Annotated in this window: 43 protein-coding genes and 1 riboswitch (1 of these 44 only partly in view); of the genes, 11 read left to right on the top strand and 32 right to left on the bottom strand. The window is 73.3% G+C overall.

What is annotated here, in order from left to right:
• The 3 genes in view from QOZ88_RS06825 to QOZ88_RS06835 are tightly spaced (at most 40 nt apart) and all read right to left on the bottom strand, a layout consistent with a single transcriptional unit that may run on beyond the window.
• Nucleotides 1-242, bottom strand: the beginning of a protein-coding gene (locus tag QOZ88_RS06825) for a YcnI family copper-binding membrane protein (RefSeq protein WP_305999038.1). Its footprint begins 490 nt before the window's first position; 242 of the gene's 732 nt are visible here — the first part of the coding sequence; it begins with the start codon at nt 240-242; the stop codon falls past the left edge of the window.
• A 40-nt stretch (nt 243-282) separates the two neighbouring features.
• A complete protein-coding gene (locus QOZ88_RS06830; RefSeq protein ID WP_305999039.1) occupies nt 283-2,067 on the bottom strand; it encodes a copper resistance CopC/CopD family protein in 1,785 nt (594 codons plus the stop codon).
• Nucleotides 2,064-2,705 (bottom strand): zf-HC2 domain-containing protein, encoded by a 642-nt coding sequence (locus QOZ88_RS06835; protein ID WP_305999040.1) that lies wholly within the window; start codon nt 2,703-2,705, stop codon nt 2,064-2,066. Before QOZ88_RS06835 ends, QOZ88_RS06830 begins: the two co-directional genes overlap by 4 nt.
• Before the next feature lie 73 nt (nt 2,706-2,778).
• On the opposite strand from QOZ88_RS06835, the gene QOZ88_RS06840 reads away from it, so the two are divergent.
• Both QOZ88_RS06840 and QOZ88_RS06845 read left to right on the top strand, forming a co-directional pair.
• Nucleotides 2,779-3,342, top strand: a complete 564-nt coding sequence (locus QOZ88_RS06840; RefSeq protein WP_305999041.1) for a sigma-70 family RNA polymerase sigma factor — start codon at nt 2,779-2,781, stop codon at nt 3,340-3,342.
• A gap of 295 nt (nt 3,343-3,637) precedes the next feature.
• A complete protein-coding gene (locus tag QOZ88_RS06845; protein ID WP_305999042.1) occupies nt 3,638-4,612 on the top strand; it encodes a sulfite exporter TauE/SafE family protein in 975 nt (324 codons plus the stop codon).
• An 89-nt stretch (nt 4,613-4,701) separates the two neighbouring features.
• Here QOZ88_RS06845 and QOZ88_RS06850 read toward each other — a convergent pair whose 3' ends face one another.
• The 5 genes from QOZ88_RS06850 to QOZ88_RS06870 all read right to left on the bottom strand — a co-directional run bounded on the left by QOZ88_RS06850 (nt 4,702) and on the right by QOZ88_RS06870 (nt 9,616).
• Nucleotides 4,702-5,685 carry an NAD-dependent epimerase/dehydratase family protein gene (locus tag QOZ88_RS06850; protein ID WP_305999043.1) on the bottom strand — a complete coding sequence of 328 codons (984 nt, stop codon included), beginning with the start codon at nt 5,683-5,685 and terminating at the stop codon, nt 4,702-4,704.
• Between the two features lie 76 nt (nt 5,686-5,761).
• Entirely contained in the window at nt 5,762-6,286 is a 525-nt protein-coding gene (locus QOZ88_RS06855; RefSeq protein WP_244523874.1) for a DUF5994 family protein, read from the bottom strand.
• 222 nt (nt 6,287-6,508) lie between these two features.
• On the bottom strand, nt 6,509-8,398 hold the full coding sequence (gene typA / locus QOZ88_RS06860) for a translational GTPase TypA (protein ID WP_305999044.1): 1,890 nt from the start codon (nt 8,396-8,398) through the stop codon (nt 6,509-6,511).
• A 102-nt stretch (nt 8,399-8,500) separates the two neighbouring features.
• Nucleotides 8,501-8,842: a hypothetical protein gene (locus tag QOZ88_RS06865; protein WP_305999045.1), complete on the bottom strand. Its 342-nt coding sequence runs from the start codon at nt 8,840-8,842 to the stop codon at nt 8,501-8,503.
• A gap of 210 nt (nt 8,843-9,052) precedes the next feature.
• Nucleotides 9,053-9,616 (bottom strand): YceI family protein, encoded by a 564-nt coding sequence (locus QOZ88_RS06870; protein ID WP_305999046.1) that lies wholly within the window; start codon nt 9,614-9,616, stop codon nt 9,053-9,055.
• Between the two features lie 85 nt (nt 9,617-9,701).
• On the opposite strand from QOZ88_RS06870, the gene QOZ88_RS06875 reads away from it, so the two are divergent.
• From QOZ88_RS06875 to QOZ88_RS06890, 4 genes are all read left to right on the top strand, one after another.
• Nucleotides 9,702-10,202, top strand: a complete 501-nt coding sequence (locus tag QOZ88_RS06875; RefSeq protein ID WP_305999047.1) for a MarR family winged helix-turn-helix transcriptional regulator — start codon at nt 9,702-9,704, stop codon at nt 10,200-10,202.
• Nucleotides 10,203-10,437: 235 nt separating this feature from the next.
• Nucleotides 10,438-11,061 carry a hypothetical protein gene (locus QOZ88_RS06880; protein ID WP_305999048.1) on the top strand — a complete coding sequence of 208 codons (624 nt, stop codon included), beginning with the start codon at nt 10,438-10,440 and terminating at the stop codon, nt 11,059-11,061.
• Between the two features lie 98 nt (nt 11,062-11,159).
• Entirely contained in the window at nt 11,160-13,238 is a 2,079-nt protein-coding gene (locus QOZ88_RS06885) for a sensor histidine kinase (protein ID WP_305999049.1), read from the top strand.
• Between the two features lies 1 nt (nt 13,239).
• A complete protein-coding gene (locus QOZ88_RS06890; protein WP_305999050.1) occupies nt 13,240-13,878 on the top strand; it encodes a response regulator transcription factor in 639 nt (212 codons plus the stop codon).
• Between the two features lie 3 nt (nt 13,879-13,881).
• On the opposite strand, the gene QOZ88_RS06895 is transcribed toward QOZ88_RS06890, so the two are convergent.
• Genes QOZ88_RS06895 through QOZ88_RS06905 form a run of 3 tightly spaced genes read right to left on the bottom strand, consistent with a single transcriptional unit; the run spans nt 13,882 to nt 17,008 of the window.
• Nucleotides 13,882-14,790 carry an enoyl-CoA hydratase-related protein gene (locus QOZ88_RS06895; RefSeq protein WP_305999051.1) on the bottom strand — a complete coding sequence of 303 codons (909 nt, stop codon included), beginning with the start codon at nt 14,788-14,790 and terminating at the stop codon, nt 13,882-13,884.
• Nucleotides 14,787-15,785, bottom strand: coding sequence for an acyl-CoA dehydrogenase family protein (locus QOZ88_RS06900; protein ID WP_305999052.1), 999 nt, complete (start codon nt 15,783-15,785; stop codon nt 14,787-14,789). Before QOZ88_RS06900 ends, QOZ88_RS06895 begins: the two co-directional genes overlap by 4 nt.
• Nucleotides 15,782-17,008, bottom strand: a complete 1,227-nt coding sequence (locus QOZ88_RS06905; RefSeq protein ID WP_305999053.1) for an acyl-CoA dehydrogenase family protein — start codon at nt 17,006-17,008, stop codon at nt 15,782-15,784. Before QOZ88_RS06905 ends, QOZ88_RS06900 begins: the two co-directional genes overlap by 4 nt.
• A 104-nt stretch (nt 17,009-17,112) precedes the next feature.
• Between QOZ88_RS06905 and QOZ88_RS06910 the strand changes: the two genes are divergently transcribed.
• On the top strand, nt 17,113-17,766 hold the full coding sequence (locus QOZ88_RS06910; RefSeq protein ID WP_305999054.1) for a TetR/AcrR family transcriptional regulator: 654 nt from the start codon (nt 17,113-17,115) through the stop codon (nt 17,764-17,766).
• Nucleotides 17,767-17,828: 62 nt separating this feature from the next.
• Entirely contained in the window at nt 17,829-19,424 is a 1,596-nt protein-coding gene (locus tag QOZ88_RS06915) for a long-chain-fatty-acid--CoA ligase (protein WP_305999055.1), read from the top strand.
• Between the two features lie 95 nt (nt 19,425-19,519).
• Here the strand turns inward: QOZ88_RS06915 and QOZ88_RS06920 are convergent, their stop codons facing one another.
• Nucleotides 19,520-20,671, bottom strand: a complete 1,152-nt coding sequence (locus QOZ88_RS06920) for a glycerophosphodiester phosphodiesterase (RefSeq protein ID WP_305999056.1) — start codon at nt 20,669-20,671, stop codon at nt 19,520-19,522.
• Nucleotides 20,672-20,804: 133 nt separating this feature from the next.
• The gene (locus QOZ88_RS06925; protein ID WP_305999057.1) at nt 20,805-21,659 is read right to left on the bottom strand and encodes a patatin-like phospholipase family protein; all 855 of its coding nucleotides are present in this window, start codon (nt 21,657-21,659) and stop codon (nt 20,805-20,807) included.
• An 82-nt stretch (nt 21,660-21,741) separates the two neighbouring features.
• On the opposite strand from QOZ88_RS06925, the gene QOZ88_RS06930 reads away from it, so the two are divergent.
• Both QOZ88_RS06930 and QOZ88_RS06935 read left to right on the top strand, forming a co-directional pair.
• On the top strand, nt 21,742-23,484 hold the full coding sequence (locus tag QOZ88_RS06930) for a class I adenylate-forming enzyme family protein (protein ID WP_305999058.1): 1,743 nt from the start codon (nt 21,742-21,744) through the stop codon (nt 23,482-23,484).
• Nucleotides 23,485-23,558: 74 nt separating this feature from the next.
• Nucleotides 23,559-24,617: a potassium channel family protein gene (locus QOZ88_RS06935; protein ID WP_305999059.1), complete on the top strand. Its 1,059-nt coding sequence runs from the start codon at nt 23,559-23,561 to the stop codon at nt 24,615-24,617.
• A 224-nt stretch (nt 24,618-24,841) separates the two neighbouring features.
• Here QOZ88_RS06935 and QOZ88_RS06940 read toward each other — a convergent pair whose 3' ends face one another.
• The 10 genes from QOZ88_RS06940 to QOZ88_RS06980 form a co-directional block, all read right to left on the bottom strand.
• Nucleotides 24,842-26,356, bottom strand: coding sequence for an adenylate/guanylate cyclase domain-containing protein (locus QOZ88_RS06940; protein ID WP_305999060.1), 1,515 nt, complete (start codon nt 26,354-26,356; stop codon nt 24,842-24,844).
• A 68-nt stretch (nt 26,357-26,424) separates the two neighbouring features.
• Nucleotides 26,425-27,663 (bottom strand): MFS transporter, encoded by a 1,239-nt coding sequence (locus QOZ88_RS06945; RefSeq protein WP_305999061.1) that lies wholly within the window; start codon nt 27,661-27,663, stop codon nt 26,425-26,427.
• A gap of 19 nt (nt 27,664-27,682) precedes the next feature.
• Complete coding sequence (locus QOZ88_RS06950; RefSeq protein WP_305999062.1) at nt 27,683-28,246, bottom strand: TetR/AcrR family transcriptional regulator; 564 nt, start codon at nt 28,244-28,246, stop codon at nt 27,683-27,685.
• Nucleotides 28,243-28,839 (bottom strand): sugar O-acetyltransferase, encoded by a 597-nt coding sequence (locus QOZ88_RS06955; RefSeq protein WP_305999063.1) that lies wholly within the window; start codon nt 28,837-28,839, stop codon nt 28,243-28,245. Before QOZ88_RS06955 ends, QOZ88_RS06950 begins: the two co-directional genes overlap by 4 nt.
• Nucleotides 28,840-28,915: 76 nt before the next feature.
• Nucleotides 28,916-29,731 carry a MetQ/NlpA family ABC transporter substrate-binding protein gene (locus tag QOZ88_RS06960; RefSeq protein ID WP_305999064.1) on the bottom strand — a complete coding sequence of 272 codons (816 nt, stop codon included), beginning with the start codon at nt 29,729-29,731 and terminating at the stop codon, nt 28,916-28,918.
• A gap of 62 nt (nt 29,732-29,793) precedes the next feature.
• The gene (locus QOZ88_RS06965; RefSeq protein WP_305999065.1) at nt 29,794-30,453 is read right to left on the bottom strand and encodes a methionine ABC transporter permease; all 660 of its coding nucleotides are present in this window, start codon (nt 30,451-30,453) and stop codon (nt 29,794-29,796) included.
• Nucleotides 30,450-31,466 (bottom strand): methionine ABC transporter ATP-binding protein, encoded by a 1,017-nt coding sequence (locus QOZ88_RS06970; RefSeq protein ID WP_305999066.1) that lies wholly within the window; start codon nt 31,464-31,466, stop codon nt 30,450-30,452. The genes QOZ88_RS06965 and QOZ88_RS06970 overlap by 4 nt, the downstream gene beginning before the upstream one ends.
• A gap of 169 nt (nt 31,467-31,635) precedes the next feature.
• Nucleotides 31,636-31,710, bottom strand: coding sequence for a putative leader peptide (locus QOZ88_RS23165; protein ID WP_374201310.1), 75 nt, complete (start codon nt 31,708-31,710; stop codon nt 31,636-31,638).
• A 6-nt stretch (nt 31,711-31,716) separates the two neighbouring features.
• A riboswitch (SAM riboswitch) is annotated at nt 31,717-31,811 on the bottom strand.
• 492 nt (nt 31,812-32,303) lie between these two features.
• Nucleotides 32,304-33,116: a DUF3800 domain-containing protein gene (locus tag QOZ88_RS06975; RefSeq protein ID WP_305999067.1), complete on the bottom strand. Its 813-nt coding sequence runs from the start codon at nt 33,114-33,116 to the stop codon at nt 32,304-32,306.
• 197 nt (nt 33,117-33,313) lie between these two features.
• Nucleotides 33,314-35,248, bottom strand: a complete 1,935-nt coding sequence (locus tag QOZ88_RS06980) for an AAA family ATPase (protein ID WP_305999068.1) — start codon at nt 35,246-35,248, stop codon at nt 33,314-33,316.
• A gap of 1,789 nt (nt 35,249-37,037) precedes the next feature.
• On the opposite strand from QOZ88_RS06980, the gene QOZ88_RS06985 reads away from it, so the two are divergent.
• Nucleotides 37,038-37,625: a hypothetical protein gene (locus QOZ88_RS06985; protein WP_305999069.1), complete on the top strand. Its 588-nt coding sequence runs from the start codon at nt 37,038-37,040 to the stop codon at nt 37,623-37,625.
• Between the two features lie 43 nt (nt 37,626-37,668).
• Here the strand turns inward: QOZ88_RS06985 and QOZ88_RS06990 are convergent, their stop codons facing one another.
• From QOZ88_RS06990 to QOZ88_RS07030, 9 genes are all read right to left on the bottom strand, one after another.
• Nucleotides 37,669-41,418 (bottom strand): DEAD/DEAH box helicase, encoded by a 3,750-nt coding sequence (locus QOZ88_RS06990; RefSeq protein ID WP_305999070.1) that lies wholly within the window; start codon nt 41,416-41,418, stop codon nt 37,669-37,671.
• A gap of 13 nt (nt 41,419-41,431) precedes the next feature.
• Nucleotides 41,432-42,823, bottom strand: coding sequence for an ATP-binding protein (locus QOZ88_RS06995; protein ID WP_305999071.1), 1,392 nt, complete (start codon nt 42,821-42,823; stop codon nt 41,432-41,434).
• 23 nt (nt 42,824-42,846) lie between these two features.
• The gene (locus QOZ88_RS07000; RefSeq protein WP_319946875.1) at nt 42,847-45,132 is read right to left on the bottom strand and encodes a tellurite resistance TerB family protein; all 2,286 of its coding nucleotides are present in this window, start codon (nt 45,130-45,132) and stop codon (nt 42,847-42,849) included.
• A 358-nt stretch (nt 45,133-45,490) separates the two neighbouring features.
• Complete coding sequence (locus QOZ88_RS07005) at nt 45,491-46,198, bottom strand: 8-oxoguanine DNA glycosylase OGG fold protein (RefSeq protein WP_305999073.1); 708 nt, start codon at nt 46,196-46,198, stop codon at nt 45,491-45,493.
• Complete coding sequence (gene recD, locus QOZ88_RS07010) at nt 46,195-47,952, bottom strand: exodeoxyribonuclease V subunit alpha (protein ID WP_305999074.1); 1,758 nt, start codon at nt 47,950-47,952, stop codon at nt 46,195-46,197. The genes QOZ88_RS07005 and recD overlap by 4 nt, the downstream gene beginning before the upstream one ends.
• Entirely contained in the window at nt 47,949-51,191 is a 3,243-nt protein-coding gene (locus QOZ88_RS07015) for a UvrD-helicase domain-containing protein (RefSeq protein WP_305999075.1), read from the bottom strand. The genes recD and QOZ88_RS07015 overlap by 4 nt, the downstream gene beginning before the upstream one ends.
• On the bottom strand, nt 51,188-54,409 hold the full coding sequence (gene recC, locus QOZ88_RS07020) for an exodeoxyribonuclease V subunit gamma (protein WP_305999076.1): 3,222 nt from the start codon (nt 54,407-54,409) through the stop codon (nt 51,188-51,190). The genes QOZ88_RS07015 and recC overlap by 4 nt, the downstream gene beginning before the upstream one ends.
• A gap of 326 nt (nt 54,410-54,735) precedes the next feature.
• Nucleotides 54,736-56,391, bottom strand: coding sequence for a hypothetical protein (locus tag QOZ88_RS07025; RefSeq protein WP_305999077.1), 1,656 nt, complete (start codon nt 56,389-56,391; stop codon nt 54,736-54,738).
• Entirely contained in the window at nt 56,388-57,386 is a 999-nt protein-coding gene (locus QOZ88_RS07030) for a hypothetical protein (protein ID WP_305999078.1), read from the bottom strand. The genes QOZ88_RS07025 and QOZ88_RS07030 overlap by 4 nt, the downstream gene beginning before the upstream one ends.
• Between the last annotated feature and the right edge of the window lie 285 nt (nt 57,387-57,671).

Genomic DNA, 57,671 nt, shown 5'->3' on the forward strand with positions numbered 1-57,671 from the left:
ACCCGCAGGGAACCCATCGCCGCCTCCTCGGGGATCTGGATCCGCAGGGCGGTGGTGCTGGCGGTGTCGCTCTCGTTGGGCACGCGGAAGGTGAGCTTCCCGTAGCCGCCGGGGGCGGCGTCGTCGGAGGAGACGGTGACGTGCGCGGCGGCGGACGTGGCGAACACCACGGCGCCGCAGAACGCGGTGAGGACGGCGAGCAGCACGGCCGCTGCCCGGGGCAGCAGGCGGGTCGAGGACATGGATCTCCTTCTCATCGGGGACGGAGCGGTCGAGGGGCGGTCAGCGCACGGGGAAGTCGGTGGCCGCGGTGAGGGCGGTGAACTCGTCCAGCCGGACGGTGGCGGTGAGGGTCCACGTGCCGGCGCCCGGGATCGTCATGCCGTCGCCCACGAAGTGGCCGGGACCGGCGGGCTGGAGCGCGACGTCGAGGGGGCCGATCTGCTGGCTGCGCTCGGTGAGGGTGACGCGGATGTCGGCCGGCTGGGTGAGCCGCCCGGCCTCGTCGAACAGGTAGACGTGCAGGGAGTTCTCGCCGGGCCGCGCGGGCTCGACCTGCACCTGCAGGCTGCCCGACGTGCTCCCGGAGCCGCCCTGCAGCGGGAGCACGACCTCCACCGGCTGGGCCAGCGCCGTGCGGGCCGGGGGTGTGGCGACCAGCACGGCCGACAGCGCCAGGACGACGGCGGCCAGCACCGCCTCCACGAGCAGGGAGCGGCGCAGCGCGGGCAGGTGCTCGGCCGCGGCCCCCGCCTGGACGCGGTCCCGCTCGGCGGCGGCCGCGACCTCCTCCGGGGCGGGCTCGGCGCGCTCGGGGGCCACGCCCGATGCGAAGGCGTGCACGGTCGTCGTCCGGCGGCTGCGGGGCCGGCGGATGCCCAGCCGCTGCTGCACCCAGACGCGGGAGATCCCGGCCGCGGCCAGGAGGACCACCACGAGCAGCAGCTTGACCGCGAGCAGCCGGCCGTACGTCGTCTCCACCAGGGCCGTGGGGGACGCGACCTCGCGCACCGACTGCACGACCCCGGAGACCACGAGCGCGACGACGGCGCCGAACGCCAGCCGGGAGAACCCGGGGAGCGCGGCGGCCACCGCGGCGGGCTCGGCTCCCGGCCGCACCGCCGCGGCGAGCAGGCCGGCGAGGCCGCCCAGCCAGACCGCCATCGCCCCCGCGTGCACCGCCGCGACCAGCACGGCCAGGACCGGCCACCGCCCGGCGACCGGGTGGCCCACCGCCGCGGTGGCCAGCACCAGCCCGCCGCCGAGCGCCGCCACCAGGGCCGTCGTCCCGCGCCCGGGCCCGGTCGCCGCCCGCCACGCCCGGCGCAGCACCAGCAGCAGGGCGAGGGCCAGGACGACGCGCGCGAGCGCACCCCAGCCCACCCCCGTCCGCGCCGTTGCGCCGAGCAGCGCCGGATCGGCGACCGCACCGAGCCCGGTGCCCGCGGCGTAGGGGCCCTGCAGGAGGAACCCGGCGAGGGCGGAGACCGCCACGGCTGCCGCGCCGCCGGTCGCCATCCCCCGCAGCCTCGCGGACCCCCGGCCCGCGGGCCAGCAGACCGCCACCAGCACCGGCACGCCCAGCGCCAGGGCCAGCCCCGCGTAGCCGACCCAGCGGGTGACGGGCAGCAGCGTCCCGACGACGGGGTCGGTGGCGGCGCCGGCGTCCGCGGTCCCGGCGGCCAGGAGCTCGCCGTCACCGACGGCGAAGGAGAAGGCCCCCGAGACCGGGTGCGAGTCGGCGGAGATCACGCGGTAGGTGACGAGGTACCCGCCGTCGGGCAGCCCGCCGCGCAGCGGGATGGTCACGACCCCGCCGTCGACCGAGGCGTTCCCGGCGTCCACCCGCTGCTGGTCGGCGCCCAGCACGCGGGCGTACCCGGCACCCAGCGACACGCCCTCGGTGAACTGCAGCGTCACCTCGTCGGGGGCGGTGTCGACGCGGGCGCCCTCCCCCGGGGTCGTGGCGACCAGCGTGGCGTGCGCGGCCGCCGGCCCGGCGGTGCCGATGCCCGCGCCGAGCCAGCCGGCGACCAGCAGCGCGAGCAGGAGGGCGGTGCGCCTCACGCGGGCACCCGCCGGCCGGCGAGCGCAGGGACGGCCCGGCGGCGGCCCCGCCACGCGACGGCCGAGACCAGGACGGTGCCGGCCAGGAGCAGCAGGTGGGCCATGGCCCGGTCGGCATGCACGTGCCCGGCCTGCAGGTCGGCGACGGTCACCGGCAGCAGGACGGCGACGAAGGACCCCAGGAAGGGGAGCGCGCCGGCGGCCAGCCGCGGGCCGGCCGCGACGGCGAGGAACGCCGCGGCCAGCGCCAGGTTCCAGGCGCCGCTCTCCCGTGCCATGTGCACCGGGGCGCTCATCGCCCCGGCGCCCGAGGCGAGCAGGGGCCAGGCCAGCGTCGCCTGGGCCACGCCCACGACCAGCAGCGCCAGGCGCAGCGCGGAGCCGGTCAGCCGGGCGCGCGCGGCCGCCCGGGCACCGGGCAGCTCGCGGGGCAGGGCCCCGAGGACGGTCGCGGTCAGGTCGGGGACGGCGGGCGCCGGCGCCAGCCGCGCCCGGCGGGTCACGCGCTCGGCGGCGGCCGCCCAGGCGGCGCAGTCGGCGCACGCGGCCAGGTGGGCGTCGAGCTCCTCGGCGGGCATCCCGAGCGGCTCGCCGTCGAGACGCGAGGAGAGCGCCTCGCGGCACAGGTGGCACGACATGGTTCATTAGTCTCCGCCGGGCGCCGTCCGGTTCCCGGCTCCCCGGACTTTCCCGCGACACCCTGACGAGGACATGGACGACCTGGCACGCGTGGCCGCGGACGCCGCCGACGGCGACCCGCTGGCCGCGGCATCCCTCGTGCGGCAGACGCAGACCGACGTCTGGCGGCTCTGCGCGGCACTCGGTGACCCCGGCTCGGCCGACGACCTCACCCAGGAGACCTACCTGCGGGCGTTCGGGTCCCTGCACCGCTTCGAGGGCCGCTCGTCGGTGCGCACGTGGCTGCTGACCATCGCCCGCAGGGTCTGCGCGGACGCCCTGCGCTCGCGGCGCCGGCGGCGGCTGACCCTGGTCCGGGAGCCCGCCGACCTGGAGCTGCTGGCCCCCCAGGGCGTCGGGGACGCCGTCGGCGAGAGCGCGGCGGTGGCCGACCTGCTGGCCCGGCTGGACCTCGACCGGCGCGAGGCCTTCGTGCTCACGCAGCTGCTGGGGCTGCCCTACGCCGAGGCCGCGGAGGTCGCCGGCTGCCCCGTGGGCACCATCCGGTCACGCGTCGCCCGGGCGCGTGCCGACCTCGTGGACTCCCTCGCCCGGGTGAGCGACGACGCCGGCCGGAGCGAGACCGCGCACAGCTGACCGCAGGACACGCGCCGCCCACCTGCGCTCTCCGACGGCCGCACGCCTGCCGGGTCCGTCCCACGCACCGGGAACGGCCGTGCGCATAAGTCCACCGATCTGGTAGACATTGCGCCGTGACGCGGACGACGATGCTGCTCCTGGTGAGCCGCCGGCACGTCGACCTGCTGCGCGTCTGCACCGCCGCCTGTCCGGGCTGCTGATTCCCTCCCGCCGTACCGGCGGAACCCGTATCGCCCCCCTCCACGCGGTCGCCCCTGCGCGTCCGCGCCCGTGAGACCCGGAGTCAGAGCCCGTGAATACCCTGATCCTGCTCGCCCTCGCCGGCCTGGGCGCCCAGCTCGTCGACGGCAGCCTGGGCATGGCCTACGGCGTCACCTCGACGACGCTGCTGCTGGCCATCGGCACCAACCCCGCGGCGGCGTCGGCGACCATCCACCTCGCCGAGATCGGCACCACGCTCGCCTCCGGGTTCTCGCACTGGAAGTTCGGCAACGTCGACTGGAAGGTCGTCGCGCGGGTGGGCCTCCCCGGGGCGGTGGGGGCCTTCGCCGGTGCGCACTTCCTGGCCGGCCTCTCCACCGAGATCGCCGCCCCGGTGATGTCGCTGATCCTGGTCTCGCTGGGCGCCTACATCCTGGTGCGCTTCACGCTGCGCGGCATCGACCGGCGCAACGTCGGCAAGCCCATCCGCAAGCGCTTCCTCGGCCCGCTCGGCCTGGTGGCCGGTTTCGTCGACGCCACCGGTGGCGGCGGCTGGGGTCCGGTCGGCACGCCCGCGCTGCTGGCCAGCGGCCGGATGGAGCCCCGCAAGGTCATCGGCTCGATCGACACCTCCGAGTTCCTCGTCGCGCTGGCGGCCAGCGCCGGCTTCCTGCTGGCGCTGGGCTCGCAGGGCATCGACCTGATGTGGGTCGCCGGCCTGCTCGCGGGCGGCCTGGTCGCCGCCCCGATCGCCGCGTGGCTGGTCCGGCACATCCCGCCGCGGCTGCTGGGCTCCCTGGTCGGCGGGATGATCGTGCTCACCAACGCCCGCACGCTGCTGCGCAGCGACTGGATCGACGCCGGCGACACCGTGAGCGCGGTGGTCTATGCCGTCCTCGGGGTGGTCTGGGTGCTGGCCATCGTCCACTCCTACCGCCGGTACCGGCAGGACGCCGCGATCGAGTCGGCCGACGCCGTCGCGGAGCTCGCCGAGCGCAACGTCGTCGCCGCGGTACCCGCCGACGAGCCCGTCGGCGCCGGCCGCCCGAGCGCCCCGCGCGACTGAACCCCCGCTGGGATCAGCGAAGCTGATCGTGCAGCGTCCTCCCTCACCGCAGGAGGTGAGGGAGGACGCCCCATGACCAGGTGAGCTGATCATCGCGACCCCAGCAGGGCGGCTTCGAGCTCCGCGGGGAGGCCGGGCCGCGGCAGGCCGTTCGGCGAGCACGCGGGCCTGCGGTCCTGCTGCTGCCAGGCCCAGGTGTCGTGGACCGTCTCGGCCAACGGGCGGCTGGGCAGCCCGAGGGCCCGGGCCCGCGTGGTGTCGACGTCCCAGGCCGTGCGCGCCGTCTCCTGCCGCAGCCACAGCGGCAGGTGCACCCACTCCTCGACGCCGGCGGCGAGCAGGTCGGCCTCGGGCACCGGCACCCACTCCGCATCGCCCCCGGTGACCTCGCGGCAGAGGTCGAGCAGGCTGCCGAGCGTGGTCATGTCGGCCGGGCCCGTGGCGTTCACGGCACCACCGGTCCCCGCCTCGGCCACCTCCACCAGCCAGCCGGCCAGGTCGCGGGCGTCGACCAGCGCGATCGGCTGCGCCAGCCCCTCGGCGGGGACGACGACCCGGCCGCCGCGGTGGACGCGCTCCAGCCACCAGCCCAGCCGGTGCACGTAGTCGTAGGGGCCCACGACCAGCCCGGCCCGCGCGGTGACGAAGCCCCGGCCCACGCGTGCGCCGATCACCCGCTCGGCGAAGGCCTTGTTCGGGCCGTAGTCGTCGTCCTCGGTGTTCCAGGTGGGTTCGCCGTCCTCGGGCCCCACCGGGCCGGGCGGCCAGCCGCGGTAGGCGTTGAGGCTGCTGACGAAGGCGTACCCGTGCACCCCGCCCAGGACGGCGGCGGCCTGCCGGGCGGCGGCGCGGGTCCGCGCGGAGGTGTCGACGACGAGTTCGGGCGCCCATTCCCCCAGCGCCCGGGGCAGCGCCTCGGGGTCGTCGCGGTCGCCGTGCAGCGCCCGGACCCCCTCCGGCGGCGGCCCGGACACCCCTCGGGTGAAGGTGGCGACGTCGTGGCCGCGCGCGAGCGCCGCGGACGCGACGTGCCGGCCGAGGAACTGGGTGCCGCCGAGGACGAGGAGTCTCATGCGGGTCACTCCATCCCGGCCGCTCCCCCGCCGTCCAGCGGGTCCGCCGAGAGCGGATCCGCCGTGGGCCGAACCGCTACACCGCGCGGGACGCCGGCAGGGTGGGCACCTGCGGGAGCGGGGTGGAGCGGGCCGCGGCGAGCACCATCTGCGGCGAGGACGGCAGCCCCCGGCGGGTGCACAGCCGCAGCGCCCGGGCGCCGGTGAGCACGTCGGTCTCCGGCGGGACGACCAGCAGGTCGGCGCGGCGGTTGCCGCCGGCCCAGGTGAGGCAGACGACCTGCGGGTCCATGCTGCGGAAACCACCGGCCCGCACCGTCCGGCCGAGCACCTCGAGCTTCCGCGGCGCCGGCTGCCACGCGTCGAGGGCGTACGTGAAGCGCTCCACGCGCACGCCGTGCCGCTCCAGCGCCGCGATCAGCTCGGGCAGCTCGACGGCGAGGTCACGGCTGCGCGGGAACCACGCGCCGTCGAAGGCCGACCCACCCGACCCAGCGTCGGCGCGCAGGCTCACCCGGACGTCGATCCCACCCCGGAACCCCTCGGTCGCCGGCCCCGTACGGGTGATCGTCGCCATGAGCGTCGGCCGCCTCTCGTCCACTCGTCCCCGGGCCACGCACATGGCCCCGAGGAGAACGTAGGCGCGCCGACACACCTTTCCTGGGGAGCGTGGGACGGGCGTGGCGAGCTCCCCGGCCGGTCATCACGATTCGTGACCTTCCGCGCACAGCACTCCGCCCCCGTCCCGCACGAAGCGGAACAGGGGCGGAGATCCCGGCCCGGCTGCAGAAGCCCGCGTGGCGTGGGGGGCAGCCGGGTCCTCTCAGGGCTTGGGCTTGCGGTTCTTGGCCTTGCCGCGCTCGGTCTGGTCGAGCACCACCTTGCGGATGTGGACGCCGGCCGGCGTGACCTCCACGCACTCGTCCTCGGCGCAGAACTCCAGCGCCTGCTCCAGGTTGAGGATCTTCGGCGGGATCAGCCGCTCCAGCTCCTCGGAGGTGGACTTGCGCATGTTGGTGAGCTTCTTCTCCTTGGTGATGTTCACGTCCATGTCGTCCGGACGGGAGTTCTCACCGACGATCATGCCCTCGTAGACCTCGGTGCCCGGCTCGACCATGAGCGAGCCGCGCTCCTGCAGCGAGAACATCGAGTACGTCGTCGCCACGCCCTGGCGGTCGGCGACCAGCGAGCCGGTCGGGCGGGCGCGCATGTCACCCATCCACGGCTCGTAGCCCTCGAGGTTGTGGTTCAGGACGCCGGTGCCCCGGGTCTCGGTGAGGAACTCGGTGCGGAAACCGATGAGCCCGCGCGACGGGACGATGTACTCCATCCGCGCCCAGCCGGTGTCGTGGTGCACCAGGTTCTCCAGCCGCGCGCGGCGGACCGCGAGCGCCTGGGTCAGGGTGCCGACGTACTCGCCGGGGGTGTCGATCGTGACCCGCTCGACCGGCTCGTGCAGCTTGCCGTCGATCATCTTGGTGACGACGGTCGGCCGGCCGACGGTGAGCTCGAACTCCTCGCGGCGCAGCTGCTCGACGAGGATGGCCAGCGCCAGCTCGCCGCGGCCCTGCATCTCCCAGGTGTCGGGGCGGTCGGTGGGCAGCATCCGCACCGACACGTTGCCGACCAGCTCCTGGTCGAGGCGGTTCTTGATGAGGCGGGCGGTGAGCTTCTTGCCCGACTTGCCCGACAGCGGCGAGGTGTTGATCCCGATGGTGATCGAGATCGAGGGCTCGTCGACGGTCAGCGGCGGCAGCGGGCGCGGGTCGTTCGGGTCGGCGAGGGTGTCGCCGATCATGATGTCCTCGATGCCGGCGATGGCGACGAGGTCGCCGGGGCCGGCGCTCTCGGCCGGGGTCCGGGTGAGGCCCTCGGTGACCAGCAGTTCGGTGATCTTGACATTCTTGATGGTGCCGTCGACCTTGCACCAGGCGACCTGCTGGCCGCGCTTCATCTCACCGGAGTGGATGCGCAGCAGGGCCAGGCGGCCCAGGAAGGGAGAGGCGTCGAGGTTGGTGACCTGCGCGCGCAGCGGCTCCTCGGCGTCGTACTCCGGCGCCGGGATGGTGTCCAGCAGCGTCTTCACCAGCGGGCCGAGGTCCGGGCTGTCGGGGACGGTGCCGTTCTCGGGCTTGTTCAGCGACGCCTGCCCGGTGCGGCCGTTGCAGTAGACGATCGGGAACTCGAGCGCGTCGACGTCCAGCCCGGTGTCCTCGAGCAGCTCCATGAACAGCTCGTAGCTCTCGTCGACGACCTCCTCGATGCGGGCGTCACCGCGGTCGGTCTTGTTGACCGCGAGGATGACCGGCATCCCCTTGCCGAGCGCCTTGCGCAGCACGAAGCGGGTCTGCGGGAGCGGGCCCTCGGAGGCGTCGACCAGCAGCACGACGCCGTCGACCATGGAGAGACCGCGCTCGACCTCACCGCCGAAGTCGGCGTGGCCCGGGGTGTCGACGATGTTGACGACGACGGGGTTGCCGTCCTCGTCCGCCAGGCGGATCGCGGTGTTCTTGGCCAGGATGGTGATGCCGCGCTCGCGCTCGAGGTCCATCGAGTCCATCACGCGGTCCTGCGTGGAGTCGTTGTCCGTCCCCTCGCCCTTGGCGCGGCCGAGCGCGCCGGCCTGACGGAGGAGGGCGTCGACCAGGGTCGTCTTGCCGTGGTCGACGTGGGCGACGATCGCCACGTTGCGCAGGTCGTTGCGGGTGGGCATGCGGAAGGGCACCTCGGGCAGCTCGGGGGCGCGCCGCGCGGAGGCGCGCGGGCATCAGGTCAACAGCGACCGGAGCCGCGACCTTCCCTCCACTCTAGGGGCTCAGCGCGCGGGGACCGCTGCCCGCGACCGGTCGACCACCCCGAAGGTGATCCCTGCGGCGGCAACAGTGACCAGACTCACGGCGAACCAGGCCGGGAACCCGGCGCCCAGGGCGAGCACGTGCGTCAGCACGAAGGCGCCGACGTAGAGGGCGGCGAGCCCCGCCGTGACGGCGGGACCCCGCCGGCGGGCGGCGATCCAGGCGGCGCCGACGCCGCAGACGGCGAAGACTGCGCCGCCGAGCGCCCGGACGCCGGTGCCCTGCGCGATCCCGAAGCCGGCGGCGAGACCGACGGCGACCAGGAGCGAGGCGGGAACGCGGGCGAGAGCGGAGGTCGACATGTCCCCCAGTGTCCCTGTCGACGAGCCGACCGCGGCGCCGCCCGGCCGCCTGGCAGGGTCACGGGCCCGCGGACGCAGGAAGCCCCGGACGGCGGACCGTCCGGGGCCTTCCTGATGACCAGGTGACCTGATCACAGAGGGTCCTGGCTCACGACCGGTGCTGAGCCAGGACCCGGAACGATCAGGTCACCTGATCATCCCGGGCAGCGATCAGGCGGTGCGGAGCACGGCCTCGATCTCGAGCTCGACGGTGATCTTGTCGCCGACGACGACGCCGCCGCCGTCCATGGGCATGTCGATGTCGACGCCGTACTCCTTGCGGGAGATCTCGGTCTTGGCGCTGAAGCCGGCGCGGGTGCCGCCGTAGGCGTCGGGGCCGAAGCCGTTGAGCTCGAGCTCCAGGACGACGGGCTTGGTGATGCCCTTGATGGTCAGGTCGCCCTCGACGGTCCAGTCGGCGCCGTCGGTCTTCACCGCGGTGGAGCGGAAGGTCATCTCGGTGTGGTTGCCGACGTCGAAGAAGTCCGCGGACTTGATGTGCGCGTCGCGCTGCTCCTGGCGGGTGTCGATCGAGTCCATGTCCACCTGGGCGGTGACGCGGGACTGCGCCGGGTCCTCGGCGGTCACGATCTCGCCGGAGAACTCGCGGAAGTAGCCCCGGACCTTGCTCACCATCATGTGGCGGACCGAGAAGCCGACCGTGGAGTGGCTGGCGTCGATGTCCCAGGTGCCGGCGATGTAGGCGGGGATCTGGACGGTGGTGCTGCTGGTCATGGTGTCTCCCTGGGTATGAGCGGTGGGCCTTCGCTGCATCCCAGCGTAGTTGAGCGCTTGACTATTCCGCCAGTATTCTGAGGGCATGACCACGTCGGTGTCGCCGGAGTCCCTCCCCACGGGTGAGCCGCGCTGGCTCGACCCGGAGGAGCAGCAGGCTTGGCGGGCCTGGCTCTACAGTGCCCAGCTGCTGCTCGACCGGCTCGACCGCGAGCTCAGCCACCGCACCGGCATCTCGCACGCCTACTACGAGATCCTCGTCGCCCTCTCCGAGGCGCCCGAGCGGATGATGCGGATGAGCGAGCTCGCCGACCGGTGCCTGTCCTCCCGCAGCCGGCTCTCGCACGCGGTCTCCCGGCTGGAGGAGCGCGGCTGGGTGCGCCGGCAGGTGTGCCCCGAGGACGGCCGCGGCCAGCTCGCCGTCCTGACCGACGAGGGCTTCGCCGCACTGGAGGGCGCCGCGCCGGTGCACGTCGAGGGCGTGCGCCGGGAGCTGTTCGACCAGCTCTCCCCCGCGCAGGTGGTCGCCATGCGCGACCTCGGCGAGACGTTGCTGCGCCACCTGGACCCGACCCGCATCCCCTGACGCCGGGCCGGCCCCGGACCTCCCGGGCCGGGTGGGGGGCGACGACCCGGCTCCGACGGTCGGCTGCACGGGCGGGGCTGCTCGACGGGCATGGCGAGGCCGTCGGCGCAGCGGGGGCCGGACCGGCGGACGGACGAACTTCCCGGCCGGATCGGGATCGCGGTCCCTGGCCACCGGGAATTCCCGGGCGGGAGCGTCGGGACCTCACCGATCCCCCGCTCCGGAAGGACTTTCCATGTCGACCACGACGACCTCCCGATCCGCAGTCGCTGCCCTGGTCGGCGGCGCCCTCTGGGCGCTGCTGCCCGTCGCCTGGGCCACCGTCCTGGCCGACGACGCCGGCGCCGTCACCCTCGCCACCGCGACGGCCGCCTGGGTCTTCCTCGTCCTGCCGCCGGTGCTGATCCTGGCCGGGCTGGTCGCGCTCCGCCGGGCGCTCGGCGGCGACGCGGGGCGGGTCGGCGCCGTCGGCACCGCTCTGACCGGTGCCGGGCTGGCCGCCATGGCCGTCGGCAACGCGATCGAGGTCGCGTCGATCACCACCGGCGGCGCCGAGGTGGCGCTCGGACACGTCACCTTCCTCCTCGGGTTCCTCGTCTCCACGGTCGGCGGCGTGCTCCTCGGCATCGTCGTGGTCCGGCGGCGGGCCGGCTCGCTGTCTCGCGCCGGTGGCCTGCTGCTCGCCCTCGCCCTCCCGCTCGGCATCGGGATCGGCGCCCTCGGGGGCCTCGTGAGCCCCGAGGACGACGCGTGGTTCTGGGCGGCGATCAGCGTGCCCGCCGGCCTCGCCTGGGTGCTGCTCGGCCGGTCGCTGCAGTCGGCCCCGGCCATCCGGCAGGAGCCGGCACCGGCGTTCTGACCGGTTGCTCCGCGGAGGGCCGCGCCGCACGGCGCGGCCCTCCGTTGACGCCACGCCGTCCCGGAGCGCATCGTGCCCACGCCGAAGGGAGCGACCAGGTGACGCCCCAGCTGACCGCACCCGTCCCCGCACCGCCCCGACGAGCTGCCGGCGGCCGGCGGGGAAGCGCCTCCGGGCTGCCCCGGCTGTTCGCCTGGGCGGTGCTCCCGGTCTACCTGGCCGGCGCCGCCGCCTATCTCGTGCTCGACGCCCGGCTCGGCGGCCCGGGCCTCGATCCGGCCCAGGGCCTGCCACTGCTCGTGGGGCTCGGGCTGTTCGCGGCGCTGGGGGCGCTCCTGGTCCTCCGTCGCCCGCAGAACGCGGTCGGCTGGCTCATGGCCTCGGCAGCGCTCCTGGTCGGCGTGGTCCCGGCCGGCGACGCCTACGCGGCGTGGGTGATGACCAGCCGCGGCCGGCCCGACGCCCTCGCCGTCGCGGGCGCCTGGCTGCAGAGCTGGTACTGGTACATGGTCCTCGGGCTGCTCTTCCTCTACCTTCCGCTGCTGTTCCCGGACGGGCGGCTGCCCTCACCCCGCTGGTGGCCGGTCGCCGTGCTGCCGGGCGCCGCCCTGGGTGCGATGTGCGTCCTCGGGATGCTCACCGACTCGCTCAGCGGGCAGGAGGTCGGCTACCGGATCGACAACCCGATCGGGATCGACGGCCTCGCGAGCGTCGAGGAGCTGCCCGTCTTCGGCATCCTCGGCATCGTGCTGGCGGCCGGCATCATCGGGGCTGTCGTGGCCGTGGTCGTCCGGTTCCGGCGCTCGCGCGGCGACGAACGGCTGCAGATGACGTGGTTCGTCTTCGCCGTGGCGCCGGCGGTGCTGGCGCCGCTGGACGGAGTGCTCCCCCTCGTCAGCGACGTCGTCTTCGCCTGGCTTCTGCTCGCGCTCCCGGTGTCGATCGCGGTCGCCGTGCTGAAGTACCGGCTCGAGGGCATCGACGTCGTCCTCAACCGGACGCTGGTCTACGGCACCCTCACCGCCCTCGTCGTCGGCGGGTACGTGCTCGTCGTCGGCTACCTCGGTGCGGTCCTCCGCCGGGACGGCGACCTGCTGGTCTCCCTGGTGGCGACCGGTCTGGTCGCCGTCGGGTTCGCCCCCGCGCACGACCGGCTGCAACGGGCGGTGAACCGGCTGCTCTACGGCCGGCGGTCCGAGCCCTACGCCGCGCTGTCCCAGCTCGGCGAGCGGCTGGAGGGCACACTGGCGCCCGATGACGTCCTGCCGGCGATCGTCACCACCGTCCGGGAGTCCCTCCGCCTGCCCTACGCGGCCATCGTCCTGGGGAACGGTGAACCGGCCGTCGAGTCGGGCTCCCCGGTGCCGGGCACCCGGTCCCTGCCGCTGCTCTACCGGAGCGAGCAGGTGGGCGAGCTCCGGCTCGGCCTGCGCTCCGGCGAGGCCGCGTTCTCCACCCCCGACCGGCGGCTGCTCTCCGACCTCGCCCGCCAGGCCGGGGTGGCGGTCTCCGCCGTGCGGCTCACCGCCGACCTGCGGCGCTCGCGGGAGCGGCTGGTCACCACGCGGGAGGAGGAACGCCGCCGGTTGCGCCGGGACCTGCACGACGGCCTGGGTGCCCAGCTGGCCGGGCTCACCGTGCAGACCGGCGTGCTGCGCACCCTCATCCCGAGCGACCCGGCGCGCGCCGAGGTCCTGGCCGGGGAGCTGCGGGGCGAGCTGCGGTCCGCGATCGCCGACGTCCGCCGGCTGGTGCACGGCCTGCGACCGCCCGCTCTCGACGAGCTCGGGCTGATCGGCGCCCTGGAGCGCCTCACCGAGCGGTGCAGCACCGACGGCGACGGCCCCCGGGCGGGCGTCGAGGTCGACGGCGAACTGCCCCCGCTCCCGGCGGCGGTCGAGGTGGCGGCGTACCGGATCGCCCAGGAGGCGCTGACCAACGTCGTCCGGCATGCGGCGGCCCGCGCCTGCACCCTCCGGCTGGCCGCCGACGACGGCGAGCTGACCGTCGAGGTCGTCGACGACGGCCGCGGGCTCCCTGCGGAGCTGCTCCCCGGTGTGGGGCTGTCGTCGATGCGCGAGCGGGCAGCCGAGACCGGCGGCCGGTGCGACGTGCTGCCGGCACCGGGGAGTGGCACCCGCGTGCTCGCCCGGCTCCCGCTGACCGGAGGGGACTGACGTGGCTGCACGTGTGCTGGTGGTCGAGGACCATCCACTGTTCCGCAAGGGTGTCCTGGCGCTGCTGGATACCGCGGCCGACCTGGAGGTCGTCGGCGTCGCGGTCTCCGGCGAGGACGCGGTGGCGCAGGCGGCGGAGCTGCGGCCCGACGTCGTCCTCATGGATCTGCAGCTGCCGGGGATGAGCGGCATCGAGGCCACCCGGGCGATCACCGCCGCCGCCCCCGACGTGCGCGTCCTGGTGCTCACCCTCTTCGAGGACGAGGACTCGGTGTTCATGGCGCTGCGGGCCGGCGCCCGCGGCTACGTCCTCAAGGACGCCGACGAGGAGGAGCTGACCGGGGCCATCCGGGCGGTGGCCCGCGGGGAGGCGATCTTCAGCCCGACCGTGGCCGGCCGGGTGCTGGCGTTCTTCGCCCAGCCCCGACCGGCTCCCGAGGTGTTCCCGTCGCTGACCGACCGCGAGCGGGAGATCCTGCGTCTCCTGGCCCAGGGGAACCCCAACCCGTCGATCGCCCGGGCCCTGTCGCTGAGCCCGAAGACGGTGGCGAACTACGTCTCCGCGATCTTCGCCAAGCTGCAGGTCAGGGACCGGGCCGAGGCGATGATCCGCGCGCGGGAGGCCGGCCTGGGGGGCTGACGGTCAGGTTCCGGACGACGGCGTGACGTCGTCGGGCGGCAGCGGCCAGCGCGGCACGCCCGCGACGGCGCCGTCGGGCAGCCGGTCAGGGAAGCGCGGCGGCCGCTTCTCCAGGAAGGCGGCCACCCCCTCGGCCGGCTCCGGCCCGTCCCCCAGCTCGACCAGCGCCCGGGACTCGGCGCGGTGCGCGTCCCACGGGGAGGCGGCGCCCAGCATCGACCAGAGCAGCTGCCGCGCCGCACCCACGGCGACCGCGCTGGTGTTGTCGGCGATCTCCCGGGCGAGCGCGTACGCGGCCGGCAGCAGCTCGTCGTCGGGCACCACGCGGGACACCAGCCGGCCGCGCAGCGCCTCGGCGGCGTCGAACACCCGGCCGGTCGCTACCCACTCCATGGCCTGGCTGATGCCGACCACCCGGGGCAGGAACCACGAGGACGCCGCCTCCGGCACGATGCCGACCCGGCCGAAGACGTACCCGAACCGGGCCGACTCCGCGGCGATCCGGACGTCCATCGGCAGGATCATGGTCGCGCCGATGCCCACCGCCGGGCCGTTGACCGCGGCGATGACGGGCTTACGCAGCGCGGCGAACGGCAGCGAGGCCACTCCCCCGGCGTCCCGCGGGTAGCCCCCGATCTCCTCGCTCAGCGGGCCGGGCGGGCGCACGCGGGTGCGCCGGTCGCCGAAGGTGTCGGGCCCGCCCGCGAGGTCGGCGCCGGCGCAGAACGCGCGGCCGGCCCCGGTCACGACCACGACCCGGACGTCGTCGTCGGCGTCGGCGGCCGCCGCGACCCGGGTGAGCTCGTCGGCCATCGTGAGGGTGAACGCGTTGAGCCGGTCGGGCCGGTGCAGCGTGACGGTCGCGACGCCGTCGGCCACCTGGTACCGCAGCTCGGTCAGCTCGCCGGTCACCGCCCGGCCCCCAGTGCCCCGGTGACGGCCAGCCGCGCGACGGCGTCGAGGTGCTCGGCCTCGTCACCCAGCAGCAGCCGGTCGACCTTGGCCCGCCGCCAGTACAGGTGCGCGTCGTGCTCCCAGGTGAAGCCGATGCCGCCGTGCACCTGGATGAGGGTGCTCGCTGCCCGCTCGAAGGTCACCGCCGCGCAGGCCTTCGCCGCCGACGCCGCCAGCGGCAGCTCGGCCGGGTCGCAGTCGGCCGCCCACGCCGCCCACCACACCAGCGAGCGCAGCTGCTCCACCCCGACCCACGCGTCGACCAGCATGTGCTTGATCGCCTGGTAGGAGCCGATCCGGCGGCCGAACGCCTCCCGCTCCTGGGCGTAGGCCACCCCCAGCTGCACGCACCGCTCGGCGCCGCCCAGGTCCTCCGCGGCCATGACGACGGCGCCCACCTGCCGGGCGCGGGCCCACAGCCCACCGGCGTCCCCGGTCAGCACCCGACGGGAGGTCAGCCGCACCGAGGCCAGCCCGCGGGTGGCGTCCATCGGCCGGCCGGGCACGACCTCGCCCTCGCCGATGACGAGGTCCCCGCCGTCCAAGCCCAGGAAGAGGGTCGCGTCGGCGGCGTCCACCGACGGGGCGGAGCCGTCGACGGCGCCGTCGAGCACGGCGAAGGCCGTCGACCCGTCGGCCAGCTGCCCGGCCAGGTCGGGGGCGTCGGCGAGCAGGACCGCGGCGCGCGCGGCCGTCACCAGCGAGGGCGCGGCGAGCACCGCGCCGCCCTGCTCGGCGACGACGGCGAGGTCCAGCAGCGGGCGCCCGGAGCCGCCGGCGGACTCGGGGACGGTGATGCCCAGGAAGCCGATGTCGGCCAGCGCCTTGCGGCCGGGTTCGAGCCGCCCGCCCTCCAGACCCGCCCGCGCGGCGGCCGGCGAGGCGTTGCCGCGGTAGAAGTCGCGGGCGCCGTCGGCGATGTCGCGCTGGTCGGCGTCGAGGTCGAAGTTCATCGCGTCCCTCCCGAGAAAGGAGCGGTCTTGTCGCTGCGGGGTTCCGGCGGCAGACCCAGCACCCGCTCGCCGAGGATGTTGCGGAGGACCTGGTCGGTGCCGCCGGCGATGCTGATGCCCGGCAGCCACGACTGGGTGCGCTGCCAGCGGTCGTCACCGTCGGCCGTGGCGGCGTAGACGGCGTCGTCGCCGAGCAGCCGCACCCCGGCGTCGGCCATGAGCAGACCGGCCTCGGTGCCGGCGAGCTTCCCCGCGCTGGCCTCCGGTCCGGGGATGCCGCCCTGGCTGAGCACGGTGAGCCGCCGGTAGCCGGTGTACCGGGCGGCGAGCGCCGCGACCACCGCCCGCCCGACCGCCTGCCGGGCCAGCACCTGCCGCTCGGGGTCGAGCCGCGGCAGCCGCTCGCGCGCATGCTGGGCGAACTCCTCCACCGGCGCACCGATGGCGCCCCCGGCCCCGCCGATGGCCACCCGCTCGTTCATCAGCGTGGTCAGCGCGACCCGCCAGCCCTCGCCGGGCTCGCCCAGCCGCTCCTCGTCGGGGATGCGGACGTCGTCGAAGAACACCTCGTTGAAGTCGGCCCGCCCGCCCATCTGGCGCAGCGGGCGCACCGTCACGCCGGGGGCGTGCATGTCGACGACGAACATGGTCAGCCCGGCGTGCTTGGGCTTCTCCGGGTCGGTGCGGGTGAGCAGGATCCCGAAGTCGGAGACGTGCGCGAGCGTCGTCCACACCTTCTGGCCGTTGACCACCCAGCCGTCGCCGTCGCGGACGGCGGTGGTGCGCAGCGCGGCGAGGTCCGAGCCCGAGGCCGGCTCGCTGAACAGCTGGCACCAGACGTCGTCGGCGCGCAGCAGCCGGGCGAGGTAGCGCTCGCGCTGCTCCTGGCTGCCGTGGGCGATGACCGTCGGCCCGCACATGCCGATCCCGATGTGGTTGATCAAACCGGGCACCCGAGCGCGGGCCAGTTCCTGGGCGACGATCGCCTGCTGCACCAGCGTGCCCCCCTGCCCGCCGTACTCGCGGGGCCAGGTGACGCCGACCAGCCCCGCCTCGGCGAGCACCCGCTGGGTGCGGCGCATCTCCGCCTCGTGCGTGCGGGCGTCGATGCCTTCCTGACCGGGCGCGAGGTGCAGCAGCTCGCCGGCGTGCTCCTCGAGCAGGGCGCGCACCCGCGCCCGGTACCCGGCCTCGTCGGGGCTGTCGTCGAAGTCCACGGGCACGCCTCTCGTCGGTGAGCGGGGGGTCGGCCGCAGCGTGACAGGCGTCACCCGGGACGGTCAACGGTGACTGTTCCGGACCGTCCGGACCGCCTACTGTTCCGCGGATGAGCGCCGAGCCCGCCGCCGCCGGCGCCGCTCCGGGGCCCCGCTCGCGCTCGGAGCGGACCGCCGGCAGCCGCCTGCTGATCCTCGACGCGGCCGTCGCGTGCCTGGTCGAGGACGGGTTCGCCGGCGCCTCGACGCTCGCCGTCCAGGCCCGCGCCGGGGTCTCCCGCGGCCGGCTGCTGCACCACTTCCCGTCCCGCGCCGAGCTGCTGGTCGCCGCCGCCGAGCACCTGTCCACGACGCAGCTGGACGAGGTGCGCCGCCGGGCCGCGGCGCTGATGGAGGATGAGCCGACCGGGCGCGAGCGGGTGGACCGCGCGATCGACCTGATGTGGGCGACCTTCCAGGAGCCCCCGTTCTGGGCGGCGATGGAGCTCTGGACGGCGGCCCGCACCGACCCCGAGCTGCGGGCGGCGCTGCGCGGCGAGGAGCGCCGGCTGCGGGCCTCGATCGCCGCCGTGGCCGACGGCATCTGGGGGCCCGAGATCGCCGGCGCGCCCGCCTACGCCGACCTCTGCGAGCTGCTGTTCACCAGCATGCGCGGGGTCGCGCTCGTCTACGCGTTCCAGGACCGGCCGGCCGCCACCGACCCGCACCTGGCGCTGTGGAAGCGGCTCGCCGCCCGCCTGCTCGACCTCGACAGTCAGGGTTGACCGCTCGGCCTCGCGGCCACCAGCATGACGCAGGTCACACTGTCCCGGCTGAGGAGTAGCCCGTGAGCGTCCAGATCCCGGTCCTGCGCGGCCGCGGCATGACCATGAGCGACATGCTGGCCCGGCACGCCCGCACCAGCCCGGACGTGCCGGCGCTGCGCTTCGAGGGATCGGGCCGCTCGTACGCCGAGCTCGACCAGCGGGTGGACCGGCTGGCCCGGGCGCTGCACGCGCGCGGGGTGCGCACCGGCGACCGGGTGGCCGTGCTGGCGCTCAACGGCCCGGAGACGTGGGAGGCCTACCTCGCCGGCGTCCGGCTGGGTGCGGTCGTCGTCCCGGTCAACTTCCGGCTGGTCGCCGACGAGGTCGCCTACGTGCTCACCGACTCCGGCGCCGTCGCCCTGGTCGTGGACACTCCGCTGGCGGAGGTCGCGGCCAAGGCGCGCGAGCAGGCCCCGGACGTCGCGACCGCGCTGGTCATCGGCGGCGGGGACGCCGGACCGGGCAGCGAGGACTACGCGTCGGCGCTCGCCGCGGCCGAGGGGGAGCCGCTCGACGTCGTCGTCGACGAGGACGAGCCGGCCTTCATCATGTACACCTCCGGCACGACCGGCCGCCCCAAGGGCGCCGTGCTGACCCACCGCAACCTGCTCCTGCACGCCTTCAGCCAGGTCACCACCCTCGGATGGGACCCCGACGACCGCGTCGGTGTGCCGGGCGCGCCGCTGTTCCACATCGCCGGGCTGGCCGGGGGCCTGCCGCCGTTGCTGCTGGGCGGCACGAACGTGATCCTGAGGTCCGGCGCCTTCGACCCGGCCGAGACCCTCGACATGATGGAGCGGGAGAAGGTCTCCAGCATCTTCCTGGTCCCCGCCATGTGGGCCGCCGTGCTCGCGGTCCCGGGCATCGCCGACCGCGACCTCTCGCACCTGCGCCGGGTCTCCTGGGGTGCCGCCCCCGCCTCCACCACCCTGCTGCGCGCGCTGATCGACGCGTTCCCGCAGGCGGAGGTGGTCACCGCCTTCGGGCAGACCGAGTGCAGCCCCGTCACCTGCCTCCTGCGTGGCGAGGACTCCGTGCGCAAGATCGGCTCGGTCGGCACGCCGATCCTCAACGTCGAGGTCCGCGTCGTCGACGACGCGATGGCGGACGTCCCGCAGGGCGAGGTGGGCGAGATCGTCTATCGCAGCCCCATGGTGATGAAGGAGTACTGGAACAAACCCGAGGAGACGGCGGAGGCGTTCGCCGGCGGCTGGTTCCACTCCGGCGACCTCGTGCGCCAGGACGAGGACGGCTACTTCTACGTCGTCGACCGCAAGAAGGACATGATCATCTCGGGCGGGGAGAACATCTACTGCGCCGAGGTGGAGAATGTGCTGGCCGCCCACCCGAAGGTCGCCGAGGTCGCGCTGATCGGCGTGCCCGACACCCGCTACGGCGAGGCGCCGCTGGCCGTCGTCGCCCCGCGCGACGCGGCCGACCCGCCGACGGCCGAGGAGCTGGCCGCGTTCTGCCGGGAGCGGCTGGCCCGCTACAAGAACCCGCGGGAGTACTCGGTGGTCGGGGCGCTCCCCCGCAATCCGAGCGGCAAGGTGCTCAAGACCGCACTGCGGCAGGAGCACTCGGCGGGCTCGCTCGTCGCCGACCCCGTCGTCTGACGCCTGCCCCCTCCCCGGCAACAGTGTGCGCAGATGTGCAGCAACTGCGTCTGGAACTGCACATCCGCGCACACCGTCGCGCCCGGGCGGCAGGGTCAGGGAGCGTCGGTCTCGAAGAGGTCGCGGGACACGACGCCGGTGTCGGGGTTGTCGGTGAACATCCCGTCGATGCCGGCCTCCCAGAAGGTGAGGTGCTCCTCCAGCGCCCGGCCGTAGTCGTCGGCCTCGGCCCCGTCCCGCAGCGCCGGGGGCAGGAACACGTTCTCGTTGCGGAACGTGTACGGGTGCACGAGCAGCCCGGCGCGGTGCGCGTCGTCGACGAGCGTGGTCGAGGTGCCCAGCGTGCCGTCGGCCTCGCGCGGGATGACCTGGTTCTTCTCCGGCCCCACGCCCTCGGCGTACCCGGCGATCTCCTGCAGCCCCTCCGCGGTGGTGAGGTCGGCGTAGGTGCGCGGGTCACCGGCGGCGGTGAAGTCGTAGGGCTGCCCCGACCCCGACAGCAGCTGCACCAGCGGCACGCGCACCCCCTTCTCCCCCAGCTCCCGCAGGTTCGCCGTCTCGAAGGACTGGATGAAGACCGGGGAGGTGTGCTTGTGCACCCGCGCCTCCCGAAGGTCGGTCATCAGGGGCTCCTCGAGGGAGAGCCCGATGCCGTCGAAGTAGGTGGGGTGCTTGGTCTCGACGTAGACGCCGATCTCGCGGCGGAGCTCCTTGGTGAGCCGGGCCCGCAGCTCGAGCACCTCGTCGAGGGTCGGCACCTGGTAGAGGCCGTCGTAGAGGGTGTTCTCCTCCCGCACCTCGGGCAGCCGCTCGACGGCCCGGAGGGTGCGCAGCTCGGCGAGCGTGAAGTCCTCGGTGAACCAGCCGGTGAGCGGTGCGCCGTCGATCACCTTGGTCGTGCGGCGGGAGGCGAACTCCGGCCGGCTCGCGACGTCCGTCGTCCCGGAGATCTCGTTCTCGTGCCGGGCGACGAGCACGCCGTCCTCGGTGCTCACGACGTCGGGCTCGATGTAGTCGGCCCCCATCCGGGCGGCGAGCTCGTAGGAGGCGAGGGTGTGCTCCGGCCGGTAGCCGGAGGCACCCCGGTGGCCCACGACGAGCAGGTCGTCGGCGAGCGCCGTGCCGGGCTCGGGAGCCGGCGGCCGCGGCGCGGCGGTGGCGGGCACGGCCGCCGGGACGGCGAGGGACAGGGGGACGGCGACCGCGACGGCGGCGACCGTGGCACGCAAGCGGCGTGCTCGGGACATCGGGACTCCCGCGGGCTCGGACGGCGACCCTCGCCGGCGGCTCCGCGAGCTGATCCCAACGAGGCCAGGTGCCCGGGCCGCGTCGCCCGTCACAACTCCCGGTGACGACCTGGTGGCGCGCCCGTGCCGCCGGTCAGCCCGCCCAGGCCTCGCCCACGCGGGCCAGCACCGACGCCGCCTGGGCGCGCCCGGCCCGGGCCGCGGGCTCCCGGGCGGCGGGGTCCAGGACGTTGCGGCCGATCGCCGCGCGGGCGGCCTCGTCCGGGGCGACGACGGCGACGCGGGCCGAGACCATGCCGGTGACCTGGGCGTCGACGCTGGCCATCGGCCCGACCCCGCGCGGGATGGGCGCCAGGACGACCAGCCGGTCGTAGCCCTGGGCGAGGTCCGCGTTGGCCGCCGAGCGCATGCCGCCGTCGATGTAGCGGCGGCCGTCGATGGTGACCGGCGGGTAGACGCCGGGCACCGCGCAGCTCGCCGCGACGGCCTGCACCAGCGGGACGCCGGACTCCCGGCCGAAGGTGCGGAACTCACCCGTGGCGGCGTCCACCGCGGTGACGAGGAGCTCCCGCTCCGGCCACTCGCGGGACACCAGCCGCGAGCCGATCACGTCGAGCCGCTCCTGCTCGGTCGGCGTGGCGCCGGCCTTCTCCGCGGCGAGGGCGAGCGTGCCCACGCGACGGCGGAACTCGACGTCCCGACCGCGGCTGACGAGCATCGCCCAGGCGTAGCGGGCGAGGTTGCTGCGCGTCATCCGGGCGACCTTCGCCTGGGCCGGGGGCTCCAGCTGGCGGGCGTACAACTCCTCCAGCGGGGCGCCGCTGGTGAGCTGCGCGCCGACGACCGAGCCGGCCGACGTGCCGACGACGAGGTCGGCCCCGGTGAGGTCCACACCGGCCTCGGCCAGGCCGGCGAGCACGCCGATCTCCCAGGCGATGCCGGTGATGCCGCCTCCGCCGAGCACGAGGGCGGTCCGCTGGTCGCTCATGGGCGACATCCTCACAGACCCCTCGACAGGCGCTGTGAGCTGGGCCACCCTGTGGCTCAGCTCACCCGACGAGAGGAAACGAATGACCACCGTGCAGTCCGCCCCGGCACCCACGACGGCCAGCTGGCCGCCCGGGTTGCCCCGGTCCCTGGACTACCCGAGCGCGCCGGTGGGCTCCATCCTGCGGGCCGCCGTGCGCCGGTGGGGCGACCGGACGGCGTTCGTCGACCACGACGTGCCGCTCACCTTCACCGAGCTGGGCGCCCGCGCGCACGCGGTCGCCGGCTGGCTGGCCGACCACGGCATCGGGCGGGGCGACGTCGTCGCCGTCCACATCCCGAACTGCCGGCAGTACCCGCCGCTCTACTACGGGATCATGCTGGCGGGCGCCACCTTCTCCCCCACCAACCCGCTGCTGCCGGCCGCCGACCTCGCCGCCCAGCTGAACGACGCCGGCGCCAAGGCGCTCATCACCTGGGACCAGGTGCTGCCCTTCGTCCGGGGGGCGATCGCGCAGACCGGGGTCGAGACGGTCGTCGTCACCGGCGAGGCGCACACCCTCGACTTCGCCGCCCGCCTCGACGGCCTCGAGCCGACCGACGTCGACCTCGCCGACCTCCTGGCCGGTGACCCGGCCGACCGGCACCTGGACGCCGGCATCGACGTCGCCGCCGACCTGGCGCACCTGGCCTACACCGGCGGCACGACCGGCGTCAGCAAGGGCGTGGAGCTGCCGCACCGCCAGGTCGTCACCAACGTCCTGCAGTCGGGCTGCTGGACCTCCGGGGCCCTCCCCGCGCTCGACGAGGAGGGGGACGTGACGCTGCAGCAGGTGCTCGGCCCCGACGAGTGCCCGACCCGGCTCGGCGAGGCGCGGATCATCAACCTGACGCCGTGGTTCCACGCGATGGGCGCGATCGGCTACCTCAACGGCATGGTCATGGGCGGCACGATGACCGTCATCCACATGCGCTTCGACCCGGTGAAGTACGTCGAGGACATGGTCCGGTACGAGGTGACCTCGATCGGCGGCGCGCCCCCGGTCTTCGTGGCGCTGCTGCAGGTTCCCGGGTTCGCCGACGCCGACCTCTCGCGCGTCCGCGGCATCAGCAGCGGCGCCGCACCGCTGCCGGTCACGCTGATCGAGAAGATGCAGGCGCTCATGCCCAACGCCACGATCGGCGAGGGCTACGGGCTGACCGAGGTCACGATGATGGCCACCGGCAACCCGACCTTCCGCTCGGGCACCCGCAAGCCGGGCACCGTGGGGGTGCCGATCTTCGACACCGAGATCACCATCCGCCCGCTCGGCGGCGGCGACCCGCTGCCGGCGGGCGAGCGGGGCGAGGTCTGCATCCGCGGCCCCCAGGTGATGCGCGGCTACGCGCACCGTCCTGAGGCCACGGCCGAGTCGATCGACGCCGACGGCTGGTTCCACTCCGGCGACGTCGGCATCCTCGACGAGGACGGCTACCTCTCGATCGTCGACCGGACCAAGGACATGCTGCTCTACAAGGGCTACAACGTCTTCCCGCGCGAGCTGGAGGAGGTCCTCTTCGGCGTCCCGGGGGTCGCCGGTGCGGCGGTGGTCGGCCGGCCCGACGAGGAGGCCGGCGAGCTGCCGGTGGCCTACGTGGTGCGCAAGGACGACGCGGACGGCGCCGCGCTGACCGTCGAGTCCGTCATGGCCGCGGTCAACGGCAAGGTGACCCCCTACAAGCGGCTGCGCGACGTCCGGTTCATCGACGCGATCCCGGTCTCGGCGGCCGGCAAGGTGCTCAAGCGGGAGCTCGCCGCCCGCGAGCGCGAGGCCGTCGAGGGCTGAGCCGGCGCGTGCCGCCGTACCCGTTCGGGTGCGGCGGCACGCGGCCGGGCGCCGCACTCACTATCGTCCGCGGCGTGGAGGAGCAGCGGAACGGGCTGGAGACCGAGCACACCGGTGTCCGGATCGCGCACGTCGAGCAGACGCCGGTCCGCCAGGTGTGGCGCCGCGTCGTCATCGCCTTCGTCGTCCTCTTCGTCGTCGTGGTCGTGGTCTACCTGGACCGCGACGGCTACGCCGACAGCCGCGGCGACGAGATCTCGTTCCTCGACGCCGCCTACTACGCGACGGTCAGCCTCTCCACCACCGGCTACGGCGACATCACGCCGGTCACCCCCGGGGCGCGCCTGGTCAACGTCCTGCTGATCACGCCGCTGCGGATCATGTTCCTGATCGTCCTCATCGGAACGACCCTCGAGGCGCTGACGGCGCGCTCGCGCGAGGAGTTCCGCATCCACCGCTGGAGGTCCCGCGTGCGCCAGCACGTCATCGTGTGCGGCTACGGCACCAAGGGCCGCAGCGCCATCCGCTCGCTGCAGGCCAGCGGCACCCCGCTGGAGAAGATCGTCGTGGTCGACCCCGAGCCGCGCGCCATCGACGAGGCGAACGCCATGGGCCTCACCGGCATCGTCGGCGACGCCGGCCGCACCGAGGTGCTGCGCCGGGCCGCCGTCGAGCGCGCCCGGTCGGTCATCGTCGCGGCCAACCGGGACGACGCCTCGGTGCTGATCACCCTCACCGTGCGGCAGCTCAACCCGAGCGTCCCCATCACCACCAGCGTCCGCGAGGAGGAGAACGCGAACCTCCTGCGGCAGTCCGGTGCGGACACCGTCATCACCACGTCGGCGACGTCCGGCCGGCTGCTGGGTCTCTCCACCGACAGCCCGCGGGTGGTCGCCGTCGTCGAGGACCTCGTGACCGGCGGCCAGGGCCTGGACCTGCACCAGCGGACGGCGACCGCCGACGAGGTCGGGCTCGGCCCGCGCCAGCTGCGCGACATCGTGCTGTCGGTGACCCGCGGCGGGCGCACGCTGCGCTTCGACGACCCGCTGATCGGCACCCTGCAGCCCGAGGACGTGCTCGTCGTCGTGAAGGCGCACGAGCCCGGCAAGGCGATGCAGCTGCCGACGCAGTGAATCTTGTCGTCCTCCGGACGACACCGCGGCCACGTGCCGTTCCCCTGCTGCGACGAGCGCGTCCGTCGCGCCTGCGCGACCCCCTCCGGGGGCCACTCGGCACGACCGTGCACATCGTCGTCCTCCGGATCGCACCGCGGCCAACGGCCGTCCCCCTGCTGCGACGAGCGCGTCCGTCGTCCCTGCGCGGACCCCTCCGGGGCCCACTCGGGACGACCCTGCAGTCAGCGCACCCGCACCCAGGTCTGCGTCGGCTCGTCCCGTCCTCTCAGACGCACCTCCCGGTCGGCCTGCCAGTGCACCTGCTCCCCCGGTGCCGCCGTCAGCACCGTCGGCTCGCTGGCCACCGCCCGGCCCGGGTGCTCCTTGGCCAGGTCGGTGAGCCGCGCCGCCTCGTTCACCGGGTCGCCGATCACCGTGTACTCCAGCCGGCTGGCCGCCCCCACCTGACCGGCCCACACCCGGCCGCACGCGACGCCCACCCCCACGTCGACCTCCCCGGCGGTGGCGACGGCGTCGCAGATGCGCCGGGCCGCCCGCAGCGCGGCCCCGGCCGGGTCGGGGTGGTCGGCCGGAGCGCCGAAGACGCAGAGGGCGGCGTCGCCCTCGAACTTGTTCACCAGCCCGCCCTCGTCCTCGATGGCGTCGACGACGACCCCGAAGAACCGGTTGAGCAGGCCGACCATCTCCTCCGGCCCCGTGCGGCGCACCAGCGCGGTGGAGCCGGCGACGTCCACGAACAGCGCCGCGACGGTCCGCTCCTCCCCGCCCAGCGAGACACCGGTCGTCAGCGCCCGCTGGGCCACCGTCGTCCCGACGTGCCGGCCGAACAGGTCGCGCAACCGCTCCCGCTCGGCCAGGCCGGCGGCCATGGAGTTGACGCCCTCCTGCAGCAGGCCGATCTCCCCGGCGTCGTCCACCATGACGTCGACGGCGTAGTCGCCGGCGCCGACCTGTTGCACGGCCCGGCGCAGGTCGCGCAGCGGTTGCCCGACGGCGCGGGCGGTGAGCACGGTGGCCAGCGCGCCGACCAGCAGCGCGACCACCACGAGGAAGACGACGGCGGCGCGCCCGGGGCCGTCGGGGTTGCTCGGGTCCAGGTACAGCAGGACGACGCCGACCATCGGCACCCCGCTGGTGAGCCCCCAGGTGAGCAGCAGGCGGATGCGGACCCCGAGGGTGAGCGCGCCCGCGGGCGGGTGGGCGGCCAGCGCGCGGGCGGTGACGGCGCGGGCCGCCCGGGCGACCAGCAGGTAGGTGACGCCGGCGGTGACCACACCGCCGAGCAGCACGGCGACGGCGACGCGGGCGCCGACCAGCGCGTCGGGGAAGGTGAGCGCCGCGACCGCCCCCATCAGGACCGCGCCCAGCAGCCAGACGACGGCGGCGACCAGGGCGGTGTCCAGCGGGAGCCGCAGCGCCTGCCGCGCCTCCTCGACCGTGGGCCCGCGGCCGGCCATGAGCCAGCGGTTCGTGGCCCGCTGGCGCCCCAGCCCGGCGAGCACGGCCAGCGGCAGGGCGACGGCGAGGTAGGCCGCGGCCGCCCACAGCACCTCGGCGCGGCCGGTGCTGCCCCGGTCGCCCTCGACCCCGAGGAGCAGCACCACCACCGTGCCGACGCCGACCAGGTTGGCCGCGATGACCAGGCCCACGATGACCGGGACGGCCAGCCGGCCGCTCGGCGCCCACCCGGCCATGCCGGTCAGCCGGCGGCGCACGTCCTCGCCCGCGGTGGTCACGTCCGGCTCAACGAGCACGGCCCGCGCACGGCACGGGCGGGCACCCGATCGAGGTCACCGGACCATGATCACCGAGCGGACCCGCCGCCGTCCGGCCGGTTCCCCGCCGGGGTGGGAGCGGCGGCGGGACGACCCGGCAGGGCACGCCCGAGCACCAGCGCGCCGATGCCGGCGAGGACGACCCCGAGCAGCGCGACCCGCAGGCTGAAGGCGTCGGCCACGACCCCGATCAGCGGTGGGGAGAGCAGGAAGCCGATCCGCAGCAGCCAGTTGATCACCATCAGACCCTGGCCGTGCGGCAGGCCGGGGAGCTCGTCGGCGGCGTGGTAGACGGCCGGGATCAGGGTGGCGACGCCGAGACCGGCCAGCGCGAACCCGACCAGCGTGCTGGGCACCGAGGGCCAGGCGAGCGCGACGCCGAGGCCGACCGCGGCGAGCGCACCTCCGGCCCGCGCGACCCGCCGCTCGCCGAACCGGTCGACCACGCGGTCGCCGGTCAGCCGGCCGACGGTCATCGCCGCCGACAGCGCGACGAAGCCCAGCCCGGCGACGGCCGCGCCCGCCTCGAGTTCGGTGCGCAGGTAGAGCGCGCTCCAGGACGCGCCGACGTCCTCGATCAGCGCGCCGCAGGCGGCGAGCAGGCCGAGCACCGCCAGGGCCGGGACCGCGGCCCGCCGTCGCGGGCGTTCCTGCGGCGCCTCCTCGGCGACCGGCTCGGGCTCGTCGGAACCGGGCAGCACGCCACGGGAGACGACCAGTGCGACAGCGCCGAAGACCACGGCCGAGGCGCCGAGGTGCACGGGCAGCGGGATGCCCAGCCCGGCCGCCGCGGAACCGAGCAGCCCACCGGTGACCGCGCCGATGCTCCAGACGCCGTGCAGCGAGTTGATGATCGAGCGGCCGTAGAGCCGCTGCACGCGGAGGCCGTGCGCGTTCTGGGCGACGTCGACGACGGCGTCGAGGGCGCCGACCACCAGGAAGGCGGCGGCCAGGCCCAGCCAGTTCGGCGCCACGGAGACCGTCCACACGACCGCGCCGAGCAGCGCCAGGCCGTAGGAGGCGACCCGGCCGGAGCCGAACCGGCGGTTGAGCGCCGCCGACGACAGCCCGGCCAGCAGGGCGCCCAGCGGCACCGCGGCGAGCGCGGCGCCCAGCGCGGTGCTGCTCAGCTCGAGCTCGGCCTTGACCGCCGGCAGCCGGGGCACCAGCCCGGCGTAGAAGACGGCGTTGAGGAAGAAGCAGGCGGCGACGGCGCGGCGGGCGCGACGCAGCCGCGGGGGCTCGACGGACGCGGGTGCGAAGGACATGGCGGGCTCCAGCTCCCGGTCAGCCGGCGAACCGGAGCAGCGCGGCACGGATCTGCGCGGCGTCCATCGGGTCGGTGGACAGCGCGCTGTGCAGGACAAGCCCCTCGACGAGGGCGTCGACCTCGCGGGCGGTGACCGGGTCGAGGTGGCGCTCCAGGCTGCGCCGGCTCCGCGACATCCAGTCCTGGGTGACCGCGCGCAGCTCGGCGTCCCGGGCGGCGGCGACGTACAGCTCGACGGCGAGCACGAGGTCGCGCTGCGAGCCCAGCAGGTCGCCGGTGAGGTGCTCGACCAGCGCCTCGAGCGCCGCCGCGCGGTCCGGGGCGGCCGCCATGCGCGCGTCGAACCGCGCGGCGACATCGTCCACGTGCCGGGTGAAGGCGGCGGCGAGCAGCTCGGTGAGCGAGCCGAAGTGGTACGTCAGCGACCCGAGGGGCACGTCGGCGGCGCGGGCGATCGCCCGGTGCGTGGCCGCCGCGACCCCCTGCGCGGCGATGACGTCGAGCGTGGTGTCGACCAGCCGGTCGCGCCGCCCGGGGTCGTGCCGGCGGGGACGGCGGACCGTCGTCGGGTCGGCGCTCACCGGGCGGGGTCGTCCAGCCGGCGGACGACGCGCGCCGGGTTGCCGACCGCCACCACGTCGGCCGGCAGGTCGCGGGTGACCACCGCGCCGGCGCCGACGACGGTGTTCGCGCCGATGGTGACGCCGGGCAGCACGATCGCCCCGCCGCCGAGCCAGACGTTGTCGCCGATGGTGATCGGCTCGGCCGCCTCCCACTTGTCCCGACGGGGGCCCGGCTCCACCGGGTGGGTGGGCGTGAGCAGCTGGACGTTCGGGCCGATCTGCACGTCGTCCCCGATGGTGATGGGGGCGACGTCGAGGGCGACCAGGCCGAAGTTGGCGAAGCAGCGGGCGCCGATGCGGATGTTGCTGCCGTAGTCGACGCGCAGGGGCGGCCGGATCTCCGTCCCCTCCCCCACGGCGCCGAGCAGCTCCGCCAGCAGTTGCCGGCGCAGCGGGCCCTGGCGCACCGACGTCGCGTTGTAGGCGTCGGCCAGGTCGAGGGCCCGGGCGCTCTCCTCGGCGATCTCGGGGTCGTCGGCGATGTAGAGGTCGCCGGCGAGCATCCGCTCGCGCATCGTCCGGGAGTCGCCCGCACCGGGCCGGGAGCTCATAGGAACGAGCGTACACATACGCCCGGTGTGCCGGTGCGCGGGGCGGGACGCCCGTGCGGGTGCCCCGCCCCGGCGGTCAGAACGCGGCGAGGACTGCGCCCTCGTAGTTCTCCTCGATGAACTGGCGCACCTCGTCCGAGTGCAGCAGCCCCTCCAGTTCCTGGATGCGCTCGTCCCCCTCGTCGCCGGTGCGCACCACCAGGAGGTTGGCGTTGGGGTTGCCCGCCCCCTCCTCCAGCGCCAGCGCGTCCTCGGCCGGGACGAGGTCGGCCTCGATGGCGTAGTTGCCGTTGATGACCGCGATGTCCACGTCGGCCAGGGACCGGGGCACCTGCGCGGCCTCGACCTCGGAGATCTCGAGGTTCTTCGGGTTGCCCTCGATGTCCAGCGAGGTCGGCGCGGCGTCGCCGGTGTCGGCGAGGGTGATCAGGCCGTTGGCCTCCAGCAGCCGCAGCGCCCGCGCGGCGTTGGTCGGGTCGTTCGGGATGGCCGCCGTCGCGCCGTCGGGCAGGTCGGCGAGGTCGGTCAGGGTGCTCGAGTAGATGCCCAGCGGCTCGATGTGCACCGGGTCGAGCGCCTCGAAGTCGTAGCCGGCACTGGCCTCCTGCTCCTCCAGGTACGGGATGGTCTGGAAGTAGTTGGCGTCGAGTGAGCCGTCGTCCAGGGCCACGTTGGGCTGCACGTAGTCGGTGAACTCGACGATCTCCAGATCCAGGCCGGCGTCCTCGGCGAGGTTCTCGTCGATGTAGCGCAGGATCTCCGCGTGCGGGACCGGGGAGGCGCCCACCCGCAGCGGCTCGTCGGCCGCCGAGAGCTCGGCCTCGCCGCCGCAGGCGGCGACCAGGGCCGTCATCGCCGACGCGGCCAGCAGGGCGGGGAAGCGGGTGCGCATGGTGGTGTTTCTCCTCTGTGGCGGGGTGGGACGGCGGCCGGGCGGACGCCGTGGAGGTCGGATCAGGCGTGCGCGAGCGAGCGCGCCCAGCGGTCCCCGGCCCACTGGAGGGCCTGGACGATGACGAGAAGGAGGACGACGGTCGCGAGGGTGATGTCGGTGCGGAACTGCTGGTAGCCGAAGCGGATGGCGAAGTCGCCCAGCCCGCCGCCGCCGACCGCACCGGCCATGGCCGAGTAGCTGATCAGCGCGACGACGGTGACCGTGACGCCGGCGACCAGCGACGGCCGGGCCTCCGGCAGCAGCACCGTGCGCACGACGTCGCGACGGCGGGCGCCCATCGACAGCGCCGCCTCCACCTTGCCGGCGGCGACCTCGCGCAGGCTGCTCTCCACCAGCCGGGCGAGGAACGGGACGGCGCCGATGGTCAGCGGCACGATCGCCGCGGTGGAGCCGATCGTCGTCCCGACGATGCCGCGGGTGACCGGGGCGACGAGGACCAGCAGGATGATGAACGGCAGCGCGCGGCCGAGGTTCACGACCAGGCCGGCGAGCCGGTGCAGCAACGGCCGCGGGGCCAGCCCGCCCGGCGCGGTGACGGTCAGCAGCACGCCCAGCGGGACGCCCAGGAGCACGGTGACCAGGGCCGCGACCCCGACCATGTAGAGGGTCTCCCAGGTGGCGTCCAGCAGCTGGGGCCAGATGCGGTTCCAGTCGCTCACCGGGCCACCTCGGCGGTCGCGGCCACGCGCTCGACCAGGATGCCGCCGGCCCGCAACCGGTGCACGGCGTCGTCCAGCCCGGCAACCCCTCCGGTGACCCGCAGGAGCAGCCGGCCGTAGCGGCCACCGGCGACGGTCTCCACCGACCCGCCGGCGATCTCGACGGCCAGGCCCAGCTCGCCGATCAGCGTCTGGAGGACGAGGGTCTCCGGCGTCCGATCGGCGACGGTCACCCGCAGCAGGGCGCCATCGTGCGCGGCACCGGCGTCCGCCACCGGCGCCGGGAGCAGGGCGTCGCCCAGCGGCGAACCCGGCCGGGTCAGGACGTCGGCCAGCCGGCCGCCGTCGACGACCCGCCCCCGGTCCAGCAGCACGGCGCTGTCGCACACGGCCTTGACGACGGACATCTCGTGCGTGATCAGGAGGACCGTGAGGCCGAGCTCGTCCCGCACCCGGCGCAGCAGCTCCAGGACGCCCGTCGTGCTGGCCTGGTCCAGCGCGGAGGTGGCCTCGTCGCAGAGCAGCACCGTCGGCCGGACGGCGAGCGCGCGGGCGATGGCCACGCGCTGCTTCTGGCCACCGGAGAGCTGGGCGGGGCGGGCGCCGGCGCGGTCGCCGAGCCCCACGAGGTCCAGCAGCTCTCCGGCCCGCCGTCTGCGCTCGGCCCGGCCCACGCCGGAGAGCTCCAGCGGGTGCTCCACGTTCCCCGCGGCGGTGCGCGAGTCGAGCAGCTCGAAGTGCTGGAAGACCATGCCGATGGAGCGCCGCGCCTGCCGGACCTGCTCGTCCGGCAGCTCGGTCAGCAGCTGCCCGTCGACGGTCACCGAACCCGACGTGGGCCGCTCCAGCAGGTTGACCAGGCGCACCAGCGTGCTCTTGCCCGAGCCGCTGGGGCCGACGACGCCGGCGAACTCGCCGCGGTCCACCGCCAGGCTGACGCCGTCGACGGCGACGACCTCGCCGGCCTGCCCGCGGGCAGGGAAGACCTTGCGGACGTCCTTCAGTTCGATCACGGGGTGCGGTCCTCGGGGTTGAGCGGGCACGGGCGCGCGGCGACGCCGCCGGGGTTCCCGGCCGAGGGCGTGGTCGCCCGCGGTGCGCGGTGGCTGGGGTGCGCGCCCGCCGTCCGGTGGGGCGGGCGTCGCCAGGAGGCGGGAGGCGGGAGGCGGGAGGCGGGAGGCCTCAGCGGCACATGGCTGTGCCGGTCCGGCACAGGTCGACGTGCCGGCGGGCCCACGAGAGCAGCTCGTACCGCATGGTGTTCCTCCATCGGTCCTGGCAGTAGCACCCGCGCCCGCCGATGCGGGGGGTTGCTGCGACGTCGACGAGCCAGGTCTCTCAGCCGCTCCGGATGGTTGCGGGAGCGAGTCTACGGAGGAGGTCGGGGCCTTTCTCGTCCGCGACCTGCGACGTCACTCACACAGCACACCCGAGCGCGACACCACCACCACGCCGAGCGGCGGCGGGACGGGCGCTGCCCCGGGCGGACCCGGTGGGGCGCCGCCGAGCCGGCCCTCCTGACCGACGGGCGCGCTGCACGCGGGCCCCGGACGCACGAAGGGCCCGGTCTGCCGACCGGGCCCTTCGTGGTGGAGCGGGGTGGGATCTTGGCGAAAAGAGAAATCGCAGGTCAGCATGTCGAATGCGGCATGCGCCACTCGGCTTGCACACGAAATGCCCGAAGTTTGCACACGGCGCTGCCTGGTCGTGGGTTGCCGTCGCCGCTGGCGGCGACTGGACCGTGCGACGCGGTGTTGACCCCTTCTACCGGCCCATCCGGGAGGGGCTCTCCCCAACGCTTACGGTGAGCGCGGGCTAACGACCGGATCGGCGAGTCGCCCTGAACGTGGTCAGCTGGTGCGACTGGTGCAGGGCGGACACGGACACGCCCCGAACTTCGGGGTCACATGGATGACGCCGCTCATTTCATCTCGGTCGTTCGTGTCCACCAGCGGCCACAGCGCCGTCGAGTACGCGTCGTCGGTCGTCGGCTGGTAATGCCGCCACAGCGCGTAGGCAACGAGGTCGGCCGCCTGGATGACCCGGCTGGCTCGGCTGTCGGTGAACACCGGCACCTGGATCAGAGCATCCAAGCGGGCACCGCTGCGCTGCCACACGGCGGCCTGGTCCTGAATCCTGCGCTCGTGCTCGGTCCGGCGGTCATGCAGAACCAACCCGCGCTGCTCAACCGACGCCGCCTTGTTGATGCGACGAAGCATCTCGTCGAACCGGTGGAGCACGTGGTCGTAGGCCTTCGCCTCGGCAGCCTTGACGGGCCCGTACCGCTTGTGGCTGCGGTCGATCACCGCCCCCAGGAGTCGCAGCGGGTAAGCCGGGTCGGCGGGCTCGAAGTTGGCCAGTGCCGCGTAGACGTCCCCCAGGACGGCGAGGCGGACCGATGCGTCGACGGTGAGCCACTCGCTCGGCCGCGTCGCCCGATAGCCGGCCCGCGCAGGCCTGCCGCGTGTCGGCGTCTTCAGGTCCTTCGCATGCACCTCGTGCGTGTGCGGATTGAGTCCGAGCGGCCCGAGGTGCTTGGCCACCACGGCGTGCAACGCCCGCTCCAAGGGCCGGACGTCGGCCTCATGAACGGCGAGTCCGGCCAGAAGGAGGACCGGTGCCTCGTTGTGCGTCCCAGACTCGTCCAGGGCGAGCAAGTACACGCCGGGCCATCCTCCTGTCAGCGGCGGAGGCGCCCACCCAGCTGGGAGGGCGCCTCCACTTCCGGCCAGCTGGCCGGCTCCCCGGGCCGGTTCCCGCGTGCGCAGTCCCGGCTCCGGGTGACGGTTCCCGCATGCGCAGTCCGTCAGAAGCGACAGTAGCGGTCCCCGACGACGATTTCGGGGCGGGGCCTCCGCCGTCAACCCTTCACGGTGAGGTCGGTCACCGCCTCGACGATCCGATCCAGCGTCTCGGAGCGCTTCGTGGCGCCGTACAGCTCGAGCATGGCGGTCCGGACCATGTGTCCGTTCTTCTCCGTCGACTCCGGCAGACCCATCGCTCGCGCGGTCCGCGTGTAAGCCTCGCGCACGACCTGGGCGCCAACCTCGTCGTTCAGCACGGCGCGCAGCGTGGGCTTCGCCGCGGCCCACCGGGGCTGGACGGTTGTCAACGGCCGTTCCTCGTCCGGACCGCCGGCCAACTCCGCGAGCATCCCGTTGAGCCGCAAGGCTCCAGGGTCGCTCGCTTGGCCAGCCGGCTTCTCGTCGGTGTCGAACACCACGTACTCCGGCACACCCAGCGCGCGGACGACCTCGGCCGCCAGGAGCAGGTTGGACTTGCCTTGCACAGCGACGAGGGCGATTCCGGCGGCGGCGAGATCCACGCCGACGGCCGTCGCGGCGCCGTCGATCAGCCCCAGGTCCTCGTCCCCTTCCACGAGCACCACCGCCTCGGCGAATAGCCCCTCCGACAGCCTGGACCCGAGTAGGGCGGGCAACTGGGCCGCGACGCGCTCGGCGGTCCAGCGCTGCCCGCTTCCCTGCCGGGCAGCCTCGAGCCGCTCAGCGATCGTCGTGAGGGATGCGGTGAACGCCCGGGTGCAAGCCGCCGGCCCCGCCTCGCCGCCTGTCGGGCAGAGCCGCAGCAGTCGCGCGGAAGGGACGTCGTCGACCGACACGAAGTACGGACTGTGGGTGGTGTACACGACTTGGGTGGACCGGACGGGGTCTCGCGCAAGATCTGCAAGGACACGGGCGACGTACCGGGCGCGGACTGGATGCTGGTAGACCTCGGGTTCCTCGATCACCAGCAGAAGCCCGGGTTGGTCCGTGCTGTTTTGCCCGCGCCGGGCGTCGAGGAGGGCGCGCAGAAGGGAGAAGACATACGCGCGCTGCACTCCGTGCCCCTGCCGCCCGATGTCGGCTTCGTGGCCCGACTCGACGATGCGGGCGCGGACCTGGGGCGGCGCCAGGGCCGGAACTCGCGGCTGCCAGGCCAGGGTCACCTGGGTGCCCGGTGCGAAGGCGTTGATCTGCTCGGTGATGCTGGCGGACAGCTCCTGAAGGCGGGGTGCCGCGCGCTCGGCGAGGATCTGCTCGTACGCCCGCGCGGTTCGCTCGGAGAGCCCGGCGAGATCGCCATCGAGGTCGAGACCGGAGCGGACGGTGATCTCGACGAGCCGGCCGAGGGTACTGCCCTTGCCGTCGGAGGCGTCATCGGCGGCGTCGCGCATCGCCGGGAGGACGAGCAGCTCCAGCATCCTGCTGAGGTCCCAGTCGCCGCCGCCGCCGAAGCGCAACGTGGAGTCCGGCGCCATCTGGGTCGCGGCCTCCGGATGCTCCCGTTCGAACGCGTCCAGCGCCTCCAGGGCTGCCTGCTTGTTGCTGTACGGGGGCAGCCCGTCACCCACCTCCGCGCGCGCTTCGCCGTACAGCTCCTTCAGCCTCGCGGCCGGCGCGCCGGACGCCACAGCCGCACGCACCCCGGCGATGGCCGGCACCTGAGCGCGGTCGCAGGACCAGCGCACCACCGCACGGCTATCCGGACCCAGCACGCGGGACCGGGTGACCGTGAGAGTGCCGTCCGGGGACAGCCACGGCCGCAGCCGCTCCGTCCACTCCCCCGGCAGGTCGGTCAGGACGCCGGTGACGGACACCTCCGGATCGGCGATCCCGTCACTGACGTCGTCGTCATCGAGGTCCACCTCGCCGAAGAGGAACTGCAACGCGCGCACAGTGCTCGACTTGCCCGCACCGTTAGCGCCAATGAGCGCGGTCAAGGGTTCGAACGACAACTCGAGCCCATCCAGACACCTCAGCCCTCGAACCGAGATCGCTGCCAGTCGAGCTGCCACACGCGTCCCTTCCTAGACGTCGAGCCGAGGATGCCACGGCGCACCGACAGAAACGGCACCGTGAGCGGTTGCGGACGGCCGGAGTGACCGGCCCGCTGCCGGATGCGCAGCAGCCACGCCCGGGTGCCCTCGCCCGAGGAGTCAGTCGCATAGCGGAGTGAAGGCAGCACCGTCTGCGACCATTCGACGGTGGCATCGACGCAGACAGGCCTCTATTTGGACGCAGAGGCGCAACTGACCGTCCTCCCGCCCGGCGACCTCCAGCGCGGATTCGGCTTCGCCGTCTGGCGTGACGCGGCGCCGGCGCTCCGCCGCTTCATCCTGGCCCACACACACGACCTGAGCCGCATCATCCCCGCACCCGAGGACGCGGATTGCGCAGCGATGATCCCGGTGCTGCTGGCGCTCGTCCCCCGGCCCGACAACGACTACGACAGCCGGGCCATTGCCGTCACCGCACCACCTAGCCACGGAGGCGACGTCCTCGACCGCCACCTCGGCTACCTCTACGAGAAATGGCTCCATCGCATGGGTCCATTCATCCAAGACCTCACCACGTACTCCCCCGTCCCGGTCGGCTGCCACGGCTACGTCGAGCTGCACGAGCTCCATGACTGGGACAACGCGGATGAGCCGTGGACACCGTCCACGGACTGTCCCCTCAGCCCGCCCGAGGAGGAAGCGCTCGGCTACCGCGTCGGGACCGTCCGGCTCCGCTGGGCCTGGAGCGACGACCTCAAGCCGGTGATCTCCGAGTACATCGACGACAAGATCAGGCAGGAGTATGCGGGCGGCCCCGCAGCCGACGCAGGACGTGGTCGCGCGGAGGCCGAGCTACGTCAGGCTCATCTCGCTCGTCGCGACTCTCGGCTGGGGGACGCGCGAGCCACCCACACCGCTGCGAGCAACGCCCGTAGCGAGGCACGGGCGGCTCGGGACGCGGCAGCAGCCGAGCAAGACAGGATTTGGGCCACCTGGCGTCGGGAACCGCATGGGCGTCGTGGCATCTCTGCGGTCAGCCGCATCAGTTCCAGCGCCCGCCGTGTCCTCATCCTTGACGACCAGGGCACCGAACTCGGTCAGTGGCACCTGCCGCACGGTCCCCTAACCCTCGTCGACGAGCGCCTCCGCGCAGACGCACAAGAGGCCCTTGAGGCACACGGGATCACCAGCCACCCCAGCCCGGATCTCGATGACCTGGAGGACTTTTCGAACGCCACCGTCACGATCCGCGGGTCCAGGTGGTCGGTGCGCAGCGTCCAGGACGGTCTCTCACCCGACCAGCTGCCTGAGATCGGCCGCTACGACCAGGACACAGAGGTCGTCACGGTCTACGCCAGACCCCACCGAGAGTCCGTCCAGACGCTGCTACGGCGCCACGGCGTCGAGGCCGACAGCGTCTGGGTGGTCGATCCTCCGGTTGAGCCCGGCAACAAACACGCCGCTGGTCGGGAGATCCGTCTCGAGCCGATCCAGCCGCGGCTTCGCAACCGGGTCCGCAGCCACTTGCCCACCGAGCACGCCGAAGTACTTCCGGTGCAGTGGGGCAAGGGGCCCGTCAGGGACCGCTCCACGCACAAGGAGCTGCGCGGCAACCCCCTACTACCTGCGCGAACTCGGAACACTGCTCGGTGCCACCGCCGACGAACTGCGGTCCGGGCGCTGCCGACTCTGCTACGACAACGCGCTCGCCGGCCCGAACGGCCTGGCCTACTGCTTCGCTTGCGTCCGATGGGCCCAGGGGCGCCTGCTTCGCGACACCGGCACCGACGGGCCGTGGACCGGCTCAGTGGTCTGGGCGCTGCGCCGCCTGGTCGAGATCGAGTTCTCCGGCCCTCCGTCGGTGGCGCAGCTCAATCGCTTGCACATCAGCGACCCGGACACCGCCGACGCAGCCATGCTCTGCCGCTTCCTCATCCCCCGCCCCGCTCTGGCAACTGAACGCGCCCGCACCTACAAGACGGCGCGCACCTGGGCCCAATGGCTCCACCTGGCCGGACTCCTCGAGGAAGGCCTTCGCACCTCCCGGGGCACGATCACCGTCGCCACCGACGGGCACCCCTGCCGGTCCATGCTCGAGCGGCACATCGACGACTTCCTGCACCACCGAGGCATCGCGCACGACATCGAGCCGGCCTATCCGCGGCACGCTGACCTCAACACCACCGGCCTTCGCGCCGACTGGCTCCTTTACGACGGCACCTACGTCGAGGCGCTTGGCATGCCCGACGAGCCCGCCTACGCCGCCAAGGTCGCCCGGAAGCGCGAGTTGGCCCAACACACCGGTATCCGGCTGATCACCCTCACGGCGGAGGACCTCACCCGGCTCCCCGAGATCTTCGCTTTCTGGCTGCCGGCCGCCGAACCGACGAGGTGACAAGCCGACAGCTAGACGTGCCCTTGCCCCGCCACGGCCGGGATCACGATCGGCCGATCGCGTGCCAGAAGTTGGTCTCGGTCATGATCCGGGTTCCATACGAGCGCGCCTTCTCTGCCTTCCCTGACAGGGACTCAGCGTCGGCGGCGACGAGCACGTCGAGCGCCTTCGTGACGCGTTCGTGCACGACCAGACCTGCTGCTCGCGCGAGGCCGTGTGCCTGGTCGCGGGTGATGGGCTGTCCCTGGATGCGCGTCTGGAGTGCGCCGGTGAAGCACACGCCGAGCCCGCGGAGATCCTCGCTTCGACTTTGGCTCGGGGTTCGGGTCCGTGCCGCATGGAGGGCGGCAGCGATCTCGCCGACTCCGAATCCGAGTGCAGCCGCCACGTCCGCGAGGTCCTCGGCCTCCAGGTCGGTGACCACACCGTCTCCTAGCGCCGTCAGGGCCAGCGCCTCCAGGTAGTTCATGTGGGCGCGGTGCACGTCCGAGCGTGAGAGCCCCCATGCTTGGGCTGTGTCGGCAAGGGTCTGTACCTCCGCTGAGTCCAAGCGCCGGTCCTCCAGCGCGCGGGACAGCACATCGAGGTAGGCCGCGGTATCGGCTGGCTTCGTCGCGCCCCCCACGTTGTGTGCGGGAAGGTGCCGGATCAGCGTGACGAGTGGTGAGGCCTCCGGCCGGGATCGCGACGAGCGGGGTCGCACCGGGCCGCCGATCGGCCACACGGACCAGCTCGGCGGCTCAGGCCACGCGTCGGGCACACAGCCGAGGTCGGTCAGTGTGCCCCCGCCGGCGCGCCGCAGGTAGACGCCCAGCAGTTCGGCTGTCGCCGTCGCGTCCCCCAAGGCCGTGTGCTCGCCCGGGTGGGTGAGCGACTCTGCCGCCAGGCAGTCGGCCAGCCGGCCACCGCCGAACGCTCCCAACCGATACGACAGCGCGAGCGTGCAAAGCGCCGGCCAGGTGGGGGGCGCCGCCCCCAGACGCGTGAACTCCGATGACACGAACCCGAGATCGAAGCGGGCGTTGTGGGCAACCACGACGGCCCCGTCGAGCCTGTTGGCGACATCCCCTGCCACATCCAGGAACCTGGGCGCATCGAGAACATCGGCCCCGCGGATCCCGTGCACGTGCGTCGGGCCGAGGTCGCGCTGCGGATTCAGCAGCGTCGACCAGGAGTCCTCAATGGTGCCGTCCGGTGTGGTTCGGACGATCGCGATCTCCACGATCCGGTCATGAAGCCGCGGGGAGAAGCCCGTCGTCTCCACATCCACCACGGCGAAGGGGGTGGTGCCGAGCTCCGGGCGGCCGTGCGGTCGGCGGCCTGCTCCAGCGGCCGACGTCGTCGGGGCCAGGCGGGGCGCCTCCGCCGCGGCGGGTCGGGCGGATACGTCGTGCGCCGACACGTTGGCGGCCGGCATCGACGATGGCACCGCTGCTGGGGTGCTGCGTGCGTCGTCCGGCCGATCGGCGGCGACGTCTCGAGCCTCTTGCAGTAGCTGGCGTGCGGCCTCCCAGGCGCCTTCGACATCGAGGCTCCGTGCGGCGAAGCCCTCGTTGAGCAGCTCCTCACTGAGCTGCTCGTCGTACTTCTCGACGATCTTGTTGTCGACCCTGGCAGCTAGCAAGGCTGGCTCGGGGGCGCCCTGCTCGACCAGCTCGGCGAGGCGGCTCAAAGCCTGGTCTCGCGTGCAGTTGCTCATAGTCAGGCAGACGCCGTCTTGGGCCACGTCGATGCCGGCAGCGGTCAGGGCCACCGCGAGCGTCGAGCAGACGCGATCTCCGCGCCACGGGAAGATCAACGTGTCCGCGCCGATGGTCAGCAAAGGGTCTGCCCCGAGCCCGTATCGGGCGAAGTTGTTGCGGCCCTCGGTGAGCAACTGGACCGCCGTCGCGTCCAGGTAGGTCGGCACATCGACACTCAGATACACACGCCGCATCTCTTGGCGGATCCGGTCAGCCACCGCGGCGCCGGCGCCGGCGAACGTCGGTGGCCGTCCTCCAGACGACCGGATCAGTTCGATGACCTTCTCGTGCGAGTCGACCGCCAGCACCTTCCAGCGTCGTCCGCCGAAAATGAGCAGGGACCCGGGCATCAGCGGATAGTCGACCGGCAAGGTCCCGAGCGTGCGACCGCTGGCGATGAGGCGGTACTCCTCACCGGTGCGAAAAGCCGCGTAGAACGAGTAGTGATTGACCAAGCGCTCGCCGGCTTGCCCGTGCAGCAGCAGCCCGTCAGAAGCCTGCATGAGCAGGTCAACGCGCTCATCTGCAAGTGCACGCAACAGTCGCTTGAACGTGTCCCGGGCAACGGCGGCGAAAGGGCCGGTCTCGCACAGCACCCGGTATGCCTCCACCGGTGTGACCCCACCGTGCTGAGCGATCAACGACAGCAGCTGCTGAACGAGCGTGGACAGGTGGAGTCCGCCCGAGTTCGGCGCCTCGTTCCAGCGACCGAGCAGCAGGTTGACCATTGCGACGCTCTGGACGAGTTCGGTGCGCAACGCGTCAGACGGCGGTGTCTGCGGGCTTACCTGCGGCTCGGTGACGTACAGCCGCATCGTCGCGCCGCCACCGCGACGGCCCGACCGGCCCAGCCGCTGCCGCATGCTCGCCACCGACTGGGGTGCGCCTAGTTGGGCGATGGAGGTGACCGACCCGATGTCGATCCCCATCTCCAGTGTGGACGTGCAGATCGCACTGACGGGAGTGCCTCGGTCCTTCAGCCGGGATTCGGCGAACTCGCGCAGTTCCTTGGAGAGGCTTCCGTGGTGCGGAATGAACTCGTTCGGGACGTGTTCGCGCTTGGATCGTCGCTGCAGCAGGTCCGCGTAGATCTCCACGTCGCGTCGCGAGTTGGCGAAGACGAGGTTGTCGGTCCCGCGCAGTGTCCGGTACAGGTGATCGGCGATCGCCAGCTGATGCCCCTCGGTCACCTCCTCGGCTTCCACGTCGCGTCCGCTGGCCTCCGCGTGCTCCGCCTGGCGCGCCGAGAGCTGCGGCGGCAGCGCCTCGTAGCCGCGCAGCTGCAGTTTCAGTTCCTGGGTGTCGTCGACTGAGGTGATCACGGTGACGCGTGGCCCAGCGCCGGGTCGCAGGTACGCCGCGGCACCGTCCATGTCGCCGAGCGTCGCCGACAGCCCGATCCTGGGCACGCGCCGGCGCACGGCCAGCTCGACCCGGTGCAGGAGCGACTGGAGCTGCATACCTCGTTCGGTTCCGAGGAAGGAGTGCATCTCGTCGATGACGACGTAGCGCAGTCCGCCCAGGATCCTCGCGACCTTGGGGCCGTGAACGACGAGGAGCGCCTCCAGGGATTCCGGTGTGATGAGCAGGATCCCGTCGGGATCACTGAGCACCTTGGCCTTGCGTGAGCCGGGAACGTCTCCGTGCCAGCGATGGACCGGCATGTCCAAGTGCTCACAAAGGGCGTCGAGCCGGCCGTACTGGTCGTTGATGAGCGCCTTGAGGGGGCTCACGTACAGCGCCTGCACTCCGGATGCCGCACGCTGCTGCTCAGAGCACGCGTCCCTCTGCCCACGCACGTCCGCCGCGCTTTCTCGCGCGACCAACAGGCTCGAGCTGATGGGGAGAAACGCCGCTTCGGTCTTCCCGGCGGCCGTCGCCGCGGAGATGATCACGTCCCGGTCGCCGGCGAGGATCGGTCGGACGGCGCGTTCCTGCGCGTCGCGCAGCTCGGTCCAGTTCTGCTCCCAGATCCATCGTTGGATGCGCGGGTGCAGCTCAACGAAGGCCGACGACTGATGGCCTGCGGCCTCACCCGCTGTGCCAGTCATGCGCAGCGGCCCATCACAGCCTGAAGGTCGCGAGATCGTCGTCCTCCAGTGACGACGCGGACGCGGAGTTCGACCCCACCCCCGGCTCGGTTCGGTCGGCCGAACCGTCAGTGGCGTACGGGCGCGCGGAGCCGTCTTCCTCGGCCAGTGGCGCAAGATCGGGATTGGATTCGGCCACCAGGTTCACCGTGCCGACCAGCGGCGCCCAGTCAGTTCCCGGGTTCTGCTCAAGTACGGCGAGCAGGTTCACGAACTCCTTGATGGTGGTTCGCGGTGTCCGAAAGTACGCGTCCCCGATGCGGCTGGAGCAGTGGGTCATGAAGGCCGTCAGGGCGTCGTCGGGAACCAGATAGGCGTTCGCATCGCCGCCGGCGAACACATGTCGCAGGCGGGTCAGGAGCAGGTAGAAGTCCTCGGGCGTCAGGTTCGCCAGGCGCAGGACGGGGCCGGAGTAGTCCACGAGGCCACCTGTGGCGTAGGTGTTCTCGGCCAGGCGCGACTGCAGCGCCGCGTACGAGTACAGGCCACGCCGGGTATCGAGCAAGAAGTCCGGGGTGCCGCCCAGGATGAACCCAAGGTGGGCGGCGGTTCCCTGCAGGCTGTCGTTCAGGATGCGCAGGATCTGCTCGTAGTTGGCGTTGCGCGCCTGTGTGTTTGCCAGCTTGTACAGGTTGACCATCTCGTCGAGGCACACCAGCAGACCGCCGAAACCGGCCATGACGACGAACCTGGCCAAGAGCTTGAGCTGGTCGTAGAAGTTGGCGTCATCGACGATGGTGCGCACGCCGAGCGCCGCCCGGGCGTCGGTTCGGGTGCTGAACTCGCCGCGCAGCCAGCGCACCGCGTCGCTCTTGAGCTGCTCGTTCCCAGTGTCGTGCCCGCGCCAGTACGCGCCGATGACCTCGGCGAAGTCGTACCCGCCGGTCAGCTCCGACAGTGATGCCAGCCGGGTGCGGATGACGGCGTCCGGGGTCGTCCCGGTTTCCCGCGCCTCGGTGAGCGCGGCGGTGATGAACCGCTCGACGATGCTCCCCATGGCCCCACCGTCGGGCTTCGCGCGGGTGGCGATGTTGCGCATCAGTTCCGCGTACAGGGAGCGGGCCTGACCGCCGGTTGCGTGCAGCCGTCGGTCAGGTGACAGGTCGGCGTGCACCGTGACGAGCTTGCGTTCCATCGCGATCGACCGGACCAGGTTCAGGAAGAACGTCTTGCCAGAGCCGTACTCGCCGATGGCCAGGCGAAAGGCGGAGCCGCCGTCGGCGATCCGATGGACGTCGCTCAGCAGGGCCTTGACCTCCTCGGCTCGGCCGACCTGTACGTGCTGCTGACCGACACGGGGGACGACACCGGCCCGCAGAGCCTGCAAGATCGCGTCACGCTCGCGCGGCCGGATCGTCGTGCCCACGGAACTGGCGGGGGTCGAGTTAGTCATGCCTGCATCTCCTGGGCTACGCCGGGGTCGATCGTGATGGGGTCATCGCCGTCGACGAGCGGGTCACCGACCCGCTCGTAGGCGGCTTCGTTCAAGGTGTCCACGGCGCCGTCGGGCAGCAGTCCCAGACCGGCGCACTCGGCTTCGAGCTCGGCTCGGGCCCAGCTGCCGCGACCAGCAAGCACCGTCAGCAGCGTCGAGTGGGCAGCGTCGAGTCCGGCGATGGTGTGCCCCGTCGCGGCGGGCAGCAACGGTGGTGTCGGTTCCTCGTCGGTGAAGATGGAACCGAGCAGCGCGGTGACCGCGGCGGTCTCGGCGAGCTTGGCTGCGACCGTCGCCGCGTCGAGCTGCACGGGCGCGGCCAAGTCGCGGGATGCGCTGGGGTCGGGTCGGGCAGCCGGAGCCGGTGGGATGGCGTAGGCATGCGCGCCTGGCGAGGAGGCCCTGACCGTGACGGGCCCGACCGCGGCAATCCTCACGCCGCCGGTCGTCGCGGCGTGGACGCGGCTGTAGACCGACGCAGGATCCAAGCCGAGCAGCTTGAAGATCCTCGTGAGGATCTTGATCTCCTCCGGGCTCACGTGCCCGTCCGTGGCCGCGACCGTGGTGAGAAAGTCCCCGATGTTCTCGCGCTGCCCCTGGTCCAGTGCGGCGAGCCGCTTGGTGAGCCCGGTCAGCTTCACCGGAGTTGCCAGCAGCCAGCGTAGGTGGGCTTCCAGCCGGGCGCGTTCGGCTGCCCCGAATCCCATGGCGGCCTCGAGGTGCGCCACCAGATGGGAGATCTCGGCATCGGAGGCGTGCCCGTCGGCGGTGCTGACTACGGACGCGAGGTGCATCAGCAGCGCCGCGGCCTGGTACTCAGGACTCGGAGAGGCGGGCTGGCCAGGCTCGGCACGGAACAGCACAACAACGCCGACAGGGTCCGGCACCGGCCCGCCGTGGCGGACATCGGGTTCCAAGCCGATGCCGCGGGCACTCAGCAGCTGTGCCAGCGTGACGGCCTCGGCTTTCGCGACCTTGCCCGGTGTCGCCAGGGGCCAGAACGCGAGCAGCTCGCCGGCGTCAACAACCGCGCTGGGCTGCCCGTCGAGAGCGGCGTTGACGAACGAGTTCAGGCGGGCCAGGTCGTCGCCGCCCGCGTTGTCCGCGAGTTCTGGCGGCAGCAGCGCGGCCGCCGGCAGCGTCCCGCGCGCGTCAGGGTTGCGTCCCAGGAAGCGGCTGTAGGCGTCCAGGCTCGCGGTGCACTCCTCCACGAGCGCGGCGAGCTTCTTGCTCGGACCCGCCTGGGTCAGGACGTCGGGCAGCGTTGTCGACAACTCGGCTTGGCCGATTCCTGCACTGGCCGAGTAGTAGTCGAGCTTCAGCCTCGTGGTTGTCGCCTTGATCGTGAGGCCAGGTCCGTGCCGTTCGGCGTACCTGGTGCGGAACAGCGCTTCGAACTCGGCCGCACAGCGAGTTGCTGGGGTCCGCAGGTAGATCTCCGGGTGGTAGTAGGCCCACGCCAGGGCCCAGTCGGCGGAGATCGGTGTTCCGTCGACCGCCTGCTCTCCCAGACCGACCCGCAGAGCCATCGGGACGTCCCAGGGGTTGCCGGTGCGCGCGGGAACGGAGACATCGCCGGTGCTCGTCGCGTAGAAGTCCAGCAGCTGCAGGAACCGTGTCGTATAGCCTCGAAACGACCCGTTGTCACCGTAGAGGTCGAGCAGTCGTCGAACCTCCGCGGCGATAGCCGGCAGCTCGTCGCTGATGTCCTGGCCCTTGGCGGCGTCGACGAGCACCCGACGTTCGAGGCCGTAGAAGAAGAGGAACGGCCAACTGATCGGCGCGTTCGGTGCGCGTCGGCCGTCGGCCAACCACGTCAGGTACGCGGCGCGCGCGCCGGGCGTGATGTCGCTGTAGGAGGGCCAGTACCCGACGCTGCCAGCCGCCCAGTCGGGCCGGCGGAAGTCCAGCGGGAGCCGCGGGTCGATCAGCGCCGGGTCCGGGCCGTAGCCGACGGCGGCCGGCAACTGTCGACCGACGTACAGCATCCCGCCGGGGAGGGTGAGCGAGCCCACGGTCACCGCAGCCCCCGGCGGGACCCACCCATCCCTGCCAGCCTTACCGACCGCTGCCCGAGGCGGCGGGCTGGCTGACCGTGGCGCCGCAGCCACCGAAGAAGGCGGTGCCGACGACCCGAGGTGCGAGACCGGAGGCGGTGCCGACGGCCTCACATTGGAGACCGGAGGCGCCGTCGGAGCTGCGGAGGGCACGCTTCGCTTGAACCAGTCCCGCAATCCCACTGCATCCCCCGCGTTCCGATGTCAAACCCACCGTTGCGGTGGATTGACTGTCTGCGACAAGCGCAGGCTAGTCACCCAGGCCGCCATCGCGCGGGATCACCGGATCACGTGGGTATGACAGTTTCGGAACGAGGCCACCCGCGCCGGTTCTGGACCTCGCCCAGACACCCCGCCTCGTCGACAGCCGCGACCAGTCCAACCCGTACCCGCCGGTACCCGACTGAGAACGGCGCTCAGACCTCACACGGTCCTGAACTGCGCGCGGACCATGGCCAGAGGACGAACTGGCCTCCAGCCGGCGGCAATCCAGCCGCTCCAGTACGCAGGGCCAACGCCCGCTCCCGTGCGGTCCGGCATCTCAGCTGCCGGGCACTCCGGTTAGAACGCTGACCGCTAGCCGGCTGGCCTTCCCGATGTCGAATGCCGCGCGTTCCACTACGTCCGGCTCACATTCACCCCAGGCCTTCGCCCACCTGTGCAGCACCTGCAGGTAGTTCAGGTAGTCGTCGGTGCTCACCTGCACGTAGGGGCACCGGTGGCCCGTGAGTCGCTGGACCGCGATGCCGGTGTTCTTGTCGAGGATCAGCGGCTGGGGCCCCGACGGCACACGCCGGTAGCCGGCGAAGTACAGGAACTTGGTGCCGAACGCGGGCCCGAGGTGCGCGATCCTCTGGTCGCCGTGCAGCAACGCCGCGAAGGCGTCGGAGGTGCCATCCGCGGCCAGGATGCCTGTGACGGCCGCGAGCTTGCGCGCGACTGCTTCGACGTCGGTGAAGGCCCGGAGCCGGCGGCTGACCTCACGGCCAGACGCGCTGCCCCACGCGGCCGCGGCGACGTAGGTGTGTACCGCGCCGACCGGCGTGTGCGCTTCCTCGGCCAGAGCGAACACATCACGGCGCCGCACCGAGATCGTGCGAAGGCCCGTGTCGCGAAAGGCCGGCGGCAGCCACTGTGGGGGCAGCCCGGCCCGCCAGGCCGCCAGCGACACGGTCGTCGCCTGGTCGAGCACAACGGCGTCGCGATCCGGAGCAGGTCCGCGGAACGGGAACGGCGACTGGTCGCTCACGGCCACTCCCCGGGCTGGGGCCGCCGCAAGCCGCTGGCACGCACCACCTGCCGGCCGACGGCCGCACGCACCGCCTCCTCCGAGCCGACGACCCGCACGCTGCGACTGGCCCGGGTCACCGCGGTGTAGAGCAGCTCCCGGGTGAGCAGCGTCGAAGTGGCTGGGGGCAGGAGAGCTGTGACCGCCTCGAACTGGCTGCCCTGGCTGCGGTGCACGGTCAGCGCGTGCGCTGGGCTGACCGCCGACAGCCGGGACAGCGGCACCGGAGCCGGTCCGGCGCCCCGCGGGAACGCAGCACGCGGCCCCTCGGGGGTACGCACGACGACGCCGGTGTCGCCGTTCCACAGCTTGTTCTCGTAGTCGTTCGCGGTGACGATCAGCGGCAGCCCGGGCGCCCACTCCCCCGCTGCCGCCCCGGTGAGCCGGCCGATGCGGTCGTTCCAGGCGGAGACGCCGAAGGGTCCGTGCCGGTGCGCGCACAGCAGCCGGTGACGGCCGAGGAGCACCAGGCAACGGTCCGCGTCGCCCGCCTCGGCGGCGCTGCGCATCTCGTCGGCCACCGCCCGGATCTGCTCCTCGACCGCCGTCGTGGACGGATCCAGCGCGAGGTCCTCGCCGGCGTCGAGGAGTTCTAGGACCCGGTCGGCGTCGCCCGTGCGCACGGCCTCGGCCAGCCCGGCGATGTTCGCGCCGTAGCGCTGTGACACCCGCAGCCGGACGACGCCGTTGCGCAACTGCCGGCGGTCCTCGTCGTCGAGCCCTGCGCCGTCGGCTGACGTCTCCGCGGGAACGCCGTCCGCCGCGGCGGGCGGTGCCGGCCGGTGCACCAGGTCGCTGAGCACGGCGCCCGCGTCGACCGGCGTGAGCTGGTCGGGATCGCCCATGAGCACGAGCCGCGCGGTCGGCCGCAGCGCCTCGAGGAGCCGCGCCATCATCGTCAGCGACACCATCGACGACTCGTCGACCACGACGATGTCGAAGGGCAGCCGGTTGGTCGCGTCGTGCCGGAAGCGGCTGCGGCTGTCGGGGCGCCACCCAAGCAGTCTGTGGAGCGTCTGCGCGGTGAGGTCGAGCGGCAGGCCCACGGCGGCTGCCTGCTCCAGCACCGACTCCTGCAGGCGGGCGGCTGCCTTGCCGGTGGGTGCGGCCAGTGCGACGCGCGGCGGCGGACCGGGCTGGTCGAGCAGCAGCCGCAGCAACCGGGCGACGGTGTGCGTCTTGCCGGTGCCGGGCCCTCCGGTGATCACGCTGATCCACCGGCCGGCGGCCACGGCGGTGGCCAGCCGCTGCAGGTCCGGTGCAGGTCCTGCGAACAGCGTCGGCAGCGACGCGAGGTTCACCGTCGGCGCCGGCCGGGCGGCGCGCTCGTCGAGCGAGCGGCGGACCTGCTGTTCCTGCTGCCAGTACCGGTCGAGGTAGAGAAGCCCGTCGACCAGCCGCAGCGGCCGCCACGGCGCATCAGCGCCGACGGCGACCACCGAGCTGTCGTGGAGCGGTGACCAGTCCTGCGGCCAGGTCAGCTCGATCGGTTCGGCGTCCTCCTCGGGCACCACGGAGTCGGCGACGGTGGCGAGCTCGACGCAGACCGAGCCGGCGCGGACACCGCGTACGGCGAGTGCTGCGGCGAGCAGCACCGTCTCGTGCTGCTCACCGCCGAGCCGGGCCAGCCGCAGGGCGACGTGCACGTCGGCGGCGGTGAGCACGCCCGCCTCGGCGAACTGCCGCAGCACACCGTCGGCGCGGACCGGGATCACGGTCGCCCCGCCAGCAGGTCCGAGAGCGCGGGCACCAGCCCGGCCGGTGGCGTCCAGGTGAAGACGCCTGCGCCGGACGGAGTGGCCGCGCCCGCCATGCCACGGACGAACAGGTAGAGCACCGGTCCGATGTGCCGGTCCGGGTCGTATCCGGGCAGCCGCCAGCGCAGGTAGCGGTGCAGGGCCACGCAGTAGAGCAGCGCCTGGAGCACGTAGTGAGCGCGCTGCATCTCCTCTGCCATCGCCTCTGGGCGGTAGTGCCACGTGGTCAACGGCTCGGCGCCGAGCCGGTTGGTCTTGTAGTCGACGACTGCGAACACCGGCCCGGGCAGGCGCAGGACGGCGTCGATGCTGCCGGTGAGGAAGCCGCGCAGCGCCTGCGGAGCCAACGTGGCCAGCAGGTCGGGGTAGCCGGCCAGCGGCCCCAGGTCGTAGCGCCGCAGCAGGTCGACGACGTCGGCCAGCGTGGCGTGCGGCACGGCGTCGTCGCCACCGGCCAGCGGCAGCTCGAAGTCCAGCTCCGCCAGCCGGTCGGTGGCGGCGATCGCGGCCAGCGGGAGCTCGAGGTCCCCAAGCGGGGTGGCGAGCACCGGCCGCAGGCCGTCGGCGAGCGCCTCGGCGGTGACGCCGGGCACCAGGTGGCGGGCGACCGCCTGGGCGCACCGCTCATCCAGCGCCTCGGGGTCGAGGTCCTCCAGCACGGCGTGGACGAGGGTGCCGAAGGCCGCCCCGCCCGGAAGGTCGGTGAGCGGGGACGCCAGCGCGTCGGCGGGCGGCGCCTCGAGCGGTGTCTCCGTGTCGCGCTCGTCGTCCGTGCTCGGAAGGTCGGGCTCGCTGGCGAGGTGCTGTTCGTGCGCGTCGCGGGTGAGCCCGCTGTAGGAGGTCCGCCGCCAGTTCTCGTCGAGCGTGCGCCTGAAGCTGCTGACCGACAGCTCGGGAGCCGGCGTGCGCGGCGGCTCCCACCGCGGCACCGCGCGGCCACTCACGTCGGCGACCTCGATGCAGCCGGCGGACCGGGCCGACAGCGCGGCGAGCGCGGCCGCGACATCGTCGTCGGCGGGCGGCTGCACCCGGGCGGCCGGCTCGGCGCCCGGACCGGCCGCGCCGAACAGCAGCCGGTTCAGCGGAGCGGCGGCGGTGTTGCCGCTGGGCGCCCAGTGGGCGACGACCTGGCAGCGGGCGCGGGTGAGCGCCACGTACAGCAGCCGCAGGTCCTCGCCGGACTCCTCGGCCTCGTGCCGGGCGCGCGCTTCGGCGTACCCACGGCCAGATGAACCGCCGACGTCGAGCACTCGCTGCCCCTGTTCGTCGTGCAACCGCAGCACCTGCGGGTTGTCCGGGGTCCACCGGTCCCAGCCGAAGGGCACGTAGACGACGGGAAACTCCAGGCCCTTGCTCACATGGACGGTCATGATCTGGACGGCGGCCGCGTCGGATTCCAGGCGCCGGCTGCGCTCATCGGCCCCCTCGACCGAGGCCTGGGCGATGCGCCGCCGCAGCCACTCCACGAGCGCGGTCAGGCCCAGCGACTCGCGCTGCGCCGCCGCGTGCAGCACCTGGCCGATGTGCCGGAGGTCGGTGAGCACCCGCTCCCCGTCCGGCCGGGCGAGCGCGCGCTCGGGCAGACCGGTCTCGGCGGTCAGCACCTCGAGGCAGGCGGCCACCCCGCGGTCGCTCAGCACCTCCGCCCAGCGTCGTAGTTGCGGGCCGAGCTCGTCGGCGATCTCATCGCCTGCGTCGCCCAGGACGTGCTCGTCGTACCCGAGGAAGACCGACAGCGCCGCCGACCGCACACGGCCGGCCCGGTGCGGCTGCTCCAGCGCCTCCAGCAGGCGCAGCCAGGAAGTGGCGCTCGGAGTGGAGAAGACGCTGCCGCCGCCGGCGAACACGGCCGGCACCCCGGCGCGACCCAGCGTCTCGCGCACGAGGTGTCCCTGGGCGTTGGTGCGCACGAGCACCGCCAGGTCGCCGGGACGCACCGCCCGCCCCTCGTACTGAGCGCCGCCGGACAGCAGGTCGACGACGTCGGCCGCCACGTCACAGGCGACGGCGTCGCGGAGCCGGGCGACCGAGGGCAGGCCCTGCCACATCCGTCCGTGGCCGGTGCGCTCCAGCCGGCGCAGCCGCAGCGGCGCACCGGCCCCGGCCAGCCGCGCCTCCGGATGGGCCGCGTCGACCGGCCGGACGACGATCCGCTCGTGCCCGAGGGCGGCGCCGCCGAAGAGCAGGTCCAGCGCGCCGAGCAGCGGCGCGTCACTGCGCCAGTTGGTGCCGAGGGTCGCCTCTGTCGTCGCCTCGGCAGCGGCCGCAAGATAGGTGGTGACGTCACCCCCGCGGAAGGCGTAGATCGCCTGCTTGGGATCGCCGATCAGCACCAGCGTGGTCCGGGCGTGGAACGCGCGCTCCAGGATCTCCCACTGCACCGGGTCGGTGTCCTGGAACTCGTCCACCATCACCACCCGGTACCGGGCAGCCACCCGCTCGCACGCCACCGGCCCCGAGGTGTCGTCGGTGAGGGCGTCGCGCAACAGCGAGAGCCAGTCCTCGTAGTCGACCAGCCCCACGGCGCGCTTGCGGCGCTCCACCTCGCGGCGGACTGCGGCTGCGGCGCGGCGGCGCCGGCCGGCCTGCCCCTCATCGGTCAGCGGCCAGAGCGTCGCCTGCCGGTCGCTGCCCACCGCACGGCGGCCGAGTTCCAGCAGCTCGGCGTGGGAGAGAAAGGGCGGGTCGGCGGAGCCGGCGAAGGTGCGCACGTAGAGGTCGTCGACCACCTCGCGCACGAGGTCGTCGATGTCCTCGACAAACACGGCGGTGGGGTCGGCATCGGCTGCCATGCCGAGCCCGGCCAGCATCTGCGAGCAGAACGAGTGGGTGGTGGCGATCGTCGCCTCGTCGAAGCCGGCCAGCGCCCGAGCGAGCCGCTGCCGCCGGCGCTCCACCTCGTCGTCGGGCACGTCGGCGAGCAGTTGCAGGATCGGGTCGCGCTCGTTCCTCCGGGCGGTGTCGGGGTCGCGCAGGCCGCGCTCGGCGGACACCAGGCGCTCACGCACCCGGTCACGGAGTTCGCGCGAGGCGGCGTTGCCGAAGGTGACCAGCATGATCTGGGACAGCTCGGCCGCTCCCTCGGCGACGTAGCGCGCGGTGAGCGCGGCGATGGTGAACGTCTTGCCGGTGCCGGCGCTCGCCTCCAGCACCGTCGTGCCGGTCGGCAGCGGGCCGCAGACATCGAACGCGTTCACGAGAACTGCTCCGCCGCGCGGATCGGCGTCCAGAGCCGGCAGGCCAGCGCGCCGAAGCGGGTGATCTCGCCGGCCCACTGCTCCCCGTCGCTGGGCGCGGCCGCGACGAGCTGCTCGAACGCCGGCTTGTCGCCCCACACGTACTGGTGGGACCGGTCCTCGCGCTCTCCGCCGGATTCCCGGTTCCACTCCTTGCGCGCGGTGTCGAGCGCCCGCTCGGGCGACCTGCCGTCCAGCCGCTCCCCGGCGTACGCCCACGATGTCTTCACGGCCATTGGCAGCGGCTCGCACATCCCGCGGTCGTACAGATCCACCAGGTCGGTCAGCACGGCCACCGGATCGGGCGGCGCCGTGATGGTCGACGTACGCGCCCGGTCGCGGGAGCGGCCGACCGTGATCGCCCGCCCCGTGCCCTCCGCGGCCGCCAGGGCCAGCGCAAGCACCCAGCCCCGCGCCCGGTGCTTCGCTGACAGGCTCGAGTAGGTGACGGTGACCACGGCGCCATCGCGCACTCCGTTGACCGTGCCGGAGAGCTCCCTCCCGCCCAGGTCGAGCCGGACGTCGACCGTCCGAGGCGTGGGGGCGACCGCGGTGCGGCCGGCGGCGACCAGGGCGTCGACGCGGCCGCCGACCCGCTGCAGCACCTGCTCCCCCAGGCCGCGTGGTGGCAGCGTGCCGCGGAGCCACTCGGCCAACCGGGCGTCCTCGGGGCGGGTGCCGCGCAGGCCGGCGGCCAGCAGGCGCTCGCCCACCGCCCACTCCTGCAGGCCGTCGAGGGTGGAGGCGAGCGCGTCGGCGATCTCGTCGTCCTCGCCGGGCAGCGTGATGCGCAGCCGCTGCCGCAGGTAGGCCTTGACCGGGTGCTCGACGAAGGCGACCAGGTCCTCCAGGGCGACCGGTCCGGTCAGCGGCCCGAGCGGGCGGCGCTCGGGCTCCGGCTCGCGGGGCCGCACCGAGCGGCGGGCGCCGGCCAGGCTCACCGGGTCGAAGCTCGCCGGCGGTGTGCCGGTGAAGGAGCGGACGTCGTAGGGCTGCAGCGGGTGCCGGGTGACGATGTCGGTGCGGGCGCCGGGCACCATCGCGTCGACCACGTCGAGCAGCTCTCCCAGCGGAACGGCCGGCGGCCGCAAGGCGCCGCTGACCGGGTCGGCGCCGGTGTAGAGCACGACCAGCCGCTCGCCGGCCGCCATGAGGGCGTCGAGCAGCAACTGGCGGTCCTCGCTGCGGACGTCCCGCTCGCCCACGCACGGGTCGCGTGCCAGCACGTCGTCGCCGTCCATGCCGGCCGTGCGCGGGAAGACGCCGTCGTCGAGGCCGAGCAGCACGACGACGCGGTGCGGCACCGACCGCATGGGCACCAGCGTGCAGACGGTCAGGTTGCCGGTGCGGAAGTTCGCCCGGGTGGGACGCCCGCGCAGGCGATCGGCCATCAGCGCACGCACGTCGACGAGCCGGATCGAGGCGGTGCCGCCGTCCCCGGCCTCGGCCAGTTCGCGGCGTGCCTGCCCGAGCTGCCAGGCGTCGGTGGGGTCGGTGTCGGTGAGCAGGTCGAGGGCTCCGGTCAGGGTGTCGATCCAGTGCCCGGCCGGGTGTTCACCGCTCAACGCCGTCAGCACGTCTTCGAGCCGGTCGAGCAGCTCGGCCAGCCGCCCGGCCAGGTCGATGTCGCTGCTGTCGACGTCGTCCAGTGGCAGCGCGCGATCGAGCCAGACCGGCTCATCTTCGGACGTCGTCACCCCGAGCAGGACGCGGTCGAGCCCGGCCTGCCAGGTGTTCTGCGCGACCGAGTCCAGTCCGAACGGACGTCGGGTGGCGGTGTCAATGCCCCATCGGACGCCAGACTGCGCCACCCAGTCGCGCATGCGCTCGAGCTCGTCGTCGGTGAAGCCGAACCGGCGCCGCACGCCGGGGGTGGCCGCGAGGTCGAGCACCTGGCTGGCGGTGACTCGGCTCTGCGCGAGGTCGAGCAGCGCGGCCACAGTGTCGAGCAGCGGATTGGTCTGGCGCAGACTGCGGTCGGCCAGCCGCACGCGGAGGGCGCCGCCGGGGTGCGGTGATTCCGCACCGAGGCCGAAGGCGGCCGAGATCAGCGGCGCGAACGTCTCGACGTCAGGACACATGACCAGGACATCGCGCGGCTCGAGAGTCGGGTCGTCCTCGAACATGCGCAGGAGCAACTCGCGCAGCACCTCGACCTGCCGGCCCGGACCGTGGCAGGCGTGCACCTGCAGGCTGTCGTCGAGGTCGGCGGCGCCTGGGGAGACGTCATCTCGGAGGTCGGCCTGGAGGCGGCCGAGCAGGGTCGCCTGCCGGTCGGCGTCCTGGTGGTGCTCGTCCTCGTGCGGCGGAAGCCGCAGCTGCAGCTCACGGGCGTCGCGCGCGAGGCTGCGCAGCAGCGGATGGTCGGGCAGTGTCGCCGTGTCGTCCTCGCGCCGGCGACCGGCGGTACGGCCCTCGAGCCGCTTCCACAGCACCGGGCTGGGGTGCGGCAGCCAGAGGTGAACGTCGCGGTGCTCGGCGAGCGCGCTCAGCACCGCGCGCGCGTCGGCGTGCAGCCGGGTCGGCCCAAAGATGCTGATCCGCTCGGGCAGGTCGGACAGTGCGGGGTCGGCGCGCAGCGCGGCGCACTCGACCTCGAGCCGCTCCGCCGGGCTGGGCCCCAGCCGGTCGCGCAGCCGCCGCCACAGCTCCGCCTGCCAGATGAGGTCTTCCGGCAGCGGGTCGTGTCCATCGGTGTCGCGGCCCTCGGCCCAGTCCCGCAGCATCTGCGGCCGGTGTGACCCGTAGGAGCGGAAGAGCCCGCCGAGGCGGGCTGCGGCTGTCCACCGGCGACCGCGGCGGTGGTCATCGGCGCCGTGGCCGAGGTGCTGCGCGAGAACGCGGCACCACGGCTCGCCGAGGTGCTGGTCGATCACTTCTAGCAGCGGCCACACCGGATCGGCCCAGGGGTCGTCGCGCAGGTCCGAGCCGCGCGCTGCGGCCACCGCCTCGTCGACCAGCCGACCCGCCGACGGGAAGACGACGCCGGAGCAGATCCCGTCGCCGGCAGACCCGGCGCCGAGCACGGTGGACAGCCGCTGCGCTAGCCACCGTTCCACTCCCTTCGCCGGGACGGCGACGACCTCGGACGCGAAGGGGTCGGCCAGCGGCGTCGCGAGGACGGCCGCCAGCCCGTCGGCGAGACGCGCCGTCTGTTCGGCCCGGTGGACGTGGAGCACCCGAGTTGTCTACCTGACGAGTGCGACAGAACGAGCGGCACGACTCACTCCGAGTGACAGGTCATGTGCCGCAGGCTCCTGCCATTCCCTAGGGCTGGCCGGCCCCCTGCGCGCGATCTGCCACGCGACGTCCGGGGGTGGCGGTCCCTCGCAGGTGCGGTCGAGCGGCGGCCGTCCGCCAGTAAAGAGTGCGACGCGAGCGCACCAAATCGCCTGGGGATGTCGAAGACCATCCCGAGGCGATTCGGGGACCGCTTTGCTGACGTGACCGGAGGCGGCTGCCCGCTGGCGACCAGCCGCTCAGGTCATGCAGCGGCACCTCCCTCCTAGTTCGGCGCAGCCAGCTGTTGCTGCAGCCACTCATGCGCCTGTTCTGGAGGTGCGAACAGAATGTCGCCCGAGAGCTGCCGTGCGAACGGATCGGTGTCGCGGTGCGTCTCGACCCACGCCCGGATGTGCTGCAGGTTGAGCAGCGCGACGTCGAGCCCGATCACGATGGAGATGACCGACACGAAGGTCGTGCTGGTGACCCACCGCTGGAGCTGCCGCCCGTCGGCGTGCTTGAGCTCGCCGTGCACTCCCTCGATGGCTGCGCGGGCCCGCCCGTAGGACCGGTCCCAGTCGGCGCGCCCCCACGGCATGCTCTGCCGCAGCGGGTTGACCTCGTCAGGAACGAAGATCGTCTTCTGCGTGCAGATGGCGTGCCTGCCCGCCCCCGGCGGGTCCACCACGACCGGCAGCTTCCGGCGCCCATTCACCGGCCCTCGCAAGGGGCACTGCACAGTCGGGGACGGGGACAGCGCCGGGCAGGCGACGTTGACACCGTCGTGGCGAACGGAGCGGATGTGCGCCCGGTATCGCGACTGCTCGACCACGCGCCCGTCCCAGATGGCCTTGGCCGGGTTGGGCTGACCCTGCTCCCGCGCTGCCGGGCGTGGGCCGGGGTTGCGCAGGTGCTCGGGAGTGGCCGGACAGAGGACGTTGCCCTGGAACAGCAGCCCGCCCCTGTGGGCGCCCCGTCCTTCGAGCTGATCTGCTCGAAGGTCAAGTACGAACGGCTGCCCGCGTGCGCGCAGCCGTCCGAACAGGTCGACGGACTTGCTGTAGTCACGGTCGGCTCCCACGGTGTACGTCCCGGGGAAGCGTCGTTCGATGCGCGCCAGCATGTCCGTCAGGATCTGTGCTGCGCTGTACCCGGCAGCGGCGGTGACGTAGAGCGCCGGGATGATGCTGGGCGGGGGGTCAGCACCCGGTCGGGTCACACCGACGACGGAGGTGTGCAGGTGGAGTCCACCGATCGTCTCCTTGGGCTGGGCGTTTGTGGGAGTGGCATGTCCCCAGCGGCCACCCAGTGCCCGGTGCGATCGCTGACGCTGGAGACGCCTCCGATCCTCGGCGGGCAGCGACTGCTCCGACCGCAGCAGCAGATCGGTCGACTCCTCCGCCAGCAGCTGCCGTCGCAGGTCGCCGCTGAGAGGGCGGGCGGGCGTCTCGTGCGCGGTTGCATCGAAGACGATCAGATCTCCGAGTGGCAGCCCTGCCGGGATCCAGCCGACGACGAGCGCGTTGACGATGTCACGCACCCGGCGCTCCCGATGGAGTCGTTCCTGCGCGGACACCGATGCACCACCGGAGGGGCGGAGCGCATCAAAGCCGAGCCGCTCCTCGACGATGCGGGTCATGTAGCGCAGCCGCTCGAGTGACGGCGGTGCGCCGTCCCGGTCGAGCAGTCCCAGCCACGCGCATCCATCCTGACCGAGGAGCTGGTTGAGGACCCTGTGCAGGTCTCGCGGGCGGGAAGATCCATACACGCTGAGCGTGCACGTGATCAGCGTCAGCCAGCCCTCGGCGGACACTGACCGGTGCAGCCCCTGCGCATGACGGCGGATGCCCCGCTCTAGCAGAGCGGCGGCGCCGCTGCGGCGCACGAGCTCACGGCAGTAGACGAGCTCAGCGGCGTACGGGATCGGAGCAGTCCTCATCGTGCCCTCCCCTGGACTGCGCGGAGCTGAGGCACGTATCCCCGCCGCAGCGGGGCCGTGTCCAACTGGTCGACCTGCGCGTAGGGCAGCGCGTTCTGGATCTCGCTCAGGCTGTGCCGCCCCAGTTGCCGGACGAGCACCGCCACGGACAGGTCGGCGGAGAGCACCTCGGCGATGTAGGCGCGCCGCAGCGTTTGCGGCAGCGGTCGGGGCAGCCCGGCGCCGCCCCGGATCGCGTCGAGCAGGTCGGTCACCGGCGAGTGACGGTGGGGCCAGCGCCCCACCAGGAGTTCCTCTCCAAGGTCTTGCGCGACGGCGAGGAACTGGTCGCCGTAGCGGTCGAGCACCACGGCGGGTCGGGTCTTCTCGCCCTTGATGTCCACGACGACCGCGCCGTCGCGCCGGCGGTGCACGTGGACGCCCCGGGTCTCCCGGAAGTCTCCGCTGTCCATGCCAGCGCCTCGAGCCCCGTACAGAAGGGCCTTGGCGTGCAGCCTGATGCGCGGCGGCTGGGCATCGACAACGGTCTCCCAGTCAGCGAAGTGGGCATCGGACATCGGCTCGGACACTGCGGTCCGGCTGGTCCGCCCGCCTCGGACGACCTGAATGCCCGAAACGCCGAGGGCGCGCGCCAGGGCGAGGTTCCGGCTGAGCAACGTCTTGTGCGTGCCGGGCGTGATGTCGTGGCGTTCGAGACGACTTCCCAGATCGACCTCATAGGCCACGACGAACGCATCGCGGAAGAGGACAGCGGGTTCCGTCCCCGCCCTGGTGGACACCCCAGACTGGCGGAGGAACTGCACGTAGTCCGCCAGCCCCTCCAGCTTGTTGACTGCTTCGGAGATGGTCTGCGGTCGCGTCTTGAGGACGACGCGTCGCGCCGCCGACAACTCACCGCAGGTGCTGAGCTTCGGCGACTCCCAGGAGCCCACGTGGGTGCGAACCACCTTGGGGATCAGTCCGGGTCGCGCGTCGATCCTTCGTGCTTTCGGCATGGCCAAGTCCTCCTTCGAGCGACGCCGGCCGGTGCCCCTGACCCGCTTGGCGGTTCACGGAGTGATCACCAGGGCCGGCTTGTGCTGGACAGCGACGAAGGTGCGGGCCCGACGCCTCGGGATCAGACTTGTGCCGCGATTTGCGGCAGCCGCTCCCCCGGCGAGTCACAGGGATGCCCGAGAGGGGGCGGGGTGCCTGACGATCACCGCTCCGGCACGCAGCGCAACCGGACTCAGGTGCCGATCTGGTTGTACTCCTTGCTGTTCCCTTTCCCTCTCGGCGTA

The sequence above is a fragment of the Blastococcus carthaginiensis genome (assembly GCF_030731085.1).
GTDB lineage: Bacteria > Actinomycetota > Actinomycetes > Mycobacteriales > Geodermatophilaceae > Blastococcus > Blastococcus carthaginiensis.

Coding starts and splice junctions, on each gene's coding strand:
- typA (WP_305999044.1), bottom strand. CDS start 8,398: ATGCCCACCCGCAACGACCTGCGCAACGTGGCGATCGTCGCCCACGTC.
- QOZ88_RS06835 (WP_305999040.1), bottom strand. CDS start 2,705: ATGTCGTGCCACCTGTGCCGCGAGGCGCTCTCCTCGCGTCTCGACGGC.
- QOZ88_RS06840 (WP_305999041.1), top strand. CDS start 2,779: ATGGACGACCTGGCACGCGTGGCCGCGGACGCCGCCGACGGCGACCCG.
- QOZ88_RS06880 (WP_305999048.1), top strand. CDS start 10,438: ATGTCGACCACGACGACCTCCCGATCCGCAGTCGCTGCCCTGGTCGGC.
- QOZ88_RS06865 (WP_305999045.1), bottom strand. CDS start 8,842: ATGTCGACCTCCGCTCTCGCCCGCGTTCCCGCCTCGCTCCTGGTCGCC.
- QOZ88_RS07025 (WP_305999077.1), bottom strand. CDS start 56,391: ATGAGGACTGCTCCGATCCCGTACGCCGCTGAGCTCGTCTACTGCCGT.
- QOZ88_RS06900 (WP_305999052.1), bottom strand. CDS start 15,785: ATGAACTTCGACCTCGACGCCGACCAGCGCGACATCGCCGACGGCGCC.
- QOZ88_RS06990 (WP_305999070.1), bottom strand. CDS start 41,418: ATGACTGGCACAGCGGGTGAGGCCGCAGGCCATCAGTCGTCGGCCTTC.
- QOZ88_RS06870 (WP_305999046.1), bottom strand. CDS start 9,616: ATGACCAGCAGCACCACCGTCCAGATCCCCGCCTACATCGCCGGCACC.
- QOZ88_RS06910 (WP_305999054.1), top strand. CDS start 17,113: ATGAGCGCCGAGCCCGCCGCCGCCGGCGCCGCTCCGGGGCCCCGCTCG.
- QOZ88_RS06945 (WP_305999061.1), bottom strand. CDS start 27,663: ATGTCCTTCGCACCCGCGTCCGTCGAGCCCCCGCGGCTGCGTCGCGCC.
- QOZ88_RS06925 (WP_305999057.1), bottom strand. CDS start 21,659: ATGAGCGACCAGCGGACCGCCCTCGTGCTCGGCGGAGGCGGCATCACC.
- QOZ88_RS06960 (WP_305999064.1), bottom strand. CDS start 29,731: ATGCGCACCCGCTTCCCCGCCCTGCTGGCCGCGTCGGCGATGACGGCC.
- QOZ88_RS06875 (WP_305999047.1), top strand. CDS start 9,702: ATGACCACGTCGGTGTCGCCGGAGTCCCTCCCCACGGGTGAGCCGCGC.
- QOZ88_RS06920 (WP_305999056.1), bottom strand. CDS start 20,671: ATGTCCCGAGCACGCCGCTTGCGTGCCACGGTCGCCGCCGTCGCGGTC.
- QOZ88_RS06955 (WP_305999063.1), bottom strand. CDS start 28,839: ATGAGCTCCCGGCCCGGTGCGGGCGACTCCCGGACGATGCGCGAGCGG.
- QOZ88_RS06850 (WP_305999043.1), bottom strand. CDS start 5,685: ATGAGACTCCTCGTCCTCGGCGGCACCCAGTTCCTCGGCCGGCACGTC.
- QOZ88_RS07030 (WP_305999078.1), bottom strand. CDS start 57,386: ATGCCGAAAGCACGAAGGATCGACGCGCGACCCGGACTGATCCCCAAG.
- QOZ88_RS06930 (WP_305999058.1), top strand. CDS start 21,742: ATGACCACCGTGCAGTCCGCCCCGGCACCCACGACGGCCAGCTGGCCG.